43 protein-coding genes and 3 rRNA genes are annotated in these 57,671 nt (G+C 67.8%); 24 read left to right on the plus strand and 22 right to left on the minus strand.

The window, feature by feature from the left end; all coding sequences use genetic code 11:
• Positions 1–278 precede the first annotated feature (278 nt).
• The 3 genes from E3T28_RS06270 to rrf all read left to right on the plus strand — a co-directional run bounded on the left by E3T28_RS06270 (position 279) and on the right by rrf (position 5,700).
• Positions 279–1,798: ribosomal RNA gene (locus tag E3T28_RS06270) — 16S ribosomal RNA — on the plus strand.
• Positions 1,799–2,320: 522 nt separating this feature from the next.
• Positions 2,321–5,449: ribosomal RNA gene (locus E3T28_RS06275) — 23S ribosomal RNA — on the plus strand.
• Between the two features lie 134 nt (positions 5,450–5,583).
• Positions 5,584–5,700 (plus strand): 5S ribosomal RNA (gene rrf, locus E3T28_RS06280).
• The 16S, 23S and 5S rRNA genes sit together here, the layout of an rRNA operon.
• A gap of 1,712 nt (positions 5,701–7,412) precedes the next feature.
• Here the strand turns inward: rrf and E3T28_RS06285 are convergent.
• Positions 7,413–8,267 (minus strand): RDD family protein, encoded by an 855-nt coding sequence (locus E3T28_RS06285; protein ID WP_134428980.1) that lies wholly within the window; start codon positions 8,265–8,267, stop codon positions 7,413–7,415.
• A 17-nt stretch (positions 8,268–8,284) separates the two neighbouring features.
• Between E3T28_RS06285 and E3T28_RS06290 the strand changes: the two genes are divergently transcribed.
• The gene (locus E3T28_RS06290; protein WP_134428982.1) at positions 8,285–9,280 is read left to right on the plus strand and encodes a stage II sporulation protein M; all 996 of its coding nucleotides are present in this window, start codon (positions 8,285–8,287) and stop codon (positions 9,278–9,280) included.
• Between the two features lie 20 nt (positions 9,281–9,300).
• On the opposite strand, the gene E3T28_RS06295 is transcribed toward E3T28_RS06290, so the two are convergent.
• Genes E3T28_RS06295 through E3T28_RS06315 form a run of 5 tightly spaced genes read right to left on the minus strand, consistent with a single transcriptional unit; the run spans position 9,301 to position 14,688 of the window.
• The gene (locus E3T28_RS06295) at positions 9,301–10,608 is read right to left on the minus strand and encodes a DUF58 domain-containing protein (protein WP_134428984.1); all 1,308 of its coding nucleotides are present in this window, start codon (positions 10,606–10,608) and stop codon (positions 9,301–9,303) included.
• Positions 10,609–11,577, minus strand: a complete 969-nt coding sequence (locus E3T28_RS06300; protein ID WP_134428986.1) for an AAA family ATPase — start codon at positions 11,575–11,577, stop codon at positions 10,609–10,611. It lies immediately after the preceding gene.
• Positions 11,574–12,809: a DUF4350 domain-containing protein gene (locus E3T28_RS06305; protein ID WP_134428988.1), complete on the minus strand. Its 1,236-nt coding sequence runs from the start codon at positions 12,807–12,809 to the stop codon at positions 11,574–11,576. The genes E3T28_RS06300 and E3T28_RS06305 overlap by 4 nt, the downstream gene beginning before the upstream one ends.
• Positions 12,806–13,498, minus strand: a complete 693-nt coding sequence (locus E3T28_RS06310) for a DUF4129 domain-containing protein (RefSeq protein WP_134428990.1) — start codon at positions 13,496–13,498, stop codon at positions 12,806–12,808. Before E3T28_RS06310 ends, E3T28_RS06305 begins: the two co-directional genes overlap by 4 nt.
• Positions 13,495–14,688: a hypothetical protein gene (locus E3T28_RS06315; RefSeq protein WP_134428992.1), complete on the minus strand. Its 1,194-nt coding sequence runs from the start codon at positions 14,686–14,688 to the stop codon at positions 13,495–13,497. The genes E3T28_RS06310 and E3T28_RS06315 overlap by 4 nt, the downstream gene beginning before the upstream one ends.
• 131 nt (positions 14,689–14,819) lie before the next feature.
• Between E3T28_RS06315 and mtrA the strand changes: the two genes are divergently transcribed.
• From mtrA to secA, 6 genes are all read left to right on the plus strand, one after another.
• Positions 14,820–15,500: an MtrAB system response regulator MtrA gene (gene mtrA, locus E3T28_RS06320; RefSeq protein WP_134428994.1), complete on the plus strand. Its 681-nt coding sequence runs from the start codon at positions 14,820–14,822 to the stop codon at positions 15,498–15,500.
• A 7-nt stretch (positions 15,501–15,507) separates the two neighbouring features.
• Positions 15,508–17,148 carry an MtrAB system histidine kinase MtrB gene (gene mtrB, locus E3T28_RS06325; RefSeq protein ID WP_241979198.1) on the plus strand — a complete coding sequence of 547 codons (1,641 nt, stop codon included), beginning with the start codon at positions 15,508–15,510 and terminating at the stop codon, positions 17,146–17,148.
• Positions 17,141–18,823, plus strand: coding sequence for an LpqB family beta-propeller domain-containing protein (locus E3T28_RS06330; RefSeq protein WP_166786944.1), 1,683 nt, complete (start codon positions 17,141–17,143; stop codon positions 18,821–18,823). The genes mtrB and E3T28_RS06330 overlap by 8 nt, the downstream gene beginning before the upstream one ends.
• 88 nt (positions 18,824–18,911) lie before the next feature.
• Entirely contained in the window at positions 18,912–19,592 is a 681-nt protein-coding gene (locus tag E3T28_RS06335; protein ID WP_134428998.1) for a ComF family protein, read from the plus strand.
• Between the two features lie 100 nt (positions 19,593–19,692).
• Complete coding sequence (gene hpf, locus E3T28_RS06340; RefSeq protein WP_134429000.1) at positions 19,693–20,385, plus strand: ribosome hibernation-promoting factor, HPF/YfiA family; 693 nt, start codon at positions 19,693–19,695, stop codon at positions 20,383–20,385.
• Positions 20,386–20,498: 113 nt separating this feature from the next.
• Entirely contained in the window at positions 20,499–23,309 is a 2,811-nt protein-coding gene (secA, locus tag E3T28_RS06345) for a preprotein translocase subunit SecA (RefSeq protein ID WP_134429002.1), read from the plus strand.
• 464 nt (positions 23,310–23,773) lie between these two features.
• Here secA and E3T28_RS06350 read toward each other — a convergent pair whose 3' ends face one another.
• The gene (locus E3T28_RS06350; RefSeq protein ID WP_241979199.1) at positions 23,774–24,214 is read right to left on the minus strand and encodes an Rv3235 family protein; all 441 of its coding nucleotides are present in this window, start codon (positions 24,212–24,214) and stop codon (positions 23,774–23,776) included.
• A gap of 211 nt (positions 24,215–24,425) precedes the next feature.
• Here E3T28_RS06350 and E3T28_RS06355 point away from each other — a divergent pair, with 211 nt between their 5' ends.
• On the plus strand, positions 24,426–25,118 hold the full coding sequence (locus E3T28_RS06355) for a hypothetical protein (protein ID WP_241979200.1): 693 nt from the start codon (positions 24,426–24,428) through the stop codon (positions 25,116–25,118).
• Between the two features lie 388 nt (positions 25,119–25,506).
• Here the strand turns inward: E3T28_RS06355 and E3T28_RS06360 are convergent, their stop codons facing one another.
• Positions 25,507–25,851: a helix-turn-helix domain-containing protein gene (locus E3T28_RS06360; protein ID WP_134429004.1), complete on the minus strand. Its 345-nt coding sequence runs from the start codon at positions 25,849–25,851 to the stop codon at positions 25,507–25,509.
• 237 nt (positions 25,852–26,088) lie between these two features.
• Here E3T28_RS06360 and E3T28_RS06365 point away from each other — a divergent pair, with 237 nt between their 5' ends.
• Positions 26,089–26,721 (plus strand): hypothetical protein, encoded by a 633-nt coding sequence (locus E3T28_RS06365; protein ID WP_134429006.1) that lies wholly within the window; start codon positions 26,089–26,091, stop codon positions 26,719–26,721.
• A 2-nt stretch (positions 26,722–26,723) separates the two neighbouring features.
• A complete protein-coding gene (locus tag E3T28_RS06370; protein ID WP_174776820.1) occupies positions 26,724–27,980 on the plus strand; it encodes a CpaE/TadZ family protein in 1,257 nt (418 codons plus the stop codon).
• A 33-nt stretch (positions 27,981–28,013) separates the two neighbouring features.
• Here E3T28_RS06370 and E3T28_RS06375 read toward each other — a convergent pair whose 3' ends face one another.
• Both E3T28_RS06375 and E3T28_RS06380 read right to left on the minus strand, forming a co-directional pair.
• Positions 28,014–29,711, minus strand: coding sequence for a DUF5671 domain-containing protein (locus E3T28_RS06375; protein ID WP_241979201.1), 1,698 nt, complete (start codon positions 29,709–29,711; stop codon positions 28,014–28,016).
• On the minus strand, positions 29,711–30,175 hold the full coding sequence (locus tag E3T28_RS06380; protein ID WP_134429008.1) for an LpqB family beta-propeller domain-containing protein: 465 nt from the start codon (positions 30,173–30,175) through the stop codon (positions 29,711–29,713). The genes E3T28_RS06375 and E3T28_RS06380 overlap by 1 nt, the downstream gene beginning before the upstream one ends.
• Positions 30,176–30,251: 76 nt before the next feature.
• Here E3T28_RS06380 and E3T28_RS06385 point away from each other — a divergent pair, with 76 nt between their 5' ends.
• Positions 30,252–31,745 carry a sensor histidine kinase gene (locus tag E3T28_RS06385; RefSeq protein WP_134395999.1) on the plus strand — a complete coding sequence of 498 codons (1,494 nt, stop codon included), beginning with the start codon at positions 30,252–30,254 and terminating at the stop codon, positions 31,743–31,745.
• An 87-nt stretch (positions 31,746–31,832) separates the two neighbouring features.
• On the opposite strand, the gene E3T28_RS06390 is transcribed toward E3T28_RS06385, so the two are convergent.
• The gene (locus E3T28_RS06390; protein WP_035837005.1) at positions 31,833–32,081 is read right to left on the minus strand and encodes a WhiB family transcriptional regulator; all 249 of its coding nucleotides are present in this window, start codon (positions 32,079–32,081) and stop codon (positions 31,833–31,835) included.
• Positions 32,082–32,264: 183 nt separating this feature from the next.
• Between E3T28_RS06390 and E3T28_RS06395 the strand changes: the two genes are divergently transcribed.
• The gene (locus E3T28_RS06395; RefSeq protein WP_241979202.1) at positions 32,265–32,720 is read left to right on the plus strand and encodes a hypothetical protein; all 456 of its coding nucleotides are present in this window, start codon (positions 32,265–32,267) and stop codon (positions 32,718–32,720) included.
• Between the two features lie 158 nt (positions 32,721–32,878).
• Here E3T28_RS06395 and bcp read toward each other — a convergent pair whose 3' ends face one another.
• The 3 genes from bcp to aroA all read right to left on the minus strand — a co-directional run bounded on the left by bcp (position 32,879) and on the right by aroA (position 36,076).
• Positions 32,879–33,358 carry a thioredoxin-dependent thiol peroxidase gene (gene bcp, locus E3T28_RS06400; RefSeq protein ID WP_134429010.1) on the minus strand — a complete coding sequence of 160 codons (480 nt, stop codon included), beginning with the start codon at positions 33,356–33,358 and terminating at the stop codon, positions 32,879–32,881.
• 313 nt (positions 33,359–33,671) lie between these two features.
• Entirely contained in the window at positions 33,672–34,721 is a 1,050-nt protein-coding gene (gene rsgA / locus E3T28_RS06405; protein ID WP_134429012.1) for a ribosome small subunit-dependent GTPase A, read from the minus strand.
• Positions 34,718–36,076: a 3-phosphoshikimate 1-carboxyvinyltransferase gene (gene aroA / locus E3T28_RS06410; RefSeq protein WP_134429014.1), complete on the minus strand. Its 1,359-nt coding sequence runs from the start codon at positions 36,074–36,076 to the stop codon at positions 34,718–34,720. Before aroA ends, rsgA begins: the two co-directional genes overlap by 4 nt.
• A 110-nt stretch (positions 36,077–36,186) precedes the next feature.
• Here aroA and E3T28_RS06415 point away from each other — a divergent pair, with 110 nt between their 5' ends.
• Both E3T28_RS06415 and E3T28_RS06420 read left to right on the plus strand, forming a co-directional pair.
• Positions 36,187–36,795: a sigma-70 family RNA polymerase sigma factor gene (locus E3T28_RS06415; protein WP_241979205.1), complete on the plus strand. Its 609-nt coding sequence runs from the start codon at positions 36,187–36,189 to the stop codon at positions 36,793–36,795.
• Positions 36,792–37,034, plus strand: coding sequence for a zf-HC2 domain-containing protein (locus E3T28_RS06420; RefSeq protein WP_134429018.1), 243 nt, complete (start codon positions 36,792–36,794; stop codon positions 37,032–37,034). The genes E3T28_RS06415 and E3T28_RS06420 overlap by 4 nt, the downstream gene beginning before the upstream one ends.
• Here the strand turns inward: E3T28_RS06420 and E3T28_RS06425 are convergent.
• Both E3T28_RS06425 and E3T28_RS06430 read right to left on the minus strand, forming a co-directional pair.
• Positions 37,031–37,867 (minus strand): VOC family protein, encoded by an 837-nt coding sequence (locus tag E3T28_RS06425; RefSeq protein ID WP_134429020.1) that lies wholly within the window; start codon positions 37,865–37,867, stop codon positions 37,031–37,033. The two genes, E3T28_RS06420 and E3T28_RS06425, sit on opposite strands and share 4 nt — an antisense overlap.
• Positions 37,868–37,977: 110 nt before the next feature.
• A complete protein-coding gene (locus tag E3T28_RS06430; protein ID WP_174844000.1) occupies positions 37,978–41,784 on the minus strand; it encodes a multifunctional oxoglutarate decarboxylase/oxoglutarate dehydrogenase thiamine pyrophosphate-binding subunit/dihydrolipoyllysine-residue succinyltransferase subunit in 3,807 nt (1,268 codons plus the stop codon).
• A 131-nt stretch (positions 41,785–41,915) separates the two neighbouring features.
• Between E3T28_RS06430 and guaB1 the strand changes: the two genes are divergently transcribed.
• The 3 genes from guaB1 (at position 41,916) to E3T28_RS06445 (ending at position 46,102) form a co-directional block, all read left to right on the plus strand.
• A complete protein-coding gene (guaB1, locus tag E3T28_RS06435) occupies positions 41,916–43,355 on the plus strand; it encodes a GMP reductase (protein ID WP_134429024.1) in 1,440 nt (479 codons plus the stop codon).
• 181 nt (positions 43,356–43,536) lie between these two features.
• The gene (locus E3T28_RS06440) at positions 43,537–45,048 is read left to right on the plus strand and encodes a hemolysin family protein (protein WP_134429026.1); all 1,512 of its coding nucleotides are present in this window, start codon (positions 43,537–43,539) and stop codon (positions 45,046–45,048) included.
• Positions 45,041–46,102 carry a hemolysin family protein gene (locus tag E3T28_RS06445; RefSeq protein ID WP_134429028.1) on the plus strand — a complete coding sequence of 354 codons (1,062 nt, stop codon included), beginning with the start codon at positions 45,041–45,043 and terminating at the stop codon, positions 46,100–46,102. Before E3T28_RS06440 ends, E3T28_RS06445 begins: the two co-directional genes overlap by 8 nt.
• Positions 46,103–46,124: 22 nt before the next feature.
• On the opposite strand, the gene E3T28_RS06450 is transcribed toward E3T28_RS06445, so the two are convergent.
• Positions 46,125–47,216, minus strand: coding sequence for an NADH:flavin oxidoreductase/NADH oxidase (locus tag E3T28_RS06450; RefSeq protein WP_134429030.1), 1,092 nt, complete (start codon positions 47,214–47,216; stop codon positions 46,125–46,127).
• A 74-nt stretch (positions 47,217–47,290) separates the two neighbouring features.
• Here E3T28_RS06450 and E3T28_RS06455 point away from each other — a divergent pair, with 74 nt between their 5' ends.
• The 4 genes from E3T28_RS06455 to E3T28_RS06470 all read left to right on the plus strand — a co-directional run bounded on the left by E3T28_RS06455 (position 47,291) and on the right by E3T28_RS06470 (position 51,187).
• Complete coding sequence (locus E3T28_RS06455) at positions 47,291–48,151, plus strand: ADP-dependent NAD(P)H-hydrate dehydratase (RefSeq protein WP_134429032.1); 861 nt, start codon at positions 47,291–47,293, stop codon at positions 48,149–48,151.
• A 32-nt stretch (positions 48,152–48,183) separates the two neighbouring features.
• Positions 48,184–49,422 carry a glycosyltransferase 87 family protein gene (locus E3T28_RS06460; protein WP_241979203.1) on the plus strand — a complete coding sequence of 413 codons (1,239 nt, stop codon included), beginning with the start codon at positions 48,184–48,186 and terminating at the stop codon, positions 49,420–49,422.
• Positions 49,423–49,425: 3 nt separating this feature from the next.
• Positions 49,426–49,761 (plus strand): thiamine-binding protein, encoded by a 336-nt coding sequence (locus tag E3T28_RS06465; protein WP_134429034.1) that lies wholly within the window; start codon positions 49,426–49,428, stop codon positions 49,759–49,761.
• Between the two features lie 148 nt (positions 49,762–49,909).
• On the plus strand, positions 49,910–51,187 hold the full coding sequence (locus tag E3T28_RS06470) for an MFS transporter (protein WP_134429036.1): 1,278 nt from the start codon (positions 49,910–49,912) through the stop codon (positions 51,185–51,187).
• A gap of 25 nt (positions 51,188–51,212) precedes the next feature.
• Here E3T28_RS06470 and E3T28_RS06475 read toward each other — a convergent pair whose 3' ends face one another.
• The 5 genes from E3T28_RS06475 to metX form a co-directional block, all read right to left on the minus strand.
• A complete protein-coding gene (locus tag E3T28_RS06475; RefSeq protein WP_255575837.1) occupies positions 51,213–51,890 on the minus strand; it encodes a response regulator in 678 nt (225 codons plus the stop codon).
• A gap of 69 nt (positions 51,891–51,959) precedes the next feature.
• Entirely contained in the window at positions 51,960–53,252 is a 1,293-nt protein-coding gene (locus E3T28_RS06480) for a hypothetical protein (protein ID WP_134429038.1), read from the minus strand.
• Positions 53,249–54,418 (minus strand): sensor histidine kinase, encoded by a 1,170-nt coding sequence (locus E3T28_RS06485; RefSeq protein WP_134429040.1) that lies wholly within the window; start codon positions 54,416–54,418, stop codon positions 53,249–53,251. The genes E3T28_RS06480 and E3T28_RS06485 overlap by 4 nt, the downstream gene beginning before the upstream one ends.
• Positions 54,419–54,549: 131 nt before the next feature.
• Complete coding sequence (locus E3T28_RS06490) at positions 54,550–56,028, minus strand: DUF4389 domain-containing protein (RefSeq protein WP_134429042.1); 1,479 nt, start codon at positions 56,026–56,028, stop codon at positions 54,550–54,552.
• A 123-nt stretch (positions 56,029–56,151) separates the two neighbouring features.
• Complete coding sequence (metX, locus tag E3T28_RS06495; RefSeq protein WP_134429044.1) at positions 56,152–57,378, minus strand: homoserine O-acetyltransferase MetX; 1,227 nt, start codon at positions 57,376–57,378, stop codon at positions 56,152–56,154.
• Between the last annotated feature and the right edge of the window lie 293 nt (positions 57,379–57,671).

The raw sequence follows: 57,671 nt of genomic DNA on the forward strand, positions 1-57,671 counted from the left end.
AAGTTGCCTCGAAGCGACAGCCTAATTTGGGCCTGAAGTCGAGTGCGTCCGATCCTTGAGAACTCAACAGCGTGCACAATGTCAAATGCCAAAAACCTCGGCCGTAGGGCTCCTTTCTAGGGGGTACCGCGGAAGAGATTCCTTTGGAAAACATTTAAACAACAAAGCAAGTCAGTAATGATTTGTTCTGTCAGTTTCAAACTTGTGGTTGGTCCGCCTATTCCGGTGGTCAGTCACACTAGATGTGCCGTTGCCTTCGGGTTTCGTGCAATCAAACATTTACGGAGAGTTTGATCCTGGCTCAGGACGAACGCTGGCGGCGTGCTTAACACATGCAAGTCGAACGGTGATGGGGAGCTTGCTTCTCTGATCAGTGGCGAACGGGTGAGTAACACGTGAGCAATCTGCCCTTGACTCTGGGATAAGCGTTGGAAACGACGTCTAATACCGGATACGACCTTGGAAGGCATCTTCTGGGGTGGAAAGAATTTTGGTCAAGGATGAGCTCGCGGCCTATCAGCTAGTTGGTGAGGTAATGGCTCACCAAGGCGACGACGGGTAGCCGGCCTGAGAGGGTGACCGGCCACACTGGGACTGAGACACGGCCCAGACTCCTACGGGAGGCAGCAGTGGGGAATATTGCACAATGGGCGAAAGCCTGATGCAGCAACGCCGCGTGAGGGACGACGGCCTTCGGGTTGTAAACCTCTTTTAGTAGGGAAGAAGCGAAAGTGACGGTACCTGCAGAAAAAGCACCGGCTAACTACGTGCCAGCAGCCGCGGTAATACGTAGGGTGCAAGCGTTGTCCGGAATTATTGGGCGTAAAGAGCTCGTAGGCGGTTTGTCGCGTCTGCTGTGAAAACCCGAGGCTCAACCTCGGGCCTGCAGTGGGTACGGGCAGACTAGAGTGCGGTAGGGGAGATTGGAATTCCTGGTGTAGCGGTGGAATGCGCAGATATCAGGAGGAACACCAATGGCGAAGGCAGATCTCTGGGCCGTAACTGACGCTGAGGAGCGAAAGCATGGGGAGCGAACAGGATTAGATACCCTGGTAGTCCATGCCGTAAACGTTGGGAACTAGATGTGGGGACCATTCCACGGTCTCCGTGTCGCAGCTAACGCATTAAGTTCCCCGCCTGGGGAGTACGGCCGCAAGGCTAAAACTCAAAGGAATTGACGGGGGCCCGCACAAGCGGCGGAGCATGCGGATTAATTCGATGCAACGCGAAGAACCTTACCAAGGCTTGACATATAGAGGAAACGGCTGGAAACAGTCGCCCCGCAAGGTCTCTATACAGGTGGTGCATGGTTGTCGTCAGCTCGTGTCGTGAGATGTTGGGTTAAGTCCCGCAACGAGCGCAACCCTCGTCCTATGTTGCCAGCACGTAATGGTGGGAACTCATGGGATACTGCCGGGGTCAACTCGGAGGAAGGTGGGGATGACGTCAAATCATCATGCCCCTTATGTCTTGGGCTTCACGCATGCTACAATGGCCGGTACAAAGGGCTGCAATACCGCAAGGTGGAGCGAATCCCAAAAAGCCGGTCTCAGTTCGGATTGAGGTCTGCAACTCGACCTCATGAAGTCGGAGTCGCTAGTAATCGCAGATCAGCAACGCTGCGGTGAATACGTTCCCGGGCCTTGTACACACCGCCCGTCAAGTCATGAAAGTCGGTAACACCCGAAGCCAGTGGCCTAACCCGCAAGGGGAGGAGCTGTCGAAGGTGGGATCGGTGATTAGGACTAAGTCGTAACAAGGTAGCCGTACCGGAAGGTGCGGCTGGATCACCTCCTTTCTAAGGAGCACAGCACCTCTCCTCTGTATACAGGGAGATCAAGGTGTCAAGCCATTACGGGAACACATGTTTCCCGGTGGCGCTCATGGGTGGAACATTGACATTGATGCGTTGAGGACACTGGTGAACCCGGTACGCTTTGGAGCTGTTTACAGCACTGGAGTTGGAATGGTTTGTCACTGAACGAAACGTGTATGCACGCTGTTGGGTCCTGAGGGACCGGAACATTCCTGGCTTCGGCCGGCGGGTGAACCTTTCCTCTGGACCTTTTCCTGTCTCCATCATTCGGTGGCAGNACGGCCAGCGGGTGAACCCTTCCTCTGGACCTTTTCCTGTCTCCATCATTCGGTGGCAGGTGAGGGTACCGCCCGTACTTTGAGAACTACACAGTGGACGCGAGCATCTTAAATTTGACTCTCGTAAGAGAGCAAATTACAAAGATCTAAGCAATTAGATCATTGGTCAATTTTGATCGTGAGACTTTTGAGTCTTACGATTCTTAATCGATTCAAACTCATGTGATTTCAAATTTCTAAGAGCAAACGGTGAATGCCTTGGCATGTAGAGCCGAAGAAGGACGTAGTAATCTGCGATAAGCCTCGGGGAGTTGATAAACGAACTGTGATCCGAGGATTTCCGAATGGGGAAACCCCGCCAGGCCCTTTGGGTGACCTGGTGACTCCCGCCTGAATATATAGGGCGGGTAGAGGGAACGTGGGGAAGTGAAACATCTCAGTACCCACAGGAAGAGAAAACAATAGTGATTCCGTTAGTAGTGGCGAGCGAAACCGGATGAGGCTAAACCGATCATGTGTGATAGCCGGCAGGCGTTGCATGGTCGGGGTTGCGGGACTTTTCTGCTGCTTCTGCCGAACAGTGAGGGTTAGAGCGTTGTATAGACGAACAGGATTGAAAGCCTGGTCATAGAGGGTGCGAACCCCGTAGTCGAAATGCAGCAATCGCCCGAAGAGTATCCCAAGTAGCACGGGGCCCGAGAAATCCCGTGTGAATCCGTCAGGACCACCTGATAAGCCTAAATACTCCTACATGACCGATAGTGAACAAGTACCGTGAGGGAAAGGTGAAAAGTACCCCGGGAGGGGAGTGAAATAGTACCTGAAACCGTTTGCTTACAAACCGTTGGAGCCAGCTTTGTTCTGGTGACAGCGTGCCTTTTGAAGAATGAGCCTGCGAGTTAGTGATATGTGGCGAGCTTAACCCGAGAGGGGAATGCGTAGCGAAAGCGAGTCTGAATAGGGCGATTCAGTCGCATGTCCTAGACCCGAAGCGAAGTGATCTATCCATGGCCAGGTTGAAGCGACGGTAAGACGTCGTGGAGGACCGAACCCACTTCAGTTGAAAATGGAGGGGATGAGCTGTGGATAGGGGTGAAAGGCCAATCAAACTTCGTGATAGCTGGTTCTCTCCGAAATGCATTTAGGTGCAGCGTTGCGTGTTTCTTGCCGGAGGTAGAGCTACTGGATGGCCGATGGGGCCTAAAAGCTTACTGACGTCAGCCAAACTCCGAATGCCGGTAAGTGAGAGCGCAGCAGTGAGACGGTGGGGGATAAGCTTCATCGTCGAGAGGGAAACAACCCAGACCACCAACTAAGGTCCCAAAGCGCGTGCTAAGTGGGAAAGGATGTGGAGTTGCACAGACAACCAGGAGGTTGGCTTAGAAGCAGCCACCCTTGAAAGAGTGCGTAATAGCTCACTGGTCAAGTGATTCCGCGCCGACAATGTAACGGGGCTCAAGCACGCCACCGAAGTTGTGGCATTGATATTTTTGGTAAGCCGCACCCTTGTGGTGTTGGTTCAGCCGTGTTGATGGGTAGGAGAGCGTCGTGTGGCCAGCGAAGCGGCGGTGTAAACCAGCCGTGGAGGCTACACGAGTGAGAATGCAGGCATGAGTAGCGAAAGACGGGTGAGAAACCCGTCCTCCGAAAGATCAAGGTTTCCAGGGCCAGGCTAATCCGCCCTGGGTAAGTCGGGACCTAAGGCGAGGCCGACAGGCGTAGTCGATGGACAACGGGTTTATATTCCCGTACTGGCGAAAAACCGCCCAAACTAATCCAGTAATGCTAAGCATCTGAATCCCCTAGATGGATCCCTTCGGGGTGAAGCGTGGGGCCTAGCGTGCGACCCTATGCTGGTGCGGTTAGCGTATTAACAGGTGTGACGCAGGAAGGTAGCTGAGCCGGGCGATGGTTGTCCCGGTCTAAGGATGTAGGCCGAGAGATAGGCAAATCCGTCTCTCATATAAGGCTGAGACCCGATGGGTAGTCCTCACGGACGAAATCAGTGATCCTATGCTGCCAAGAAAAGCATCGACGCGAGGTTTTAGTCACCCGTACCCCAAACCGACTCAGGTGATCAGGTAGAGAATACTAAGGAGATCGAGAGAATCGTGGTTAAGGAACTCGGCAAAATGCCCCCGTAACTTCGGGAGAAGGGGGGCCTGAGGCGTGAAGGGATTTACTCCTGGAGCGTTCGAAGGCCGCAGAGACCAGTGGGAAGCGACTGTTTACTAAAAACACAGGTCCGTGCCAAGTCGCAAGACGATGTATACGGACTGACGCCTGCCCGGTGCTGGAAGGTTAAGAGGAACGGTTAGCCGCAAGGCGAAGCTGAGAATTTAAGCCCCAGTAAACGGCGGTGGTAACTATAACCATCCTAAGGTAGCGAAATTCCTTGTCGGGTAAGTTCCGACCTGCACGAATGGCGTAACGACTTCCCAGCTGTCTCAACCGCGAACTCGGCGAAATTGCATTACGAGTAAAGATGCTCGTTACGCGCAGCAGGACGGAAAGACCCCGTGACCTTTACTACAGCTTGGTATTGGTGTTCGGTGTGGCTTGTGTAGGATAGGTGGGAGACTGTGAAGCTTGGACGCTAGTTCAGGTGGAGTCATCGTTGAAATACCACTCTGGTCATATTGGATATCTAACTTCGAACCGTGATCCGGTTCAGGGACAGTGCCTGGTGGGTAGTTTAACTGGGGCGGTTGCCTCCTAAAAAGTAACGGAGGCGCCCAAAGGTTCCCTCAACCTGGTTGGCAATCAGGTGTCGAGTGTAAGTGCACAAGGGAGCTTGACTGTGAGACTGACAAGTCGAGCAGGGACGAAAGTCGGGACTAGTGATCCGGCAGTGGCTTGTGGAAGCGCTGTCGCTCAACGGATAAAAGGTACCTCGGGGATAACAGGCTGATCTTGCCCAAGAGTCCATATCGACGGCATGGTTTGGCACCTCGATGTCGGCTCGTCGCATCCTGGGGCTGGAGTAGGTCCCAAGGGTTGGGCTGTTCGCCCATTAAAGCGGTACGCGAGCTGGGTTTAGAACGTCGTGAGACAGTTCGGTCCCTATCCGCTGCGCGCGCAGGAAATTTGAGAAGATCTATCCCTAGTACGAGAGGACCGGGATGGACGAACCTCTGGTGTGTCAGTTGTTCCGCCAGGAGCACCGCTGATTAGCTACGTTCGGAACGGATAACCGCTGAAAGCATCTAAGCGGGAAGCCGGCTTCGAGATGAGATTTCCATCCCTTCGGGGGAGAGGCTCGCAGCTAGACTACTGCGTTGATAGGCCGGATGTGGAAGAGGGGACTAAAGACCCTCGGAGCTGACCGGTACTAATAAGCCAATAATTTGATAACACACCAGTTTGAATAAGCTGCAAGCGTCCACTATGTGGTTCTCGATGTACGGTCGAGAACAACGCCCTCACCGGCACCAAACCGGGTGAGGGCTCTATAACTAAAAAATATAGAATCGATTCATCGGAAGATGTTTCGGCGGCTATAGCGAGAGGGAAACGCCCGGTCACATTCCGAACCCGGAAGCTAAGACTCTCTGCGCCGATGGTACTGCAGGGGGGACCCTGTGGGAGAGTAGGACACCGCCGGACTTAACTTAGCAACACACACGAATGGCCACCCCACCCGGTGGCCATTCGTGTTTAACCACCACCCGCACCACCCGCACCACCCGCACCACCCGCACCACCCGCACAACCCCGCACAACCCCGCACCACCCGCACAACCCCGCACCACCGCACCACCACAGGAAGGCCACCCCACACGGTGGCCTTCCGCCGTTAACCAGTCGTGACTGTGCCCGTTCCGGTCGACCGTGCCCGGCACACCAGCCACTCTCGACCGGAACAGCAACACTCACGGCGGCACCGCACCCACACCGCCCCCTGCCCCGGCAACCGTCAGCGCTACAGAACCACCGGTGATGTCGCAAGCACCGACGATGTGGCCAACTCAGGAGAACCCAGCACGCCGCCCCGGGCACCCACACCCGCCCCGCACTAGTCCGCGCCGGCCGGTGGCTACGGGCGACGGATGTCCTGAATCAGCCACACCCGCGGGCCCCCAGACACGCAGGCGCACGTCAGTACCACGACCGACAGAAGAAGACCGCCCCGCCCAGGGTGGCCTTCGCGTTTGGCGGCCCCGCAACATCCGTTCTCCCGGACCTGTAGTCACACGGTCAGGACCTCACGGTGCACCCTTCCGAAGCCGGCGCATGATAGAACATGCGCCCTCCTCCATACCCTGCGCCACGAGCTGCCTGTGCCGCAATGCAGACACCGAAGTATGCGGCCCCACGAGGAGGCCTTCGGTGCCCTATTCGCGGCGAGTGTTGCCGTTCCGGTCGATTGTGCCCGGCACAGCGGTCACTCTCGACCGGAAAGGTGACACTTGCCGAAGCGCGGCAGGAAGCAACGGGACTTGACGTTGGAGCAACGAAATCGGCCGCCCAGACGGGTGGCCATTTGGCGTTAAGTTACTCTTGATAAGCCCGTCGAGATGACAGGCCAAATTACACAGGAGACACAGTGAGCCCTTCAGGATCGAACGATAACGAATCACGCGACGGCGGACGAGACGATCGTCGTTCCAACGGGGGTCACCAGGGTCGGTCCGACCGTCCGCAGCGTGATGGTGAGCGCCCTCCGTACCGGGGCAACTCGGACCGTCCCGCCGCCGGGGGATACCGTGGCAATTCGGACCGTCCGCAGCAGGGTGAGCGTCCTCCGTACCGTGGCACCTCGGACCGTCCGCAGCGTGACGGCGCGCGTCCTCCGTACCGGGGCAACTCCGACCGCCCGCAGCAGGATGGAGAGCGCCCTCCGTACCGTGGCAACTCCGACCGCCCGTCCACTGGCGGTTACCGCGGTAACTCCGAGCGTCCGCAGCGTGATGGTGAGCGTCCTCCGTACCGGGGCAATTCGGACCGCCCCGCCGCCGGGGGATACCGTGGCAATTCGGACCGCCCGCAGCAGGATGGAGAGCGTCCTCCGTACCGTGGCAACTCCGACCGCCCGTCCACTGGCGGTTACCGCGGTAACTCCGAGCGTCCGCAGCGTGANACCCACCTGCCAACGCGCACACACCACAACCGAAGAAAGCCACACCACAACCAAAGAAAGCCACCCCACAACCGAAGAAAGCCACCCCACAACCGAAGAAAGCCACCCCACACGGGAGCCAACGGGAGCCATCCGCCGCTAACCAGTGGTGACTGTGCCCGTTCGGACGCGAGTGTCCGGCACAACGGCCACCCTCGCGGTCGGGGACGTAGCTCGCGGATATGACTGGGCCGGCTCCCTACCGCTGGGGAAAGCCGTGCGGCAGAGTGTGCAGCAGGGGCTGCAGGCGGTCGAGGCGCTCCCTCTCGAGCTCCAGCGCCCTGGACTCCCGGCTGCGGCGCACCGCGGCGACCCCGGCCAGTAGGACTTCCGCCGGGACATCCGGTTTCGGCGACACGTATGGGACGGCCTCGGCCGCCAAGCTGTCCGCGAGGCGCAGCCGCGTGGCCGGAGTCAGCTTGTCCGCTTGGCGCAGAAACTGCGCGATGCGGCGGGAGAGACGATCCGGCAACCGCACGACGTCCACCGTCTGTGCCCAGTCCTCGAGCACGAGTGGAAGGGGCACCGGACTGTTCGTGAGACGGGGAACCCGCTCGTGCTGGCTGTACGTGCCGGCGAGCAGGTCGCCGAGACGCTTGGATTTGTTGTTCAGCAGCGCGGTGGTGGCGGCGATGCCGCCGAAGGTCAGGTAGATCTCGACGAAGCCGAGCAGCGCGCGGATGAAGGCGTGGCGGAGCGCGATCGCGCCGCCGTCATCGCGCACGATGCGTGCACCGATCGCCAGCTTGCCCAGAGACCGTCCACCGGTCATCGTTTCGACGGCCATCGGCACGATAAGGAGGCAAAGCACCAGGCCCGCGATTCCGAGCGCCCGACCGAGCGCGTCGTCGATTGCCACACCGGTGAGCCCGGACACGAGAAGGGCGACCCCCAGAAACAGGAGGATGTAGGCAACCCAGTCGATGATCGTTCCGGCTGCGCGCAGTATTATGCTGGCCGGCCTCACGTCGAGGGCAACCGCCTCGCCGGTGACCAATTCCTGCTCACTCCACGAGTACTGGCCGTGATCGGCCGCCTTGCCCGGCTGCTCCATGTCTACTATTAGAGCAGATGGACCTTGACGCGTATTCAGCGGCGCACCGCGCCGAATGGGACCGCCTGGCTGAGCTCGGCTCGCAGCGGCGGCTCTCCGGCGCGCAAGCGGACGAGCTGATCGAGCGGTACCAGTCCGGCGCGACCCAGCTGTCGGCGATCAAGTCGACGGCCGGTTCGACGCTGGAGGGCGACCGGATCTCGGTGGGGCTGTCCCGGGCCCGCCTCCGGTTCACGGGGGCGAGCGCGAACGTGGTCTCTCAGATCCCGAGTTTCTTCGTGCTGCAGCTCCCGGCCGCCCTCTACCGCTTACGCTGGCTGACCCTGGCCGTGGCCGTGGTGACGATCGTGGTCGCGGCCCTCTACGGTTTTTGGATCTCCGGCGACCCGCAGGCTCTGGCGGCCGTCGGCTCCGACGCCGAGTTGCAGAAGCTCGTCAACGAGGACTTCGTCAATTACTACTCGGAGAATCCGGCGGCATCCTTCACGGGCCTGGTCTGGACCAATAACGCGTGGATTGCCGCCCAATGCATCGCCTTTGGAATCCTCGGCGTCTATGTGCCCTTCATCGTGCTGCAGAACGCGCAGAACGTCGGCATCACGGCGGCGGTCATGTTCGCCTACGGCAAGGGTGACGTGTTCTTCCTGTACATCGCACCGCACGGCATGCTCGAACTGACCGCGATCTTCGTGGCTGCCGCCGGCGGGCTGCGCATCTTCTGGGCCTGGATCGCCCCGGGGGCCCGCACCCGGGCCCAGGCTCTGGCCGAGGATGCCCGCGCACTCTCCACGGTGGCCATCGGCCTGGTCTTCGTGCTCTTCGTCTCCGGTGTGATCGAAGGGTTCGTCACGCCGGCTCCGTGGCCGTGGCCGGTGAAGATCGGCATCGGCGCGGCCGCCCTGCTCGCCTTCCTCACCTACATGCTCGTGCTCGGGCGTCGTGCCGTACGGGCCGGCGAGACCGGCGACTTGGCCGAGTTCGAGGCCGGCAGCACCCGGATCTACGCGGCGTAGCCTGCGCGCACGGAACATAGCTAGAGCCGGCCGGCGGCCTTGAGCGCGATATAGCGGTCGGCCAGCGCGGGCGGCAGGTTGGCGGGGGAGCCGGTGACGACCTCGGCGCCCTGCCGACGGATGGCGGCGGAGACCCGCGCCACGTCCAGCAGTGCCCGCTCGGCGGCCGCCGCCCGGTAGATCTCCTCCCGGTTGCCGCGCGGGCGGGTGGCCTCCAGAGTGGTCGGGTCGGTAACGGATGCGACGATCACGGTGTGCCGGCGGGTCAACTGGGGGAGCACCGACAGCAGGGCGCTCGAGGCCCCGGCCGCATCGATCGACGTGATCAGCACAACCAGGGCCCGGCGGCTCGTCACCGCGCGCACCTGACCGGGAACGGCCGGCCAGTCCGTCTCGATCAGCTCCGGCTCGATCAGGGCCATGGTGTCGACCATGCGGGAGAGGAGTTCCGCTCCCTGCGCCCCCTGAACGCGGCCGCGCACCCGGCGGTCGTAGGCGATGAAGTCGACGTGGTCGCCGGCACGGGAGGCCAGCGCGGCGAGCAGCAGCGACGCCTCGAAGGCCGTATCCAGGCGCGGCTCGTCGTCGATGCGCGCCGCCGAGGTGCGGCCGCTGTCGATCAGGACGACCACCCGGCGGTCCCGCTCGGGGCGCCAGGTTCGTACCATGACGTCGCCCCGCCGGGCCGTGGCGCGCCAGTCGATCGAGCGCACGTCGTCACCCCGCACATATTCGCGCAGTGAGTCGAACTCGGTGCCCTGGCCTCGCACGAGCAGGCTGGTGCGACCGTCGAGTTCCTTGAGCCGGGTGATGCGCGACGGCAGGTGCTTGCGTGCGTTGAAGGGCGGCACCACCCGGATCTGGCCCGGCGCCTGCAGGGTGGCCTGGCGGGCCCACAGCCCGAGCGGTCCGAACGAGCGCAGCGTGACGTGGTCCACCCGGCGTTCCCCGCGCCGGTTGGGCGTCAACGACAGCGACACCAGTCGGCGTTCGCCGGGCGGCAGCACCTGCGGCGTGCGGTTGTTGCCCGCTCCGGCCGACGGTTGCCAGGCATCCCGCACCATCAGATTCAGTCGCCGTGGTCCGGTGTTGGTCAGGTACAGGTCGCTTGTCACGCTCTCGCCCAGGCGCACCCGGGAGGGCAGGCTTCGGGAGAGCGCGACCTTCCGCGGTGAGCCGGCCAGGCTCAAGTCCAGGATGCCGAGCCCCAGCAGGGCGAGCACCCAGAAGCCCAGCACGGCCGCCGCCCTGCCAGGGGTGCTCCCGAGCAGCACGATCGGCACGACGCCGAGCGCGAGGAGCGCAACAAACCGACCGGTGAGCGTCACTTAGATCGGCACCTGCACCTGGGCGAGCACGGCACGCAGGATCGCGTCCACGGACACGCCTTCGAGTTCCGCCTCCGGCCGCAACTGCACACGGTGCCGCCAGACCGGCAGCACCATCGCCTGCACATGGTCGGGGGTGATCGAGTCATAGCCGCTCAACCAGGCCCACGCCTTGGCTGCAGCGAGGAGCGCGGTCGTGCCGCGGGGGCTGACACCGAGCTTCACCGACGGGCTGCTTCTCGTGGCGCGGGCCAGGTCGACGATGTAGGCGAGAACGTCCGGGCTGGCTCCCACGGATGCCACGGCAGCCTGGGCAGCCATCAGCTCCTCCGCGCCGAGAACCGCGGTGACTCCCGCACCGGCAAGATCGCGGGGGTTGAAGCCCTCGGCGTGGCGTCGCAGCACCTCGAATTCCGCATCCCGCTCCGGCACCTCGAGCACGAGCTTGAGCAGGAACCGGTCGAGCTGGGCCTCCGGGAGCGTGTACGTGCCCTCGTATTCGATCGGGTTCATGGTCGCGGCGACGATGAACGGGTCCGGCAGCGGAAGGGACAGGCCGTCGACGCTGACCTGGCGTTCCTCCATCGCCTCCAGGAGGGCCGACTGGGTCTTCGGGGGCGTGCGGTTGATCTCGTCGGCCAGCAGGATGTTGGTGAAGACCGGGCCCTTGCGGAACTCGAAGTCACCCACCCGGGCGTCGTAGACGAGCGAGCCGGTCACGTCGCCCGGCATCAGGTCGGGCGTGAACTGCACCCGTTTCGTCTCCAGGCTGAGCGCGTGGCTCAGCGACCGCACCAGGAGGGTCTTGGCAACGCCCGGCACTCCCTCGAGCAGCACATGGCCGCGGGCGAGCAGCGCGATGATCAGCCCGGTCACCGCACCGTCCTGTCCGACGACGGCCTTGCCGACCTCGGTACGCACCTGGGCGAGGGAGCCTCGCAGGGTATCGACAGCGGTATGAGTGCTCATGAGTCCATTCTTCCGGGTGGCAGGGGCGTGGTCGCGCGGGCCGTGGCCCGCTCAAGTTCCTGGATGCGGTCGGAGAGGGCGACAAGTTCGGAGTCAGAACCCGGGACGGCGTCCACCAGCACGGTCCGCACGTCGGCCGGTGGCCGGTCGACCACGGTGGCGACCATGGCGATCACGTCGTCCAGGCTCGCCAGCCGGGACAGCCCGACCTGACCGGCGAGGCGCTGCACGGCGCCCACCCGCAGCGCGTCGAGGGCGCGCAGGCGGGCGCTGCTGCGCGCGTAGAGCCGGGCCCGGCCTTCCATCGTTTCGCTGGCCCGCACCGTAACCGGCAGGTTCTCGGCGACGAGCGGCCCGAAACGCCGCCCGCGCCAGACGGCGGCGGCCACTGCGACGAGCACCAGCAGGATCATGGTCGGGGTGACCCAGCCGGGCGTCAGCTCACCGAGCGACGGCGACCCGGTTCCGGGCACGTCGGCGATCGTCGGCAGGTACCAGACGAGCTCGTCGCCCGGGCCCAGCAGGTTGAGCGCGAGGGCGGCATTGCCGGCCTCGCCGATCCGTTCGTTGCTGAACAGGGTGCCGTCGGCGAGCAGCGTGAGCGTTCGGTCGGCGGTGACCTGTTCGACCAAGGCGAAGGCGTTCTCTCCCGACGGGAAGCATCCGGTCAGCCCGGCGGCGTCGGCCGGGATCGTGAGCGTGGGACCGCCGGGGGAGAGCCCGTCGGCCTTGACCGCGGCCGTGACCGTGCAGGCGGAGCGGGATTCCTCGGCCGATGACACGCCGCCGAAACCCACCGGGGGAGTCAGCGTCTGCAGGGTCAGGAAGTCCGGGGAGGCCACCACCGTGCGCGGGGCGAGGGCGGACATCGTGCTCAGTTGATCGTCGGTGAGGTAGCCGCTCTCGTCGAAAAAGAACACGGTGGGGTCGGTTGCGGCCCCCACCAGGCTCCGCGCCTCGGCGAGGGTATCGGCGGTGTTCACGGTGACGCCCTGCTGGCGGAGCACCTCGACGAGCGCCCGCGCGCCGGCCGGTGCCGCGCTGCCGGCCTCGAGGGGTTGCCCGCCCACTCCGCCGCCCGCGGCGAGGACGGTGCTGATGACGGCGACGAGCAGGGCGCCGCCGCCGGCGAGCAGCCAGTACCGAGACCGGCGTCCGGCTTCGCGCAGGGTCGGCGTGGAGGAGGCGGCATTGAGGGTCGTCGGGGAGACCGTCTGGGTGGGCAGGCTCATGACCGCTTCGTCTGTACTGGGTCCTGTGCCGGGTCCTCGAGGTGCAGCGGCCGGGCGGCACGCAGGTCGCTCTCGAGCGCGGCCAGGGCCAGGAATTGCTGCTCGGTGCCGTCGATCCCCAGGTAGCGCACGCCGTCGAAGAGCTCGGCGGCCTCGCTCAGTCGTACCCGTTCGGCGGGGAAGGCCTCGCCGGCCCGGGCCGCGAAGGAGTGCGCGGTGGTGCCCGGCGTCACGACCAGGATGGTGCGCTCGAACAATCCGCGCGCCAGGGCCCGGAACATTTCGGCACTCGCCACGTTCCAGTCCCGGTGGGAGGCCGCGGCCAGCGCCGCACGACGCAAGTCGGCCGCGGCCCGACGGTCGTCGACGCCGAAGAGGTCGGATGCGAGCCGGCTGCGCCGGTTCAGCCGCGGCAGGCCGAAAATGAGGAGGGCGGCGGCGACCAAGACCACCACGGCCACGGTCAGGAGCAGGGGAACCCAGGCCGCGAAACCGTCGGCCGACGGCGCGGTCAGGGAAGCGAACCAGTCCAGAATCGACGTCGACAACCGGTCGAACCAGGTGGGTTTGGCGGCCTCGTACGGTGCTTTCGCCAACTCTTCCCGAAGCCACTGCCGGGCTTCGGGCGCATCGGGATCGACCGGTGTCGCCCCCAGGACCACCGCGTGGATGTGCGAGCCCCGGATCATGCCCAGGCTGACTCCGGGGTGCCCGCCGGCTTCGACCGGTAGGGGTCCTCTTCCGCGCCGGGGGCCGATTCGACGAATCGGGCCAGCTCGAGGTCGAGACCCTCCTTGCGCATCCGCAGATCGATGTAGATCAGGGCCGTCGCGGCCGACTGCACCACGGCTGCGACGGCGCCCAGCACCAGGCCGATCAGGATGGTCAGCACGTACAGGATGACCGACGGGAGGTACGCGTCGAAGGCCGCGTTCGGATCGACGACGGAGAGGGCGGCTCCGAACAGGAGCGACAGCGGCGTCGTCACGATCTGGGAGACGAGGTTCACGACCGTCGCGACCAGGAACTGGACACCGAAGGTGCGCCAGAAGTAGCCGCGGGTCAGCGACCAGGACCGCCGCACCGCCGCCCGGATTCCGAGCCGTTCCAGCACGATCACGCTCGGCACGAGCGAGGTCTTCGTGATCAGCCAGATACCGAGCGCGAGAAGGGCGACCGTGCCGAGGATGCCGGTGACCACCGCCAGTCCCACGCCCGCTCCGCCGAGGGAGACGAAGAAGACCACGAGTCCGGCCACAAGCGCGACGGCCGCGAGCACGGCCGCGCTCAGCATCAGGGTCCAGAGCACCAGCGGCCAGAGACGGGGCAGCACGGCGCGCCACAGGGCGGACAGGCGCATCTTCTCGCCCAGCGTGGCACGGGCCACCTCGATCACGATGACGCCCTGCAACAGCGCGGAGGCGACCACGGCCAGAGCCACCGGCACGATGGCCGAGAGCACGATGCTCAGGGTCGCTCCGGCCTCGAGCGCGTCTCGGTCCTCGAGTGGCGAGTTCTCCACCCGTTCGAGTGCAAAGTAGGAGACCAGGCCCACCATGATGACGGCGATCAGGGCGACACCCGCCTGCACGAGCAGCGCGCTGCCGAAGGTGGCCTTCGGATTGCGGCGCAGAACCTGGAACGGTGCCCATAGGAGGGTTCCGAAAGCCAGCGGTCGCAGGGGTATCAGTCCCGGCCTGGGTGGAGGCGTCCACGTCGGCGGAGGACCCCAAACGGGCGAAGCGTCCGCGCCGAGAGCGCCTGCCGAATTCGTCGGCGGCACGAAGCCGGAGGGCGCGCGGGGCGCCCTCGGCTCGTCGCCGACCGGAATGCTGCGCCCGTCATCCGTCGGGGAGTGCCAGTTCTGCGGGTCCGTCACGAGATCTATGCTGGCATACCTCGGTGATGAATGAGCGCGTTGAGGTTTCCCACGGCGCCGTCGACTACTCTTAGTCCAGTGATTGCATGACTCACCGGGGTATTTTGGGTGACTGAGTGGAAAACGGATTGATGAACGCACGCATTCTTGTCGTCGACGACGACACCGCGCTGGCCGAGATGATCGGCATAGTGCTGCACGCCGAGGGCTTCGAGCCGGTCTTCTGCGCCGACGGCTCACTGGCCCTGGAGGCTTTCCGCGCCGTCAAACCCGATCTGGTGCTGCTGGATCTCATGCTGCCCGGCCTCGACGGCATCGAGGTGTGCAGCCTGATCCGCGCCGAATCCGGCACGCCCATCATCATGCTGACCGCGCGAACCGACACGACGGATGTCGTCAAGGGCCTCGAGTCCGGCGCAGACGACTACATGGTGAAGCCGTTCAACCCCAAGGAGCTGGTCGCGCGCATCCGCACGCGCCTGCGCCCGGTCCCGTCGGAGACGCCCGCCAACCTGCAGATCGGTGACCTGGTCGTCGACGCCGCCGGGCACGAGGTGCGGCGCGGCACGCGGCAGATCAACCTCACCCCGCTCGAATTCGACCTGCTGCTGGCTCTTGCGTCCAAGCCCCAGCAGGTCTTCACCCGGGAGATGCTGCTGGAGCAGGTCTGGGGCTACCACTACAAGGCGGACACCCGCCTGGTCAATGTGCATGTGCAGCGCCTGCGCGCCAAGGTCGAAGATGACCCGGACAACCCCCGCATCGTCATGACGGTGCGCGGGGTCGGTTATCGGGCCGGCGCGGCCGGCTAGGTTTCTCGTGGTCGGGAGCACCGGGTACAACCGCGGCATCTGGCGGGATTGGCGTTCCTGGTCGACCAGGATCGCCGGGCTGTGGCGTTCCTCGCTGCAGTTCCGCACGGTGACCATCACGGTAGCGCTGTCCGGGATGGCCATCATGGTGGTCGGGGTATACATCTCCGCCAGCGTGGGCAACGACCTGTTCCAATCGAGGCTGAACCAGGTGCTCGTCGACTCGAACCGGGCCACGACGGGCGCCCAGGGCATCTTCGACGCCTCCGACGCCGCGGACCGGGTGGAGGTGCAGACCCTGGTGGGTTCCGCACGCACCCTGGTCACAGCGGCATCCTCGTCACAGATGATCGCCATCTTCCGGGCGCCCGGGCAGGATGCCTCCACCGTGGCTCCCCAGGACTCCTCGTCGTTCGGCGATTCGACCGGTGTGATCACGCCCGCTCTCCGCCTCCAGGTGCAGGAGAACGCCGGCGAGCAGTTCTGGCAGTCGGTGACGCTGGCGACGGATGACGGCGGGCAGGTTCCCGGCGTCGTCGTCGGCTCCCAGCTCACAGTTCCGGTCGCCGGCCGGTACGAGCTGTATATCGGCTACAGCCTGGCCGACGCCGAGGCGACCCTGGCCTTCGTGCAGCGCACTCTCGGCATCGCCGGCCTGGTGCTGATCCTCCTGATCGGCGGCGTCACCTGGATCGTGGTGCGCTTCGTGGTCACCCCGATCCGCGTGGCCGCGGCCACCAGCGCGCGACTCGCCTCCGGCGACCTCGGTGTGCGCATCCCGGAGAAGGGCGAAGACGTCATCGCGACGCTGGCCCGCTCCTTCAACGGCATGGCCGACAGCCTGCAGAGCCAGATCAAGGAGCTCGCCGACCTGTCCGAGGTGCAGCAGCGCTTCGTGTCGGACGTCTCACACGAGCTGCGCACCCCGCTGACGACGATCCGGCTGGCCGGCGACGTGCTCTACGACCACCGGGCCACGTTCCCGCCGGCGGTCGAACGCACGGCCGAGCTGCTGCACACGCAGGTCGAGCGGTTCGAGCTGCTGCTGAGCGACCTGCTGGAGATCAGCAAATACGACGCCGGGTCGGTGCAACTGGAGACCGAGCCCACGAACCTGGTGCACCTGGCCGAGGACGCCATCGACGGGCTGCGCTCGCTCGGGGATTCCAAGGGCACGGTGCTGACCCTGGTCGCGCCGGGTGGGCACCTCGACGCGGACGTCGACCCTCGGCGCATCCGTCGGATCATGCACAACCTGATCGGCAACGCCATCGAGCATGGGGAGGGCAAGCCGATCATCGTGTCCGTCGACAGCAACGAGAGCGCGGTGGCCCTGTCAGTGCGCGACTACGGCATGGGGATGAGCCAGGCGGAGATGGCCCACGTCTTCGACCGGTTCTGGCGGGCCGACCCGTCCCGCAAGCGCACCATCGGCGGGACCGGCCTCGGCCTGTCGATCTCCCTCGAGGACGCCGTCGTGCACGGCGGCTGGCTGCAGGTCTGGTCGCACCCGGGGGAGGGGTCGTGCTTCCGGTTGACCCTGCCGCGCAACGCGAACGGAACGCTGACGAGCTCGCCGAGCCCGCTGCCCCCTGCCGATGCCGGCGGCGGCACGGCCGCCCGCGGAACGGGAGGGCACTATGCGTAGCCGGACCCGGATGATCGCGGGCTTGGTCGTGCTCGCGGTGGCGATCACCGGCTGCGCGGGCATCCCGCGCGACGGGGGCGTGCGCGCCGGGCAGACCGTACAGCCCGGCGCCACCCCGGCCCCCGTGTTCCTGCCCTCGCGGCCGCAGAAGGACGCCACCCCCGAGGCGATCCTGCGCGGTTTCATCGACGCGGCGACGAGTCCCGACAACGACTACGCGATCGCCCGGGAGTTCCTGGCGCCGAACTACAGTGGTTCCTGGGAGCCCGACTCCGGGGTGACCGTCGACGACGCCACCGGGCGCAGCATCGTCTCACTCGGCGAGGGTGAGATGCAGTTCTCGGTGAACCCGATCGCCGAGGTTGACGAGCGCGGCGAGTACCGCGAGGTCGAGTCGCCCACCGCGGTGGCGCTCCGATATCAATTCGTGCAGGTCGGCGGCCAGTGGCGCATCGGCGCGGCGCCGAACGGCACGGTGGTCGACCGGAACATCTTCCAGGACGTCTTCACCGCCCAGGCGCTCTACTTCTTCGACCCCGACTTTCGTTACCTGGTGCCCGATTTGCGCTGGTATCCGCGCAGCGGGTCCACCCTGACCAAAATCGTCAACGGACTGCTCGACGGACCGAGCCCCTGGCTCACCGGGGCCGTCGTGACGGCGTTCCCCGACGGCACCAAGCTCACCGCGGACGCCGTGCAGGTCATCGCCAGGGATGCCAAGGTAGACCTCAACAGCGAAGCCCTGAACGCCGACCGGGTCACCCTGCAGCGCATGCAGGCTCAGCTGTCCAACAGCCTCCCGGCCGGGCTGTCCGCCACCATCACCGTCAATCGCAACCAGCAGGACATCGCCCCGCTGACCGCGAACGCGCCGACCGCGAACCCCCGCGTCGACGCCCGCGCGCTGATCCTGCGCCAGGGCGAATTCGGATTCCTCGCGGCCAGCGGTTCCTCGATCAGCCCGATCGCCGGCCTGTCCGGCACGATCGTCGCCCTGGGCCCGACCGCCGTCACTCTCTCGCCCGGTCAGACCGCGGCCGCAGTGCTGACGGGAACGGGCGTCTACGGGGTCAGGGTCGGCGACGCCCCGGTGCAGTTCGATCCCCGCCAGCGTCTGATCGCGCCCGCCATCGACAACTACGGCTTCGTCTGGTCGGTGCCCGCCGACCGCCCCGGCGAGCTGTTCGTGTACGGCCCGAACGGCGAGGCGACCGCCGTTCCCACGCCCTGGCCGGAAGCCTCGGCGATCCGGTCGCTGCGCGTGTCGCGGGACGGCACCCGGCTGATCGCCCTGCTGGAGTCCGGCAAGGAGACCCGATTCGTCATCAGCGCCATCACCCGGGCCAAGAGCACCCCGGTCGCGTTGGGGGACGCGGTGCTCCTGGCCGCGCCGGGAGGCACGGCCGTGGACGCGGCCTGGATCGACGAGCTCACCGTGGCCTGCCTGACCCGCCTGCCCAGCGGTGAGGAACGGATCGTGGCCTTGCAGTTGGGCGGCCTGACCACGCGCCTCGAGTCCGCGCCGGACAGTGTCACGATGGTCGGCAGCAACAACCTGCGCGATCTGCGCGCTCTCTCGTCCACAGGTGGGCTCCTGGTGCAGCGCGGTGCCGGCTGGCAGGAACGACTGGGCGACGTCACCCTCCTCGCCACCCAGCAGGGCATCGGCGGGTAGTTCCTCCACCGATCCGGCGGAAGCCGGTTCTGCACCGGTACGGCCCTCGGGGTCCGGGGCGGGCCGTGCCTGACCCCAGGATGGCGGGATGCGCCCTCCAGCCGGTCTCACCCAGGCCGCCCGAGACGCGTGGGCCGTGGTGATGCCCACCGAGTGCAGCGGCTGCGGCATGCCCGACCGGGCCCTGTGCGGGCCCTGCCTGGCCGCCCTGGCCCCTCGGGTGCACAGCTCCGAACGGTCGGGGGTCCTGGTGTGGTCGGCCCTGGACTATTCCGGCGTGGCCAGGAGGGTCCTGGGGGCTTTCAAGGACGGTGGCCGAACGGATGCCGCCGGCGCGCTGGCCGGTCCGCTCCGGGCCGCCGTGGCCGCGGCGCTGGCCCGCGTGCCGGAGGGTGCCGGGGTGCAGGTGGTGACCGTTCCCTCGTCGCGGCGGGCGTGGCGCATCCGGGGCTATCACCCGGTGGAACTGCTGCTCGGCCACGCGGGACTCCGGGCGACCCGGTTGCTCCGGACCGTGGGGGAGACGCAGGACCAGGTCGGCCTGGGCAGTTCGGAGCGGGGGCGGAACCGCACCGGGTCTCTGGTTGCGCGCCGTTCCCTCCTCGGCGTCCGCGTCCTGGTCGTCGACGACATCCTGACCACCGGGGCCACGGTGCTCGAGGTGCGACGCGCCGTGCTTGCCGCAGGCGGCGAAGTCGTCGGCGTGGCCACTCTGGCGGAAACACGGCGTCGTTTCCCCGTCACCGCACGTTCATCGAAAACAGATTGACAAAAGGCTGTGACTTATCCCGTGCGCACGGCTACGGTGGGTCCTGAAGGCGCGTAATAATCGCCCAGATACGGGCGGTTCGCCAGATCTGGAGGTCGTCATGGAAACTAACATCGTTGGACGAAACCTAGGGATCACTGATCGTTTCCGGGAGTATGCCACCGAGAAAGCCGAGAAGGTCGCCGGTCTCGCCGACAAGGCGCTGGCTCTCGAGATCAAGCTCAGTCGTCACCGTGAGAAGAACGGCGCCACGGGCAACGACCGGGTGGAACTGACCCTGATCGGCAAGGGTCCGATCGTTCGGGCCGAAGCCGACGGTTCCGACAAGTACGCGGCGTTCGACGTGGCCCTGGGGCGGTTGCTCGAACGGGTGCGCCGCGCCAAGGATCGCCAGAAGCTGCACCGTGGCGGGGCGCACCGTCCCATCTCCCTGCACGACGCGGCATCCGTCGATTTCAGCGTGGTCGACATCAAGCCTGCCGACGCCGAGGTGCTCGAGCGGGTGCGCACCGGCGCGATCCCCGTCGTGAACGTCGAGACGACGGCGGCCGAAGAACCGGAGGACGTCTACAACCCCGTTGTCATCCGACGCAAGGTTTTCGCGGCGGCCCCGATGACCGTCGACGACGCCCTCTACTTCATGGAACTCGTCGGCCACGACTTCTACCTGTTCCAGGATGCCGTAACGAAGCGTCCGAGCGTCGTCTACCGCCGCAAGGGCTGGGACTACGGCGTGATCGAACTGGACGAGAACGCCGATCCGGCCGGGGAGGTCGTGCCGCCCTCCCGGTAGCGCAGCAACCGACCACCTGGCCTTGTTATAGTTGCCGCATGCCGGACGCGGTGAGCGTGCGGCAATGACGACAGGCGTGTGCACACGCCGTGACGACTAGTGGAGTGCATTTCGTGGCCTCAATTCTGGAAAAAGTACTTCGTGTCGGTGAAGGGCGCCTGCTGCGTCGTCTCGAGCAGTATGCGAAGGCCACCAACGCGTTGGAGGATGACTTCAGCCACCTCACCGATGAGGAGCTGAAGAACGAGACCGTGGTGCTGCGTGAGCGCTACTCGGGCGGCGAGTCGCTGGACGACCTGCTGCCCGAGGCGTTCGCCGCCGTGCGCGAAGCCTCGACCCGTACCCTGGGACTGCGGCACTTCGACGTGCAGTTGATGGGCGGGGCGGCCCTGCACCTCGGCAACATCTCCGAGATGAAGACCGGCGAGGGCAAGACTCTCGTGGCCACGACCGCGGCCTACCTGAACGCCATCACCAGCCGGGGCGTGCACATCATCACCGTCAACGACTACCTCGCCAGCTACCAGAGCGAGCTGATGGGGCGCGTCTTCCGTGCCCTCGGCATGACCACCGGCTGCATCCTGTCCGGCCAGACGCCGGCCCAGCGCCACGAGCAGTACCTGGCAGACATCACCTATGGCACGAACAACGAGTTCGGTTTCGACTACCTGCGCGACAACATGGCCTGGCAGGCCTCCGACATGGTGCAGCGCGGCCACTACTTCGCCATCGTCGACGAGGTCGACTCGATCCTCATCGACGAGGCACGCACGCCTTTGATCATCTCCGGTCCGGCATCCGGCGAGGCCAACCGCTGGTTCACCGAGTTCGCGAGCCTGTCGACCAAGCTGATCCCCGACGTCGACTTCGAGGTCGACGAGAAGAAGCGCACCGTGGGCGTGCTGGAACCCGGCATCGAAAAGGTCGAGGACTACCTCGGCATCGACAACCTCTACGAGTCCGCGAACACCCCGTTGATCTCCTTCCTGAACAATGCGATCAAGGCCAACGCTCTGTTCAAGAAAGACAAGGACTACGTCGTGATGAACGGCGAGGTGCTGATCGTCGATGAGCACACCGGGCGCATCCTGATGGGCCGGCGCTACAACGAGGGCATCCACCAGGCGATCGAAGCCAAGGAGGGTGTCGCGGTCAAGGCGGAGAACCAGACCCTGGCGACGGTCACCCTGCAGAACTACTTCCGGCTCTACTCGAAGCTGTCCGGTATGACCGGTACCGCGGAGACCGAGGCAGCCGAGTTCATGAGCACGTACAAGCTCGGCGTGGTCTCCATCCCCACGAACAGGCCGATGAAGCGCATTGACCAGTCCGACCTGATCTACAAGAACGAAGAGGCCAAGTTCGGCCAGGTCGTCGAGGACATCGTCGCCCGGCACGAGAAGGGCCAGCCCGTTCTGGTCGGCACGACCAGCGTCGAGAAGAGCGAATACCTGTCGCGGCTGCTCGCCAAGAAGGGTGTGCGGCACGAGGTGCTCAATGCCAAGAACCATGCCCGGGAGGCTGCGATCGTCGCGCAGGCCGGACGACTGGGCTCGGTGACGGTCGCCACGAACATGGCTGGTCGAGGCACCGACGTCATGCTCGGCGGCAACGCCGAGTTCCTCGCCGTCGCCCAGATGAACGCGAAGGGCCTGAGCCCGGTCGAAACCCCCGAGGACTACGAGACCGCCTGGGACGACGTCTTCGACGCCGTCAAGGCCGAGGTCGCCGTGGAGGCCGCGAAGGTCGTCGACGCCGGAGGCCTCTACGTTCTCGGCACCGAACGGCACGAGTCGCGCCGAATCGACAACCAGTTGCGCGGGCGTAGCGGACGCCAGGGAGACCCGGGCGAAAGCCGGTTCTACCTGTCGCTGACCGACGACCTGATGCGCCTCTTCAACGCCGGCGCCGCCGAGAGCCTGATGGGCCGTCAGGGCATTCCCGATGACATGGCGATCGAATCCAAGGTCGTCAGCCGGGCCATCCGTAGCGCGCAGGCGCAGGTCGAGGGCCGCAACGCCGAGATCCGCAAGAACGTGCTCAAGTACGACGACGTGCTGAACCGCCAGCGCGAAGCTATCTACGGCGACCGCCGCCACATCCTCGAGGGCGACGACCTGCACGAGCGCACGCAGCGCTTCCTGGAAGACGTCGTCGACGAGGTCCTCGAGGTGCACACGGGCGAGGGCAACGGTGACGACTGGGACTTCGACGCCCTGTGGACCGAGCTCAAGACGCTGTACCCGGTGGGGCTGACCATCGACGAGGTCATCGCCGAGGCCGGCAACCGCGGCAAGATCAACCGTGACTTCATGCGCCGCGAGATCCTGTCGGATGCCAAGGTCGCCTACCAGCACCGGGAGGAGTCGCTGGGTTCACCGGCGATGCGTGAACTCGAGCGCCGGGTCGTCCTGTCGGTCATCGACCGCCGCTGGCGCGAGCACCTTTACGAGATGGACTATCTGAAGGACGGCATCGGCCTGCGCGCGATGGCCCAGCGCGACCCGCTGGTGGAGTACCAGCGGGAGGGCTTCGTGATGTTCCAGCAGATGATGGGCCAGATCCGCGAGGAAACCGTCGGCTTCCTGTTCAACCTCGAAGTCGAGGTCAGCCAGGCTCCCGGTGCCGTCGCCGGTCCCGTCGTCGCCGCCAAGGGCCTCGCCCCGGCCGCAGCCCCCGAGGAGAAGCTCAGCTACACGGCCCCGAGCGATTCGGGCGGAGTAGAGGTGCGCAATCAGCGCGGCCAGATCCAGCAGGCCGCCACCGACCGTGCCCGCCGGGCGAGCGCCGCGGCTCCCGTCGATGAGGCGGAGCCGGAAGCGGCAGCCGGACCGCCCCAGCGCGGAGCATTCGGCCAGCGCGGCGACGCGTCGAAGCCCGCCCCGGCGAACCGCTCCGAGCGACGCGCCCAGGGCAAGAAGTAAGCATCGGGCACGCCACCGGTCGGTGAACCCTCATCGGCCGGTGGTCTCCCGCAGCGGCCAGCGCTGACTGTGCCGCGGGGCGCTGTCCATCACTGCGGCCAGCGGTGCAGAAATGGACCGTGTCCGCGGGCGAACCAATTCGACGGAGATTCTCGGGTGAAACTGCCATTTCGGGGTTTCCAGGGTCGATTTCGGCAGAATCTCCGTCGAATTCGTTCGGGCCGTGGGGCGGAGCGAGCGGCGGTCCTGGACCGCACCGGTGCTGCTGCACGATCGCTGGGGGCCGACGCGGGAGGTCCGTGCAATCGGACCGGACATCCGTGCGGTGCGCCCAGTGGTCCGCGGCGGCCGGTGAAAGTGGGCGTCGGATGTCCCGAGTCAGCCACATTCGCCACCTCCGAGCCGCCAATCCGCGGGCCCTCATCTTCGGGTGGTGGGGAGGCCTCCGCGAGCGGAGTTCGCGGTCACAGCACGTTGATGGCGCTGGCCCGCCAGCGTTGGTCCATGCCCTCCAGTCGCAGGGCCACGGCACGGACCCGCACCTTGCTGTGAACCATCACCACGGCCTCGATCACACCGTCTCGCGGCTCGGAAATCGTGACTCGGCCGATCGTGAACGCGGGTCGCTGGGCCTTCTGCCCCTTGACGGCGCGTGCCCGCGCGGAGAGCACGACGCGTTTCAGCAGGTGCCGGTAGACGTCGTCGCTGACCCACCGGGCGAGCTGGTCGAGCTCGCGGGCACCGGCGAGCACCTCGATCACGCAGCGGGTGAGGTTGATCAGCAGCGGTTCCGGGTCGGGCAGCTGGTCCCGGGTGCTCGGCTGGTGGCCGAAGAAGTCGTCCTCGACGAATTTGTTGTCCCGCGACCGGGGGTGGCGTGCCGGGGTGGCGGCTGGATCGCTCATGACTCCTCCGAGGTGCGTGAATCCGCTGCCGGCGGCACACCTGCCGCGGCATTCGGGTGGTTCAGGGGTTCGGGTGGATCCGGCGTTCGGCAGAGCAGTCGTTCGGCGGAGCGGGCGTGCGGTGAGCGTCGGGCACCCCCGCGTGGGGGGTACGGGCTGTCATCGACACTCAACCAGCCGAGAACGGCCGTGTCGAGTGCTTATAAGTCCTGTGGATAACCTGGACCGGGTGTCGGCCCTGCGGGATAACGTCGAGAATGTGCGCTGGGACAACCTGTTCGACGACCTCGAGGGGCAGCTCGAACACGAGCTGCACGCCGAGGAGATCGATCTGCGCGCCGAAGAAGAGCGGCTGCGGCTGGGGAGGCTGTCCCTGCGCAACCGATTGACCAGCCTCGCACGGGCCCCCGGCGTCGCGGCGGAGGCCCGGAGAGGATCCCAGGCTCGCAGCGGGCCGGGTTCCGGCACGGGGGTCCTGCGGATCGTGCTCGCGACGGGGGAGACGATCGCGGTGCGGCCGACCACGTTCGGGCGGGACTGGTTGGCAGGTGATCTGCTGGACTCCCTCTCCGCCGGTTCCCAGTGCGTGCTCCCGCTGGCCGCCGTGGCGGGGGTCGTCCTGAGCCGGGGGGAGATTCCCGGCTCGCTGGGCACCGAGCCCGAATCCGCAGCCCGGGTCGTGGACCGTATCGGTCTGGCGTTCGTGCTGCGGGACCTCTGTCGGCGGCGCTCTACTGTGCAGGTGCACACTCGTGCCGGTGTTCTCCCCGGCACCATCGACCGGGTGGGCAGGGACCACATCGACCTCGCGCTGCACGCGCCGGGCACCCTGCGCCGTGAAGCGGAGGTGCACCAGTACCGCATCGTGCCGGTGGCCGAGATCCAGCTCGTTCGGCTGCCCTGACCCTCTGCTGTGCCCCTGTGCCCTAAGCCGCCGGTCAGCCAGGTGTGCGGGTCCTGGTGGCCGCGGGCATGGTGGTCCGAGGACTGGCGGCTGCATGGCGGTTGCGTGGCGGTTGCTGCCGAGGCGGGGCGGACGAATGGCGGACCGCGACGAGGGGGACGTGCGCTTCCGCCGTGGCATTCGAGGCTCGGCAGCAGTTCTGTTCCGAACGAATTCGACGGAGATTTTGCTCAGAACAGGGCGCTTTCGCTCGAAAACGGATGGTTGCCCCAAAATCTCCGTCGAATTGGTTCAACGACGGGCACGGCGCCGGCCTGGGATCGACGGCGTCCACGCGGGGCGGTCTGCCCTGACAGGGGAGCGACACAACCACGCGCTGTGGACTCAGTCAGCTGGCCGGTGAGTCGTCGGGACGGATGATCGTGCCGCCGGACAGCTCCGGGATGTTCCCGAAGTCAGACTCCTGCCAGAGTGACATGCGCCGGGCCTCCTCGTACTTGGCCTCGATGAAGGACTCGAGCACGATGCGTTCGACCCGCCATACACCCGCGCCGCCGGAACCGATCATGGCGGCCCCGCCGGCCGGGGTGCCCCGGGTGCCGAGCCGGATCGCCGGCAGCTCGCCGGTGCGCACCAGCTCCAGCACCTCGGCCGCCGTCAGCGACAGGATCTCCGCGGTGTCGGCCAGGGTGAGGAACCGGCCCACAGCGGAGGCAGCCTCGGAATCGTTCATGGATCGATTATCCGTCGGCCGGCGGCCCCGGATCAGGGGGGAGTGAGGCTGTGGATAACTTTCCCGCGTGGGGGGCGAAGACCACCACGATAGAGCAAGTGACGGTTTTCTCGGGTCACCCGGGGTTTCGAGTCCGCGTCATCGAGCCAGGCCATCGAGTCAGGCCATCGAGTCAGGCCGTTGCGTCAGCAGTGTCGGGTCAGCACCATCGAGTCAGTACGGGGGAGGCAGGCGACCGTGAGCAAGACCGCCGGGAACGCACGACGTAAATTCTGGTTCGACCCGCGATTCGCGATCGGGCTGGTGCTCGTGGTCGTCGCCGTCGGGGGCGTCTACCTGATCGTCTCCGCCGCCGACCGGACAACGGCTGTGTTCACCGCGCGGTCGGCGCTCGCTGTGGGGGACCGAGTGGAGGCATCCGATCTGGTGCCCACGCAGGTGCGTCTCGGTGGTACGGGAGATCTCTACGTGACCCCCGACCGGCTGCCGGACGGCGGGCTGATCGTCACCCGCACGATCGCCGCCGGCGAACTCGTACCGGCCTCCGCGGTCGGGCGCGCCACCGGCACCGAGGTCACGAGCGTCGTCGTGGAGTTGACGAGTGCCCTGGCCGCGAATATCGGCCCCGGCTCCGTGGTCGACGTCTGGTCCGCCCGCAAGACCGATCAGAGCACGTTCGGGCCGCCGACGGTGCTCGTCGACCGGGCCGCGGTCGTGCGCCTGGTCGAGCCCACGGGGCTCGTGGCGGGCGGCGGCATCCGGTCATTGGAGATCCTGGTGCCCAAGGGCTCCGTCGCGGCGGTGCTGGAGTCCATCGCGAACCGCGACGCGGTCGCGGTCGTGCCCGTCAACGAACCGCTGGAGAAGTAGCCGTGGCCACCCTCGCGCTGGCCCTCGACCGGAACACGGAAGACCGTCTGCTGATCGACATCATCGAGCAGGGCCATGTGATCGTGGCGCGCTCGACGACCGCAGGCGAGCTGATCCTCGCCCTGCGGCAGAGCGCGCCCGAGGTGGTGATCGTGGGGGCCGGCCGCAGCACGCTCACGGCCGAGCTGATCACCGCCTGCGACGCCCACGGCGCCCGGGTGATCGCGCTCGCCGCAACCGACCAGGACCGGCGGAATGCGGCCGGGCTCGGGCTCTTCGATGTGGTGGACGCCGCCGCCGACTGGTCCGAGACTGAGGCGCTGATCAGCACCGGGGTCACCATTCCGCTGCGGGTCGGCGATCCCGCGGCCGTGCCCGGAGCCAAGCGGCAGGGCAGGGTCATCGCCGTCTGGGGTCCGGCGGGCGCCCCGGGCCGCACCACCCTGGCGATCAACATCGCGGCCGAGATCGCCGCCGCCGGGCACACCGTCGCCCTGGCGGACATCGACACCTACAGCGGGTCGGTGGCGCCGAGCCTGGGCATGCTCGACGAGGCGCCGGGTTTCGCCGCCGCGTGCCGGTTGGCCGGCTCGGACAGCCTGACCCGGTCCGAGTTCGAGCGCATCGCGCAGCGCTACAACTCGCCGCAGGGAGCATTCTGGGTGCTCACCGGCATCGGGCGGCCGTCCCGTTGGCCCGAGCTCTCCACCGAGCGGGTGACGCGCACCGTCGACGCCCTCCGCAACTGGGCCGACTACGTCGTGCTCGACACCGGGTTCAGCCTCGAGAGCGATGAGGAGATCTCCAGCGACCTGTTCGCCCCGCGCCGCAACGCGGCCACCCTGACGGGCCTCGGACTGGCCGACCACGTCGTGGCCTGCGGCCTCGCTGACCCGGTCGGGATGGCCCGGTTCCTGCGCGCCTGGGTGGACCTGGCCGATGTTGTCACCACCGACCAGGTCAGCGTGGTCATGAACCGGGTACGCGCGAGTGCGGTCGGGCTGGATCCCAGCGGGCAGGTCGTGTCGGCGCTGCGCCGGTTCGGCGGCATCGAGTCGCCGATCCTGGTGCCGCAGGACCAGGCGTCCACGGATGCGGCGATCGTCGCCGGGCGCACGCTGCGGGATGCCGCGCCGAAGTCCCCGGCGCGCACCAGCATCCGTCGCTTCGTGCGCACGGAACTGCTGCCGGTGCCCGCACCGGCTACGGGGCGCCGTCGCCGGGAATCGAGATGGCGCCGGCCCGCCGTGGCCACCTGAGCCGCCGTCGACTCGGGTGGCCGTGCGAGCCGCTCATCCCTGGAGCGGGATCACCTCGACCCGGTCGCCGGGGCCGGTGACGACCAGCACGCGTTTTCCGGTCACGCCGGTGAGGGCCCGGGCCAGCTGCTCCGCCGTTGCCGAGCTGCCGGCGCCGTCAGCGCGCTTCAGCACGGAGACGGCCGCGCCGCCCGTGGCCGCGCCGATCGCCTGGCTGAGGGGTTCCGGGTCGGCATCCGTGACCAGGATCACCCGGCCGACGGTGCGGGCCTGTTGCGGGGCCTCCGCGCTCACGGCGCGGTCCCGTCGCCACACGGCGAAGTGGTACCCGGCGGCGAGGCCGGTGGCGACCAGCAGCCCCAGTGGGGCCCGCACCCGGTCGACCAGGCTGTCCCCGGTGAAGTCGCCAAGGGCGAATTCGAAGAGCCGATAGCCGATCACCAGGAGAGTGACGATCGCGACGACCGCGCTCACGCCGAAAACCAGGATCAGGTAGACCCGGCGTCCCGTGGAGCGGACCTCCGCGGCGGTGGGCGGCTTCGTCGGCTGCCAGGCCATCCACCAGACCGGGCCGCCGACGACGAGGGCGCTGATACCGCCCAGCAGGAGGGTTCGGGTGTCCGACCCGGCGAGCGGCGTGGTCGTGGCGGCGAGGATCGCGTTCACGACCACGCCCAGCCCGGAGGCCGCGGCCACGAGACCCACACCGGAGGTCACGAGCTTCGTCGCCACCCTCGCCTGGTCCGACCGGGCCAGGGCCAGGCCGCGGTGGTAGCTCCAGATCAGCGCGCCGATCGCGGCGGCGGAAATGCCGAAGCCCAGCAGGCCGAGGATGTCGGGGACCGGGTCGGTGCGGTCGACGGCGAGTCTGAGCAGCAGGAAGAGCACGGTTCCGGCCCCGCTCAACGTCAGGATGGCAGCCCCGGTCACCCCGACGGCGACCAGTGCCAGATCGGCGAGGCCGCCGCGCAGGTCGCGGGCCCGGCTGCGGATCCAGTGCCACCACCAGACGACCAGCCCGCCGGCGAACCAGATCAGTGCCTGGACGGTCAACTCCCACCAGGGTGCGCCCTGGGTGAGGGTCGGTGCGACGGCGTCGACGGCGGCATCGAGCAAGGAACTGAGCGCCGTGACGCCGCCGCCCACCGCGATCACGAGGCCGAAGACGGAACCGAGGACCGGGGCCACGGTGACGAGCCGGGTGGGGCTCTTCTCCCGGTGCCGGGACATCCACAGGTGCCAGCCCCACACGCCGGCCCAGACCACGCCGGTGGCGAAGAGACGCGGTTGCCAGTCCCCGCGCACGAGCACGGCCGCCGTGGTCAGCAGGGTGCTGCTGAACGTGACGAGGGAGACCATGTACAGGCCGGCCAGGTAGAGACCCCAGGCGACGGATGACCGTTCCGCGCCGTCCATCCGTCGCCACAGCACCCACCAGAGCACGGCGGCGAACGGACCGGCGATGAGGGTGAACGCGAGCGAGCGGGCGAGCCCGGTGACGTCGCTGGAGGCGAGCGCGTTGCCGGCGTCGAGGAGGCGCCCGAGTAGTCCGCTCACCCCGATGGCGGCGATCACGACCAGTGCGAAGAGCAGAACGTACACGATCACCCGGCGCACTGTGGGCTGGGCCGCGCTCTCCCCGTGCGGCGACGATCTACGCACCGCGATCACGGTGCCGGCGATGCCGCCGCCGATCACGAGGACGGCGACCAGAAGCACCACGCTGACCATCAGGAGCCGGCCTTCGGGTTCGGGCAGATGCTGAGTTCGTAGGGGGCGTCATCGATCAGCCACGTGTCGTCGACGAGAACCAGATCGAAGACGCCCTGGGTCTCATACTCGTCGGCTCCGAAGGGACCGCTGCCGTAGGAGGTGACGATGGCCACCTTCACGTCGGCGGACTCGGCTCGCTCGGTGGTCGAGACCAGAGTGATCCGCATATTGTCGGTGGGCCCCCGGTCGAAGTCCTCGCAACCCTCGAACGCGCCCTCGGCGAGGTACCCGCCCGCGGCCTGCTCGTCGCCGTCGATGACGGCCGCGGAGTACGCCTGCACGACGCCCTCCGGGGTGTCCGCGTCGAGCCGTGCCGGTTCGCCGCCGGTGAAGACGACGATGAGGGCGATGACGACCAGTGCTCCGATCACGGACAGGAGGACAATCAGCGTGCGATCGGGCTTTCCACTTGCTGTGTTCATCTGCTCAGCATGGCCCAATCCGCGGTGGGCTACCATCACGGCGTTGGCACGTGTCCGGGGGACCTAGGCTATTGCTGTGTCGACGCTCAGTAATCTCGTACTCGCCCAGGGCCGCAGCAGTGCGGAGGATGTGGACTGGCTCCACATGCTCGTCGCGGACGGCCAGCTCCTGGCCGACCTTGCCTTCGCCGACATCGTGGTCTGGGTGCCCAGCAGTACTGGCAGCTTCGTGGCTGTGGCCCACGCCCGGCCGTCGAGCGCCGCCACCCTGTTCTACCGGGACTTCGTCGGGCAGAGTATCAAGGTCGAGTGGCGCCAGCAGGTCACCGAGGCCTTCGAGACGGCGAAGATCGTCGATACCACGGCTCCCGACTGGTATGAGGAGACCCCGACCCGGGTGCGCGCGATCCCGGTGCGGCGGCGGCTCAGCTCCACGGGCTCGCAGATCTCGGACAAGCCCGTGGCGGTGCTCACCCGGCACACCAACCTGAGCGAGGCGCGCACGCCGAGCCGGCAGGAGCTGACCTTCAACGACTGTGCCAACGACCTCTTCGCCATGATCGCATCCGGCGATTTCCCCGATCTGGGCGCCCCCACCGGCCCCCGGCGCGGCGCCCCGCGCGCCTCGGACGGGCTCATCCGTCTCGACGTCGACGGTGTGACCACGTTCGCCAGCCCGAATGCCCTCTCCGCCTTCAACCGGATGGGATTCGCCGACGAGCTCGAGGGCGAGTCGCTCGCCGAGGTGACCACCAGCCTGCTCACCGGAACGGCGGTCGTCGATGAGACCCTGCCGCTCGTGGTCACCGGCCGGGCACCATGGCGCACCGACGTGGAGGCCCGTGGCGTGACGGTCTCGCTGCGCGCCATCCCGATCCGCAATCGGGGCGAACGGATCGGGGCCATCGTGCTCTGCCGGGACGTCACCGAGCTGCGGCACCAGGAACGTGAGCTGATCACGAAGGACGCCACCATCCGGGAAATCCACCACCGGGTCAAGAACAACCTGCAGACCGTGGCCTCACTCCTGCGGATCCAGGCGCGCCGAACGCACTCCGACACGGCCAGGGAAGCACTCAACCAGGCGATGCGCCGGGTGGCCGCGATCGCCGTCGTGCACGACACCCTGTCCGAGGGACTCAGCCAGAAGGTCGACTTCGACGTGGTGTTCGACCGGGTGCTGCTGCTGATCATGGAGGTGGCGTCGGCGCACAACACGACGGCGCATCCGAAGTCGTCGGGCAGTTTCGGTATCCTGCCCAGCGCCTACGCGACACCGCTCGCCCTCGCCCTGACCGAGCTCGTGACGAACGCCGTCGAGCACGGGCTGGCCGGACGCGAGGGGGAGGTGTCGATCGAGGCCGAGCGCAACGAGGAGACCCTCACCGTGCGGGTGCGGGACAACGGCACGGGCCTGCCGGAGGGCAAGGTCGGGTCGGGCCTCGGAACCCAGATCGTGCGGACCCTGATCCAGGGCGAACTCAGTGGCAGCATCGACTGGCACACCATGATGGGCAGCGGCACCGAAGTGACCATCGAGATCCCGCTCCGGTACATGCGCGAAGCGTAGCGCCGGGCACCACCGCGAAAGGCCCGGCTGGTCAGCCGGGCCTTTCGCGGTGGTACCGTCGTGCTGTGCTGCTGCTGTGCTGCTGCGTTAGGACGCGCGTCGAGCGCGGGCGGCGCGGCGTTTGAGCGCACGACGCTCGTCTTCGCTCAGGCCGCCCCAGACGCCGGAGTCCTGACCGGTTTCGAGGGCGTACTGCAGGCACACCTCGGTGACGTTGCAGCGGGCGCAGACCGACTTGGCTTTCTCGATCTGGTCCACAGCGGGGCCAGTGTTACCGACCGGAAAGAAAAGTTCCGGGTCGGCGGTGAGGCAGGCAGCTTTGTCGCGCCAGTCCATAGGGGTGCTCCTTTATTGCAGGGATGCCTGGCCGATTGGCCGAAGATGAGAGGCTGCCGGTTGCAGGAAGGGTAGTGGATCTACTCGTTCAGATCGACTCACGTCCCTGTGAGCGTCAACCGGGCCTCAAAAATGATCGCATAATGGTGGAGTCAAATCAATAGTCTTGAATGGGATATCTCTGTGAATGCACGGTCAGACCACAGCGGCGACGACGAGATCCAGGCCGGCCGGGTGCGTCGGCCGCGTGCCCTGCTGCTCCTCGCCGCGATCCTCTACGCGGAGGCTGCCCTCCTCTGGGCCGCGGTCGCCTGGCTCATTCTCGAGCTGCTGATCGCGACGCCGACCTCACTGGCCACGGCCCTCGCCATCCTGGTGCTGGTGGTCATCGCGGCGTCCTGGGTGACGGCCATCGCGGTCAACTCGCTGCGGCGCCGGTCCTGGATCCGCGGAGCGGCCGTCACCTGGCAACTGGTGCAGATCGCCGTCGCCGTGGGCTCCTTCCAGGGGCTCTACGCCCGGACTGACCTCGGTTGGGCGCTTCTCCTGCCCTCGGTCGTGGTCCTCGTGCTGCTGTTCCAGCGGCGTGTGATCGCAGAGACGACGACGGCGCGCTCGGCGGACGGCTCGCCGCTGTAGCGCGGCTCCGGCGGCGGCAGCTGCGGGGTGCCCAGAAGCACGTTCCGGCGCTCCGGAGGCCGGTACGGGCCTCCTGCGGCCGGTGGCAGGCGGTAGGGGCTCCCGCGGTCGGGTCCGGGGTGCCGTTCCCGGGGGCCGCGTGGCGGCATCCGTATCGGTCAGGCTGGAAGCCCGAGCCTCTTGCGGAGGCTCGCGACGTGGCCGGTGGCTTTCACGTTGTACAGGGCCAGCTCGACCGTGCCGGACTCGTCGATCACAAAGGTGGACCGCAGCACGCCCGTGACGGTCTTGCCGTACAGGTTCTTCTCTCCCCAAACGCCGTAGCCCGTGTGCACGGCGAGGTCGGCGTCGCTGAGCAGCGGGAACGTGAGCTGCTCGGTCTCCTGGAACGTCTTCAGCTTGACCGGGAGATCCTTCGACACGCCGAGCACCTGGTAACCAGCAGACGCCAGCGAGCCGAGGTTGTCGCGGAAGTCGCAGGCCTGCTTCGTGCAGCCGGGCGTCATGGCCGCCGGGTAGAAGTACACGACAACCTTCGAGCCGGCGAAATCGGCGAGCGACACGGTGTTCCCGTCCTGGTCGGGCAGGGTGAACTGGGGGGACTGGTCGCCGGCCGCGAGCCGCGTGGATTCGGTCATGCCCCCACGCTAGTGGTCCGTGCTGCGCTCGCCCGCCGCCGTCCGTGCGTCCGTCCCCTAACGAATTCGACGGAGATTTTGGCTCACACACCTGTTTGTGAGCCCGAACGCACCTTTCGGAGCAAAATCTCCGTCGAATTTGTTCAGGCCAGCGGCCAGGCCAGCGGCCAGGGGCCAGGCCGGGGCCGGGGGCGAGGGCCGGGGGCCAGGCCGGGGCCGGGGGCGAGGGCCGGGGCCGGGGGCCAGGCCGGGGCCGGGGGCGAGGGGGCGGCTGCTGGGGTAGTGGGAGGCTGGGGGTGGTGGGTGACCGGGGCTAGTGGGCGGGGGCGGCGGCGAAGGTGGCGAGCAGGCGCTGCAGCGAGTCCAGGCGCACCTTGCCGGTCTCGCCGAGCGTGCCGGCGGCGACGGCCTCATTGATTGCGCAGTCGGGCGAGTTGGGCAGGTGGGTGCAGCCGCGCGGGCACTTCAGGGCGATCAGGGCCAGGTCGGTGAAGGCCTTGAGGATGTTGTCCGTGTTGATGTGGCCGAGACCGAAGGAGCGCACGCCGGGGGTGTCGATTACCCAGCCGCGGCCGGCATCCGTTTGCAGTCGCAGCGAGATGGTCGACGAGGAGGTGTGCCGTCCGCGCCCGGTCACCGTGTTGACGACTCCGACGGCGCGGTGGGCGTCGGGCACGAGGGCGTTGACGAGCGTGGACTTGCCGACACCGGAGTGCCCGACGAAGACCGTGTCGTGGCCGACCAGGGCGGCGGAGATCTCCGCCAGAGGCATGGCATCGTCGCGGCTCTCGAAGACGGGGAAATCGAGGCCGGCGAAGTTCTTGAGGAACGCGCTGGGATCGGCCAGGTCGGTCTTGGTGATGCAGAGGATCGGTCTCACCCCTGCGTCGTAGGCGGCGACGAGGTACCGGTCGACGAGACGGATGCGCGGCTCCGGGTTGGCCGCGGCGACGACGATCAGCATCTGGTCGGCGTTGGCGACGATCACGCGCTCCACGGCGTCGGTGTCATCCGCGCTGCGGCGGAGCAGCGTCGTGCGCGGCACGATCCGCACGATCCGGGACAGGCTGCCCGGCGCTCCCGTGGTGTCGCCGACGATGTCCACGCGGTCGCCGGTGACAACGGCCTGTTTGCGCAGTTCGCTCGCCCGGGCGGCGGTCACCCGGCGCTCGGCGGGCAGGTTCTCGTCGAGCATGACGGTGTAGCGTCCTCGGTCGACCGAGAGGATGCGCCCGGTCAGCGCGTTCTCGTGGTCGGGGCGGGTCTTGGTGCGCGGTTTGCTGCCCTTGCGGTTGGGGCGCACCCGCACGCTCGACTCGTCGAACTCGGGCTCATCGTCATCGGCGCTCGCCCACCACGTCACGACTGCGCTCCGGAGAGCAGCGTCTGCCAGAGGTCGGTGAACTGGGGGAGGGTTTTCGCGGTGGTGCCGATGTTCTCGATCAGCACGTCGGGAACGAGAAGGCCGATCAGTGCGCCCGCGGTTGCCATGCGGTGGTCGTCGTAGGTGTTCCACGGCCCGCCGTGCAGCGGGCGCGGGTCGATCCTCAACCCGTCAGGCAGTTCGGTGACGGCTCCGCCGAGACCGTTGATCTCCGCGGCGAGGGCGGCCAGCCGGTCGGTCTCGTGGTGGCGGATGTGCCCGATCCCGGTGATCGTGCTCGGGGACTCGGCCAGAGCGGCCAGGGCCACGAGGGTGGGCGCCAGCTCCCCGCCGGTCGACAGGTCGAGTTCCACGCCCCGGATGCGTCCGGTTCCGGTGACCGTGAGCCGGTCGCCGTCACGGGTGACGACCGCGCCGAAGCACGGCAGCAGCTCGGCCAGGTCGGCGCCGACCTGGGTGGTGGCCGCGGGCCAGCCGGTGATGGTGACGCTGCCGCCGGCGACGAGCGCCGCGGCGAGGAACGGCGCCGCGTTCGAGAGGTCAGGTTCGATGTCGACCTCGGCGCCCTGGATCGGGCCGGAAGCCACAATCCACTCGCCGACGGCGGGGCTCTGAACCGTGACGCCGCGCCGGGCCAGCGTGGCGATGGTCATCTCGATGTGCGGCAGGCTCGGCAGGCGTTCGCCGGAGTGGCGCAGGTGCAGGCCCTGCTCGAAACGGGGCGCGGCGAGCAGCAGGCCGGAGACGAACTGGCTCGATGTGGACGCGTCGATGGTGATCTCGCCGCCGGCCAGAGTGCTGGTGCCGTGCACGGTGAACGGCAGTGCGCCGCGGCCGTCGTCGTTGATGTCGGCGCCGAGGGCGCGCAGGGACGAGATGGTGGTGCCCATCGGGCGGCGGCGGGCGCCGGCATCCCCGTCGAAGGTGGTCGGACCGAGGCCGAGCGCCGCGACCGGCGGCAGGAAGCGCATCACGGTGCCGGCGAGCCCGCAGTCGACGGTCGTCGACCCGAGCAGTTCTCCGGGGGTGATTCGCAGGTCGGGGCCGAACTCCCCGTCGCCGGGAACCTCTTCGATGACGGTGCCCATTTGTCGCAGCGCGGCCACCATCAGGTCGCTGTCACGGGAGTGCAGCGGGGCGCGCAGCAACGACGGATGCTCGGCGAGGGCGCTGAGGACCAGCTCGCGGTTGGTCAGCGACTTGGACCCCGGCAGGGACAGGGACGCGTCGAGGTGGCCGGCGGCCGTCGGAGCGGGCCAGCGGGCATCCGTCACCTCGGGCGACGTATCGCCGTAGGGATCGAACTCAGGCTTGGAATATCTCGAGATCAACATCGGTTATCAGGATAGTCGGTGATGAAAGAGAGAGGGAGGTCCGGATGACGCTGTCCATGGTGCTGGAGCGACCTGACGTCGTTCCACGCGACGGCTTAGGATTGTCCGTGATGACAACCGATGCGATCGCAATGCGAGACCTGTTCGAAGAACAGGCACTGCCCTTTATCGACCAGCTGTACGCCGCGGCCATGCGCATGACGCGCAACCCCTCCGACGCCCAGGACTTGGTTCAGGAAACGTTCGTGAAAGCGTTCGCCGCGTTCAAACAGTTCGAGCAGGGCACCAACCTCAAGGCCTGGCTGTACCGTATCCTGACCAACACCTTCATCAACACGTACCGTAAGAAGCAGCGCGAGCCGTTCCAGGGCACCATCGACGATCTCGAGGACTGGCAGCTCGGCGGCGCGGAATCCCGCACGGCGATGACGAACCGGTCAGCCGAGGCTGAGGCCATCGACCACCTGCCGGATAGCGCCGTCAAGAACGCGTTGCAGTCCATCCCGGAAGACTTCCGGCTGGCCGTCTACTTTGCCGATGTGGAGGGTTTCTCCTACCAGGAGATCGCCGAAATCATGAAAACACCCATTGGCACCGTGATGAGCCGCCTGCATCGTGGCCGGCGTCTCCTGCGCGACCTGTTGGCCGGCTACGCCCTGGAGCGCGGCCTGGGAACAGAGGCGGCGGGCCAGACTCGAACCGGGAGCACCCCAGAATGACCGATTATGGCTGCGAGAAGGCCAAGGCCGAACTCGAGGAATACCTGCACAACGAATTGTGCAGTGAAGACGCGTCTGACATTCAGGAGCACCTCGCCAATTGCAGCGACTGCAGTGACGAGCACCTGGTCGGGCGCACCCTGACCGAGGCCGTGCAGCGCGCGTGCCGTGAAATGGCCCCGGAGGACCTGCGCGACCAGGTCTTGCTGAAGTTGCGCACCATCCAGTCCGGCCACTAGCCGATCGGCAGGTCGGCGTCCTCCTCCGTCTCCTCCTCGATGGCCTTCTCCTCGGCGTGCGGCTCGTCGACCGAGCCGAGCACGAAGAGGGCCCCGGTCGGGTCGGTGACCAGCGCGAAGGTGCCGAACTCCGCCGTCCAGGGTTCACGGATGACCGTGCCGCCGAGTTCGGTCACGGTGGCGGCGGCCGCGTGCACGTCGGGCACGCCGAGGTAGAGCTGCCAGTGCGAGGGCACGCTGTCGGGCAGGTGTTCCGCGGCGTCGAAGACGCCCGCCACCATGTCGTGTCCGGCTCCGATCGTGCTGTAGCGGAAGTCATCCGTATCGCTGAGGACCGCCGGCTCCCAGCCGAACACCTGGGTGTAGAAATCGAGGGCGGCGGAATAGCCGCGAGTGTTCAACTCGTGCCAGACCGGTGAGCCGGCCTCGCCGAAGACGTCGAAGCCGGTGAACTCGTCGGCCTGCCACACCCCGAAGGGCGCACCGGTCGGGTCCATCAGGATGGCCATGCGGCCCATGGTCCCCACCGTCATCGGTTCGGCCAGCACGGTTGCGCCGGCCGCGCGGGAGGAGGCGACGGCGGCGTCGGCATCCGTCACCGACAGGTAGGTGGTCCACGCGTCGGGCAGTGGGGAACCCGGCTCCTGGGAGCCCATGCCGGCGACGTCCGCGTCACCCTTGCGGAAGAGGATGTAGTTGCCGTACTCCGAACCGGAATCGCTGACCGTCCAGCCGAACAGCCTGGTGTAGAACTCCCGGGCGCGCGGCAGGTCGGAGGTCATCAGGTCGGCCCAGCAGGGCTGGCCGGTGCGGTTCGCGTATGGTGCGGGCATGGCGGATCTCCTTGTCGGTGGGCGATGCGGCCAGCCTAGAGGAGTGAGCTCCAATAGCCGAGGGGGAGGCGGTGAACCGCCGTGCCGGGCGGTTCTGATTTCGATGCGGATTACAGCGTGAGCGCCTGGCGCATCAGTTCGGCCTGCTCAACTGCGTGACGCTTGGCCGATCCCGCCGCCGGCGACGCGGACGCCGCCCGGGAGTACAGGGTCACCGGGCGCGGGCCCAGCTTGTTCGTCTCGAGGTAGAAGAACGGCCAGGCACCCTGGTTCTCCGGCTCGTCCTGCACCCAGGCGAGTTCGGCGTCGGGGTACTGGTCGGCGACCTGCTTGAGTTCGACGGCGGGCAGCGGGTAGAACTGCTCCATGCGAACGAGCGCGATCTCCGGGTTCGGGTTCTTGTCGAGTTCGGCGAGCAGGTCATAGTAGAGCTTGCCGGCCAGGAACAGCACCCGCTTGACCCGCGCCTTGTCGGTGATCCGGGCGTCATCGATGACCGGCTCGAACTTGCCGGCGGTGAAGTCGGCCACCTCGCTGGTCGCGCCGCGCAGGCGCAGCATCGACTTCGGTGTAAAGACGATCAGCGGACGCCGCGGACGCATGTAGGCCTGGCGGCGCAGCAGATGGAAGTACGACGCGGGCGTCGACGGGCGGGCGACGGTCATGTTGTCCTCGGCGCAGAGCTGCAGATAGCGCTCGATCCGGGCGGACGAGTGGTCCGGCCCCTGGCCCTCGTAGCCGTGCGGCAGCAGCAGCACGACGGATGACCGCTGGCCCCACTTCTGCTCGGCGGAGGAGACGAACTCGTCGATGACAGTCTGGGCGCCGTTGGCGAAATCGCCGAACTGGGCCTCCCAGAGCACCAGGGCGTCGGCACGTTCCACCGAGTAGCCGTACTCGAAGCCCATGGCCGCGTATTCGCTGAGCAGCGAATCGTAGATCCAGAACCGGGCCTGGTCTTCGCTGAGGTTGGCGAGCGGCAGCCATTCCTGGCCGTTGACCCGGTCGTGCAGCACGGCGTGACGCTGCACGAACGTGCCACGGCGGGCATCCTGGCCGGCGAAGCGAACCGGGGTGCGCTCGATCAGCAGGGAGCCGAGGGCGAGGAGTTCGCCGAAGCTCCAGTCGATCTTGCCGTTGCGGCTCATGTCGTTGCGCTTCTGCATCAGCTGCTGCAGCTTGTTGTGCACGGTGAAGCCGGCTGGCTTGTTCAGGAAGGCGTCGCCGATCAGGTGCACGACCGCCTCGGGTACCCCGGTAGTCGCCGGTTCCCCGATCGCGTCGTCGTTCTTGTCGGTGCCGTGCTTGTCCGCGCCGATACCCTGGGGCGCGGCACCGGCCGCGCCGACGATCGGGATCGATGAGGACTGCGCCGCGTGCGTCTCCATGAACGCGCGCTCGAGGCGGTCCTGGAAGTCGGCGTGGGAGGCCTCGTACTCCTCCTGCGTGATGTCGCCGCGACCGACGAGGGCCTCGGTGTACAGCTTCCGAACGGAGCGCTTGGCCTCGATCAGGTTGTACATCAGCGGCTGAGTCATCGAGGGGTCGTCGCCCTCGTTGTGTCCGCGTCGGCGGTAGCAGACGAGGTCGATGACGACGTCGCGCTTGAACTCCTGGCGGTAGGCGAAGGCGAGCTCCGCGACCCGCACCACGGCTTCGGGGTCGTCCCCGTTGACGTGGAAGATGGGCGCCTGGATGGTTTTGGCGACATCCGTCGAGTAGACCGAGGTGCGGCCGTCTCCGGGCAGCGTGGTGAATCCGACCTGGTTGTTGACGACCAGGTGGATGGTGCCGCCCGTGCGGAATCCGCGCAGCTGGGACATCTGGAGCGTCTCCAGGACGATGCCCTGGCCGGCCATGGCGGCGTCGCCGTGCACGAGGACCGGAAGGGTGGAGAAGGTGCCGATCGGCTTGCGGTCCTGCTTGGCGCGCACGATGCCCTCGAGGACGCCGTCGACGGCCTCCAGGTGGGACGGGTTCGCAGCCAGGTACACCGGCATCTCCGTGCCGTCGGTGGCGCGGAACGTGCCCTCGGTGCCGAGGTGGTACTTGACGTCGCCGGAACCCTGCACGGTGCGGGGATCCTGCGTGCCCTCGAACTCGCGGAAGATCTGACCGTAGGTCTTTCCGGCGATGTTCGTCAGCACGTTCAGGCGACCGCGGTGGGCCATGCCGATGCACACCTCGTCGAGGCCGGCATCCGCGGCACCCTGCAGGATGGAGTCGAGCAGGGCGATGGTGGATTCACCGCCCTCGAGGCTGAACCGCTTCTGGCCGACGTACTTGGTCTGCAGGAAGGTTTCGAAGGCTTCGGCCTCGTTGAGCTTTCCGAGGATGCGCATCTGCTCGTCATGCGTCGGCTTGACGTAGCTCTTCTCCATCTTCTCCTGCATCCACTTGCGCTGGGCAGGGTCCTGGATGTGCATGTACTCGATGCCGGTCGTGCGGCAGTAGGAGTCGCGGAGCACGCCGAGGATGTCGCGCAGGAGCATCAGGCGTTTGCTGCCGAAGCCGCCGGTGACGAACTCGCGGTCCAGGTCCCAGAAGGTCAGGCCGTGGTTCGAGATGTCCAGGTCGGGATGTGATCGCTGGGTGTATTCCAGCGGGTCGATGTCGGCCATCAGGTGGCCGCGCACGCGGAACGCGTTGATCAGTTCCTGCACGCGGGCGGTCTTGTCGACGGCGCTGGCCAGGTCGACGCTGATGTCCGGCGCCCAGTGGATCGGGTCGTACGGAATGCGCAGGGCCGAGAAGATGTCTTCGTAGAAGTTGTGCTGCCCGATCAGGAGCTCGTGCACGATCTTGAGGAACTCGCCCGAGCCGGCACCCTGGATGACCCGGTGGTCGTAGGTGCTGGTCAGCGTGATGGTCTTGGAGATGGCGAGGCCGGTCAGGGTCTTGACGCTGGAACCCTGGAACTCGGCCGGGTAGTCGAGCGCGCCGGCGCCGATGATGCAGCCCTGGCCCTTCATCAGGCGCGGAACGGAGTGCACCGTGCCGATGCCGCCGGGGTTGGTGAGGGAGACCGTGGCGCCGGAGAAGTCATCCGCTGTCAGCTTGCCCTTGCGGGCCCGGGTGACGAGGTCTTCGTAGGAGGAGAGGTACTCGCCGAAGGTCATCGTATCGGCGCGCTTGATGGCCGGGACCATCAACGAGCGGGTGCCGTCGGGCTTGGGCAGGTCGATCGCGATGCCGAGGCCGACGTGTGCGGGGGCGATGACCGAGGGTTTGCCGTCGATCTCGTTGTAGTAGACGTTCTGGCTGGGGAACATCTTCAGCGCCTGGATCAGCGCCCAGCCGATCAGGTGCGTGAACGACACCTTGCCGCCGCGCGAGCGCTTCATGTGGTTGTTCATCACGATGCGGTTGTCGATGAGGAGCTTCGCCGGGATGGTGCGCACGCTGGTGGCCGTGGGCACGGTCAGGCTGGTCGCCATGTTCGCCGCGAGGCTCTTCGACATGCCGCGGAGCGGGGTGACGACGTCGACGTCGGTGGGCTCGGCGGCCTGCTGTGGGGCCGTGATCGGCATATCGGCCGGCACCGGCATCGGCTTGGGGGCGCTGGAGGTCGTGCGCGCGGTGCGCTGCCCGCCGGCGACGGGGGCGGTGACCGGGGCCGGCTCCGCCGCGGCCGGGGGAGCGCTCGCTGCAGGCGTGGTCACTGCAGGCGTGGTCACTGCAGGCGTGGTCGCTGCGGGGGTATCGACTGCCGGTGCGCTGTCGGAGGGGGACTCTGAACCGGATTCACGGCCGTTCGCGGTCTGGTGGTAGCTCTCGAGGACCGGCCACCAGGACTCGTCCACCAGCTTCTTGTCGACGAGGTACCGTTCGTACAGTTCGTCGACAAGCCACTCGTTCGCTCCGAATTCACCCGACGTCGTTTCGTCGGATCCACTACCGGTCAACTGGCTTGACACAGCCGGTTCCCACTCTCTACGTTGATTTTGAATGTCCCGGGCGGCGTTGATGCCCGATGCGGTCTGCCTAACCAGCCTAATCCCATCGGGCATGGCTGCGGGCATCCGCGCGGGGCGCTAGCGTTATTTCCATGCAGTTCTATGGAGCGGTGCCCAGCCACGACCTCACGTATTCCGACGTTTTCCTCGTCCCGAGCCAATCCGAGGTGAGCAGCCGGCTCGATGTCTCGCTCGCCCCGGGTGACGGCAGCGGTGCCACCATCCCCATCGTCTCGGCGAATATGAACTCGGTCACCGGCCCGCGCCTGGCGGCCGCGCTCGCCCGGCGCGGCGGGCTCGGCGTGCTCCCGCAGGACATGCACCTGCAGGACCTCGACGCCGCGATCCGCTGGGTCAAGGGGCAGTCCACCCGCTTCGACACCCCCTTCAACTTCGCCCCCGGGGACACCGTGGCGCTCGCGCTGCGGCAGGTGCCGCCGGTGGCCGGCCAGGGACTGGTCATCACCGACCCGAACGGTGACTACCTGGGTGCCATCGACGCGTCCCGGCTGGCGACCGCGCTGCCGGACGCGCTTCTCGGAGACCTGCTGCACGGCGCGATGACCTCCCTCGACGCGGACGACATCGAGGGCCCGCGCCGCGCGTTCGACGTGATGACCGAAGCCGAGCTCGACTTCGCAACCGTGCAGCACCACGGCCGGGTGATCGGCACCCTCAGTCGCAAGAGCGCGCTGCGCTCCACGCTCTACCAGCCCGCGCTCGACGCGCAGGGCCGCCTGCGCGTGGCCGCGGCGGTCGGCATCAACGGCGACATCGCGGCCAAGGCCCAGGCGCTCGTCGCCGCGGGGGTCGACGTTCTCGTGATCGACACCGCCCACGGACACCAGGGCGGGATGACCCGCGCGATCAAGATCGTCGCCGACCTCGACCTCGGCATTCCGATCGTTGCCGGCAACGTCGTGACGGCGGATGCCGTCGGTGACCTCGTCCGCGCCGGCGCCACCATCGTGAAGGTCGGCGTCGGTCCCGGCGCCATGTGCACCACGCGCATGATGACGGCGGTCGGCCGTCCCCAGTTCTCAGCCGTGCTCGAGACCGCGGCCGCCGCCCGGGAACTCGGGGCGCACGTCTGGGCCGACGGCGGGGTGCGCTACCCGCGGGACGTGGCCCTCGCGCTCGCCGCCGGCGCGGCATCCGTCATGATCGGCTCCTGGTTCGCCGGCACGATCGAGGCACCCGGCCTGCTGGACCGGGATGCCGCCGGAGGCATCTACAAGGAGAGTTGGGGGATGGCCTCCACCAAGGCCGTGCGCCAGCGGTTCGACCGTCTCGACGCCTACGAGCTGGCCCGCAAGACGCTCTTCGCGGAGGGGATCTCCAGCTCGAAGATCTACCTGGACCCTCTGCGGCCGTCCGTAGAGGACCTGCTGGACATGATCACCTCCGGCGTGCGCAGCTCGTTCACCTACGCCGGTGCGACCTCCGTCGCGGAGTTCCACACCCGCTCGCTGGTCGGCATCCAGTCGGCGGCCGGCTACGAGGAGGGCAAGGCGCTGCCCGTCTCCTGGTAGCCGGACCGTCGGACGCGACGGCACCGGCTCGTCGCGTCGGTACCGGGCGGTAGACTGGGCGGAATAATGGACGACCCTCCTCCTGCGCATTCGCCCGGAATTCCTTCCCCTCATCCGAACGGCGACTCGGCCGTGAACCTCCGTGTTGCCGTTGCCCTGGCCCGGCCCGTCGAGGTCCGCCATGAATGAGTGGGTCATGCTCGCCGCGGGGCTCCTCCTCACCGTGGGCACCGGCCTGTTCGTCGCCAGCGAGTTCGCTTTGGTCAACCTGGACCGGTCCGAGCTGGAGGCCCGCCGCGACCGAGGCGAGACCCGTCTGGGTCTGACCATCGCGGCGCTCAGGATCACGTCGACGCACCTGTCCAGCGCGCAGCTGGGCATCACCCTCACCACCCTGCTCACCGGCTACACCATGGAGCCGGCCCTGACCACGCTGCTGTCACCGCCGCTGACGGCCCTGGGGCTCTCGCCGGCAATCGTGCCGGTCGTCGCGGTCACGACCGCGCTCCTCGTCGCCACACTCGCCTCGATGATCATCGGCGAGCTGGTGCCGAAGAATTTCGCCCTGGCCCTGCCCGTGCAGACGGCCAAGCTCGTCATCCCGTTCCAGACTCTGTTCACGACCGTGTTCAAGCCGGCCGTCGTCGTGCTCAACGGCAGCGCCAACGCGGTGCTGCGGTCGATCGGGATCGAGCCGAAGGAAGAACTCTCCGGGGCTCGCACCGCCGAGGAGCTGTCCTCCCTCGTGCGGCGCTCGGCCAGTGCCGGCCTGCTGGAGAAGGACACCGCCACGCTGTTGCACCGGACGCTGCTCTTCTCCGGGCACGCCGCCTCGGATGTGATGACTCCCCGCCCCCGGGTGGCCAGCATCCAGCGCACCGCCTCCGCGCAGGCCGTGATCGACCTCACCCGCCAGACCGGGTATTCCCGCTTCCCCGTCGTCGACGAAGGCGTCGACGACATCGTCGGGATCGTGCACGTGAAGCAGGCGGTGGCCGTGCCCCGGCACCGCCGGGCGGATGTCCCGGTGTCGGCCCTGCAATCCGAAGCCATCCGGGTGCCCGAGACCATGAAGTTGGATGGCCTGCTGGTCGAGTTGCGCGGCCGTGGTTACCAGATGGCCGTCGTCGTGGACGAATACGGGGGCACGGCCGGCGTGGCCACCCTCGAGGACCTGGTCGAGGAACTCGTCGGTGAGGTCGCCGACGAGCACGACCGCACCCGCGCCGGCGTGGTGCTGTCCACGGACTCCCTGACGTTCCCCGGCATGCTCCGCCCGGACGAGCTGCTCGAACGCACGGGCATCTCTATTCCGGAGGACGGCCCCTACGAGACCGTGGGCGGCTTCGTGATGAGCGAGCTGGGCCGCCTGCCACAGCTCGGCGACGCCGTGCAGCTGACCGGCGGCGTGCTGTCCGTCGAACGCCTCGACGGCCGACGGATCGACCGGCTGCGCTTCACCCCCTTCATCGAGCCTGCCGAACCCGCCGAACCTGCCGAACCCGCCGTGCTCGACGCGCCTGCCGCGGGTGACCGCAGCACCGGGAACGGCAAGAAGCCCGACAAGAAGCCTGGCAAGAAGAGCGACACGAAGAGCGACAAGAAGAGCAACAAGAAGAGCGACAGGAAGAGTGACGCCCAGGGTGACCGGAAGACGAACGACAAGCGGCATGAGGTGAGCGACCATGAATGACTGGGCCGGGCTGGTCTGGCTTGTCGTGCTGCTCGCGGCCAACGCCTTCTTCGTCGCCGCGGAATTCGCCGTCATCTCCGCGCGCCGATCCCAGATCGAGCCTCTCGCCGAGGCCGGCAAGAAGCGTGCGATCACGGCGCTGTGGGCGATGGAACACGCCACCCTCATGCTGGCGACCACCCAGCTGGGCATCACGGTCTGTTCCCTGCTGATCCTGAACGTCTCGGAGCCGGCGATCCACCACCTGCTTGAGATTCCGCTGGGTCTGACCTCGCTGCCGGAGGAGGCCATCGGCGTGATCGCGTTCGTGATCACCCTGCTGCTGGTCTCCTACCTCCACGTCGTGTTCGGTGAGATGGTGCCCAAGAACCTGTCGTTCTCCATCCCAGACCGGGCCGTGCTCATGCTCGCCCCGCCGCTGGTCTTCTTCGGCCGCCTGGTCAAGCCCGTGATCGTGACGCTCAACGCCACCGCCAATTTGGTGCTGCGGATTTTCGGAGTGCAGCCCAAGGAGGAGGCCACCAGCACCTACACGCTGGACGAGGTGGCGACCATCGTCTCCCAATCGACCCGGGAGGGCGTGCTGCGGGACGGTACCGGGGCGCTCAGCGCCACGTTCGAGTTCACCACCCGCAAGGTGCGGGATATCGCCGTGAGCCTCGCGGACCTGGTCAGCCTGCCCGAGGCGGCCACCCCCGCCGACGTCGAGAAGGCCGTCACCCGGCACGGTTTCTCCCGCTACGTGCTGGTCAACGAGTCCGGCGAACCGACCGGGTATGTACACCTGAAGGACGTCATCGATCTCGACGGCGACACGGCTGCCTCGGTCGGGCAGGGCAGCTATTCGGCGCCGATCCCCGGCAAGCGCATCCGTCAGTTGGTGTCGATCTTCGAGGACACCGACCTCGAGGATGCCCTGGCGACGATGCGGCGCTCGGGCGCGCACCTGGCGCGCTCGTTCACCGCGACCGGAGAGACCGTCGGGGTGCTGTTCCTCGAGGACATCATCGAAGAGCTGGTCGGTGAAGTGCAGGACGCGACCCGGCGCCTGTAAGCGTTCTCCGGCGGAGCCGGGTTCAGAGGGTGGGCCACTGGGCGCGCAGGTACTGCGGCGGCCAGTAGTCCACGACGGCGCCGAGCTCGTGGGCGGCCCGCAGCGGGAAGTGCGGGTCGCGCAGGAGTTCGCGGCCCAACAGGACCGCGTCGGCCCGGCCGGACGCCACGATCTGCTCGGCCTGCAGGGCGGTGGTGATCAGCCCGACGGCGCCGACCGGCACTTGCGCCGCCGTTTTCACATGCTCGGCGAGCGGCACCTGGTAACCGGGACCCAACGGGATGCGCACCCCGGTCACGTTGCCGCCGGAGGAGATGTCGAAGAAGTCGGCGCCGGCGGCCGCGGCCCAGCCGGCGACCTCGGCGGTCTCGGCTTCGGTCCAGCCGCCTGGGGCGTAATCGGTGGCGGAGAACCGCACGAGCAGGGCGCGCTCCTCGCCGATGGCGGCGCGCACGGCGGCCACGACCTGGAGCAGGAGGCGGGCCCGATTCGGCAGTGAGCCGCCGAACTTGTCCGTCCGCACGTTGCTCAGCGGGGACAGGAACTGGTGCAGCAGGTATCCGTGGGCCGCGTGCACCTCCACGACGTCGAACCCGGCCTCCGCCGCCCGGAGTGCGGCGGCCGCGAACCCGTCGACGATCCCCTGGATGCCCGCGGCGTCGAGGGCCACGGGCGCTGCGTAGCCGGGGAACGGCAGGGCCGAGGCCGACACGGTCGGCCAGCCGCCGTCATCCGTCGCCATGGTGCCGTGCCGGTCTTCGCCCCAGGCCGGCCAGACGGAAGCCTTACGCCCCGCGTGGGACAGCTGGATGCCGGCCGTCGCGCCCTGCGCATGAAGGAAGGCCACGATCGGTGCCCAGGCGGCGGTCTGTTGCGCGTTCCAGAGGCCGGTGTCCGCGTCGGAGATGCGTCCCGCCGGGCTGATCGCGGTCGCCTCGACCAGGATCAGGCCGGCGCCGCCGGCGGCCAGAGCGCCCAGGTGCACGAGGTGCCAGTCGCGCGGGACGCCGTCTTTCTCCCGCACCGCGTATTGGCACATCGGCGCCGCCCAGAGCCGGTTGCGCACGTTGACACCGCGCAGGGTGAACGGTTCGAACAGGGCGGCAACGGCCACGGATTTCCCCCAAAGATCGAGTGGGCGGGCGAAGCGGCCGGCCCGAAGGACTCGAAACAACCTATCGTGAGTGCATGAGCGAACCACGGGGATGGCTGGAATGGGACGGCGCACGCGCCCGCGACTGGATCGCGGTTCCGCGGGTGGACGACGACAAGTACCGCCGTGGGGTGCTGGGCGTGAGAACGGGCTCGGACGAGTACCCCGGGGCTGCGGTGCTCGGAGTCGAGGCCGCCCTCCGCACCGGTGTCGGGATGGTGCGCTACCTCGGCCCGCGGCGGCCGTCCGACCTCGTGCTGCAGCGCCGGCCGGAGGCCGTCACCGCCGCCGGGCAGGTGCAGGCCTGGCTGCTCGGCTCCGGCCAGGACGCCGCGATGCGCGACCGTGTGACCGAGGCGGCGCTGCTCGGAGCCCTGGCCGAGGGGCTGCCCACCGTTTGCGACGCCGGGGCCCTCGACCTGGTCGGCCGGGCGACCGGGCCCGTCGTGATCACCCCGCACTACCGCGAGCTCGCGCGCCTGCTCACCCGGCTGCTCGCCCCGCAGGGTGAGTCGGTGGCCGGCTCGGAGGTGGCCGCCGCGCCGGGGGAGTGGGCCGTGCGCGCCGCGACCGGCCTCGGCGTCACGGTGCTGCTCAAGGGCAGCGTCACCTGGATCGCGGCGCCTGACGGCACCCGGCTGACGGTGTCGAAGGCACCCTCCTGGCTGGCGACGGCCGGGTCGGGGGACGTGCTCGGCGGCATCCTCGGCGCCCTGCTGGCCACGCATTCCCGGGCGATCCAGACGGATGCCGCCGCGCCGGCCCGTCTCGCTGCAACGGCCGCACTAGTGCACGCCCGGGCCGCGGCCCGGGCCTCTGACGGCGGCCCGATCACCGCGCTCGACATCGCCGGCGCCGTGCCGGCCACCGTCGCGGAACTGCTCGCCTCGCGCTGACGGCCGCGGCCGGGGGTGTGGGAAGGTGGACCGTGCCCCAATCCTTCGCAGAACGCCTGGCCGTCGGCCCCGGCCTGCCGGCGTTGCGGACGCTGCTCTGGGCGGGCTTCACCCTTGTGCACGGAGTGCTCTGGTGGCTCGCGTTCGCGGCCCCCGGCTGGCCGCTGGGCGACGTGGAGGTCGTCTACCTCGGCTGGGCGATGGACGCGGCATCCGGCGCCGACGTCGTGGGCATCACCACCGGCTTCGTCTATCCGCTACTGGCGCTCCTGCCGATCTTCGCGCCGCTCGTGTTCGGTCCGGACCTCTACGCCACCTCCTGGCTCGGTCTCGTGACCGTGCTCAATGCCGGGGCGTTCGCGCTGCTGCTCGGTCGGGGCCGCAACCGGCGAGCCCTCGGAGCGGCGGCCTGGTGGCTGGGCTTCCTGCTGCTGCTCGGGCCCATCGCGCTCGCCCGGATCGATGCGGTCACCGTGCCGCTGGCGATCGTCGCGGTGCTTCTCGTCGGAACCCGGCCGGTCTGGGGCGCCGTGCTGCTGACCCTGGCCACCTGGGTCAAGATCTGGCCGGTCGCCTTGGTCATCGCGCTGTTCGTGGTGTCGAAAGACCGCTGGCGGGTGGTCGCCGCAGCGGTCGCCACGAGCCTGGGCATCGTTCTGATGGCGCTCGTCAGCGGCAGCGGCCCGAACGTGCTGAGCTTCGTCGGCGAGCAGACGAACCGCGGCATCCAGATCGAGTCCCCGGTCGCCGGCCTCTGGATGTGGCAGGCCGCGCTGGGTATACCGGGCAGCTATCTCTACTACGACCGGCAGATCCTCACCTTCCAGATCATCGGCACCGGCACGAACGTCGCCATCGCGGCGATGACCCCCCTGCTCGCCCTCTGCGTGCTCGCCGTGGTGCTGCTCGCCTGGCAGAGGCTGCGCGCGGGCGCCGACCCGGCCGGTCTGTTCCCGCCTCTGGCGCTGGCCCTGGTGCTGACCCTGATCGTCGTCAACAAGGTCGGCTCTCCGCAGTTCACGACCTGGCTGGCCGCGCCCATCCTCCTCGGGCTGCTGATGCGAGGGCGCGCCTGGCGGTTTCCCGCCGTGCTCGGACTCGTCATCGCGGCCCTGACCCAGTTCGTCTACCCGCACCTCTACGACCTCCTGCTCTCGGCAGACCCGGCGCTGGTGCTGGTGCTGACCGTGCGCAACGTGCTCGAGGTCGTGCTGCTCGGCTGGGCCGTGCGGCAGATCCTGTTCCCATCCACCCCCGATCAGAAGGAGTAACCCATGCTGGTTGCATTCTCCGTCGCCCCGTCCGGCGCCCACGATGATGACGGGTCCGTGCACGACGCGGTCGCCGCGGCCGTGCGCATCGTGCGCGCATCCGGCCTGCCCAACCACACCGACTCGATGTTCACCACGATCGAGGGCGACTGGGACGAGGTCTTCGGGGTGGTCAAAGCCGCCACCGAAGCCGTCGGCGCCTGGGGGCCGCGCGTGTCCCTGGTGCTCAAGGCCGACATCCGGGGCGGCCGCACCGGCGAGCTGACCGGTAAGGTCGAGCGCCTCGAGGCCGCCCTGGCCGAGGCCGACGGATCAGCCGCCGCCGCCCCTGCCCCGTAGTCAGGTGCGTCCGGGAACGCCGTGCCAAGCGTCGAGCAAATTCGACGGAGATTTTGGGTCAAACACCCGTTTTTGAGCCCAAAGACGGTGTTCTGAGCAAAATCTCCGTCGAATTCGTTCGGGACCGCTGCCCCGTAGTCTGGGGGGCATGCCTGCTTCTTCTGACGGGTCGGCGACACTGTCGCCGGCCCGCATCCGTTATGCCCTGCTCGCCCTGGCTCTCGGTGGATTCGGCATCGGGTCGACCGAATTCGTGGCCATGGGACTGCTGCCCGACCTGGCCCAGGACCTCCTCCCCGCGCTCTACGCCTCCTCCCCGGATGCCGCCAACGCGCAGGCAGGCTGGCTGATCACGGCGTATGCCCTCGGCGTCGTCGTCGGGGCCCCGACGATCGCCGCGGCAGCCGCCCGCTGGCCGCGCAAACAGCTGCTGCTCGCCTTGCTGGCCGCGTTCACGCTGAGCACCATCGCATCGGCGCTGCTGCCTACGTTCGGGCTGGTTCTTGCGGCCCGGTTCGTGGCCGCACTGCCGCACGGCGCCTATTTCGGGATCGCCTCCCTGGTGGCGGCCGACCTGATGGGCCCCGGCAAGCGGGCCCGCGGCGTGGCCCTCGTGCTCGGCGGCCTGACCATTGCGAACGTCATCGGCGTGCCCTCGATCACCTGGCTCGGCCAGACATCCGGCTGGCGGGTGGCCTACCTCGTCGTCGCCGCCATCTTCACGGCGACGTTCGTCGCCGTGGCCGCCCTGGTGCCTCTGCAGGACGGCAACCCTCAGGCCACCATGCGCAGTGAGCTGCGCGCCTTCGGTCGGGTGCAGGTCTGGTTCGCGCTGGGCATCGGCGCCGTCGGGTTCGGCGGGCTCTTCGCCGTGTACACCTACGTGGCCCCGCTGGTGATGGAGGTCACGGGCCTCGGAGCCGGCGCGGTCCCGCTCGTGCTGGTGGTGATCGGCGTGGGCATGACGATCGGCAACTTCATCGGCGGCGCGCTGGCCGACCGGAGCGTGCGCCGCAGCATGTACGGCTTCTTCGTCGTGATGCTGCTGGCCCTGACCGGGCTGGCTCTGTCGGCCGAGTCCGTCCCCGGACTGCTGATCGGCGTGTTCTTCGTCGGCGCCGCCTCGTCGGCGTTGTCGCCGACGATCCAGACCCGGCTGATGGACGTCTCCCACGACAGCCAGTCGATCGCCGCGGCGCTGAACCACTCGGCGCTCAACGTCGGCAACGCCCTCGGGGCGTTCCTCGGCGGTCTCGCCATCGCGGGCGGCCTCGGCTACGTCGCCCCGGTCTGGATCGGCCTGGGCCTGAGCGGCCTCGGCCTGCTGCTCACCGTGGCGACGTTCCTCGTGGACCGTGTCCGGCGGGGCAACAGGGTGGAGCTGCCGTACGGCACCGCGGCCATCCGGGTGGTCGCCGCGGAGTAGCCGCGAGGTTTCGCGGCGCGGGGGGTCAGTCGCCCTGGAGCAGGATGCCGTCGTGGATGGCGCGCTTACGCAGGGCGACCTTGGTACCCACGTCGAAGCCCGCGAGACGGTACTTCTCGCGGATGCGCTTGAGATAGCTCTTCGCGGTCTCCTCGGAGATGCCGAGCTGGTGCGCGACGGCCTTGACCGGCTCGCCCGCGCCGTAGAGGGCCATCACCCGGCGCTCCTGCGCGCTGAGGCGAGGTGAACCGCCGTTCGCGCCGTTGTTGAGGGCTTCGTCCAGTTCGGCCGAGATGAAGGATTCGCCGTCATAGGCGGAGCGGATCGCCTCGACGATCATCGTCGCCTCCTCGCTCTTCACCAGGTAGCCGAGTGCGCCGGCGGCCAGCGCCTCGCGCACGAGCCCGGCCTCGGAGTAGGTGCTCATCAGCACGGTCTTCACGCCAGCCGTCTTGAGCGTCGAGATCTTCAGGGAGACCGGAATGTTGTCTTTGAGGTCGAGGTCGAGGAGCACGACGTCGACGGGAAATTCGGGGTGGGTGAGCAGCTCGGGCCAGGTGGTGACGGCGGCGACCATGTTGATGTCGTCCGCGGCCCCCCGGATCCACTCGGTGAGGGCCCCCAGCAGCATGCGGTGGTCGTCGACAAGGGCCAGCCGGATGGGGTTGTCCTTGCTCGGTGCGGCAGTGCTCAACGTGGTTATGTTCGTCACTTCTGTCTCCTTGTGCTTCTGGCCCCGACTGAGAAGCTCAACAGCGTTGTTCGACGGACCCTAGGCATCCGCAGGATTGTCGATGCTGCACTCGATTTCCACGTGCAGACTTCCGTCTCGGCTGGAATCGACGTGCGGGCCGACTACTCGGATAGCTTGCCACGTCTCGGGGTCCACTCGACGCCGTGGCACACCCGTCGTCGCCAATTCGATCGGAAATCGTAACTTCTGGCGTGCGGTGACGCCGTGCGTGGGCCGGATCGGTCCGAGAGAGAGTGAAACGGATGCCTCAGCGCGAGTTGTGTCGCTGATCAGCAGCCAGATCGTGCGGAGCAGGGCGTCGCGCTGGTCAGGGTCGAGCATGCCGGCCAGCCCCGCCGGATCGTGCAGGCTGACAGACGGTCCGAGGAACTCGGACTCGGTGATCGCGTGGTGCAGCCAGGTCTCCCGGCGGCCTCGGATCAGGTGCAGCCGCAGCTGTGTGGCGAGGGCTGCAGCCGTCGTCGACTTCTCGGGACTCAGCGGCAGTGCCGTGCGTCCCTTCGCGACGTCGTCGAGCAGGGTCTCCGCGTCGAGGTCGATGCGGGCGAGTTCTTCGGAGGCGAACATCCCCACCGCGAATTGCGGCTGGGAGATGGTGCTCTGCACCAGCACCAGGTCGAGCTCGCGCTGGGTCATCCGGCGGAAGCCCCGCACCGTGGCCACGCCGAGCAGCGGAGGCAGGATGGCGAGGCTGATCGTTAGGAGATCGGGAGCGAAGGTGAGTGGGTCGGCCCGTTCCTCGGTGAGCGCTCCGAGGAAGAGCAGCACGCCGAGCGCCATCGCGGCGAAGACGACGTCGCGGCCTCGGCGCACGGTGGCCAGCGAGATCAGCAGGGTGCCGACGGCAGCGGCGGCCGTCGGGTAGACGCCGGAGCCGGTCTCGCCCCAGGACCCGATCAGGTCGAGCGCCGCCACGGCGGCCCCGGCGGCGAGGGCGGTGGCGAACAGCCAATCCGGCATCCGCGCCGAAAGGCGCTGCACCGTGATCAGCGACAGGACCGTGGTCGTCAGAAGGAGAACCCAGGCGATGAGGCTGGGCGTCGGGTCGGGATACTCGCCCCACTGCACCGCGAACTGCCCGAACAGGAACAGGGCGATGAAACCGCCGCTGAACGACAGGCCGATGCCAAGGTGGCGGCCGCCCAGGCCGCTCTGATTCGCCCGCGTGGTCTGCTCGGTGCGTTCGGGGCGTCGAAAGCTGCGCCGGCGCTCCCGGCGTTCCTGGCGGTCCTGAGTGCCCGGTTGGTCGGGCGCGCCCGCGGCCCGGCGCACGTCACGGCTGCGGGTGTCGACGATGCCGGGGTCGGTCATTTGGGCACCTCGAGCACGACCGTGGTGCCCGAGCCGGGGGAGGAGAAGAGCCGAGCGTTGCCGCCCACATCGCGCAGGCGGGCCACGACCGACTCGGCGAACCCGAGGCGTTCGGCGCTGACCCTGCTGAGATCGAATCCGACCCCCGCGTCGGTGACCATGGCGCGCACGGTCGTGTCGTCATCCGTGATCGTCACGTCGGCGCGGGCGACGCCGGCGTGGCGTCGCACATTCTCGAGGCACTCGCCGAGCGCGAGGAGGAAGGAGTCGAGCACATCGCTGGGCAGGAGAACCTGGCCGCTGCCGTGCCAGTCCACGTCGAGGCCCATCCGCCCGAAGCGCTGCTTGACCGATTCCAGGGTGCTGCCGAGCATCGACTCGGTGGCCGGCTCGAGCGTGTATACCCCGGAGCGGCGCGGGGTGGGAAGACCGCCGAGCCGTAGCTGCCGCAGCAGCCGGGCGTCATCGCCGGCCTGCTGGCGGAGCGCGGCCGGGCTGACGCCGACACCGGAGTGCGCGAGCAGGGTGAGGGTGGCCAGCACGGTGTCGTGCAGCAGCCGGGCATCCTGCCGGCGTTGGGCTTCGAGCTCGCTGGCATGGCGCTCGGAGAGGTGGGCCCGTCCGATGAAGGAGATGCGCGCCATGACACGCGGCACGCTCTGGGCCAGCCACCAGGCCACCAGGGTGATCGCGAGCCAGATGCTGAGGGTGAGAAGGAGCGGCACAGTGGTGTCGGACGAGGCGCGGGTGGCGGCGATCACGCCGGCGACCGTCGCGCCGAAGGCCGCAAACAGAACCAGGCGGCGGGAGGCGCTGACCACGAGCACGAGGGCGACGCAGCTCAGGGCCCCGGCGGCGATTCCGCCGATGACCGCCTGCTCGACCAGGTTCAGGCCGGTGGCACGCCGGCCTGACCAACCGACCAGCAGGATCACGGCGATGCCGGAGAACAGGATCAAGGCGACCCAGCGCATCCGCCCGGACCGGCCGAGCAGGTACTGGCCGGCCACCAGCAACAGCAGCAGCGGCAGGCTCCGGGCGAGGGTGCTGACGGTCAGGCCGCCCGGGACGAGCATCGCGAGGAGTGCGGCGGCCGAGCCGGCCAGGCCGCACAGGCGAGCCGCTCGGCGAAGCAGACGGTTACGTTCCTTGTAGATGCGTTGCATAGCGGCGGCTTCATCCCTCTTGGCCCTCTATACAGCACCCTACCTGCCCGGCGTCGGTTCCCCGGAGCGGCCCGCGGCATCCGTCGGCGCCTGCCCTGCCGGAAGCGTCCTTGGTGGGCACGGGCCGCCGGTCAGGGCATGCTCGACGGCGGTCCGCCGGCGGGCGCAACGGATGCGTCAGACGCGGCGGGTGCTGCCGGTGTGATCTGGGCGCGCGCCGGGGTGTCGCCGCCGCCCTGGTCGAGGCGGAACGGTGGGTACTCGTCGCGGAACAGGGCGGTGTAGACGGTCACCCGGAAGATCCAGCGGTTGATGCCGAGGATCAGGTCGAACAGGCTGCGCCGGTACCGGCCGGTGAAGAGGAGGATGACGGCGGCGACCAGCACCAGCACTCCGATCAGGGAGGGGGCGGTGTTCGAGATCCAGTCGTCCCCGTCATAGCGCCAGGTCGTCGCGCTACCGGTGAAGGCCGCCACGATCACCAGGTGCGGAATCGCCAGCAGCCACCACTTGACCAGGACGAGCCCGTGCGAGAGCCGCTGGGGGTAGTCGACCTGCAGGTCTGCGGGGTAGTCGGCCGACGAGGTCAGGCTGAACGGCGGGTACCGGTCGGTGCCGAGCGCCGAGTAGGCGTAGAAGGAGACCCGCCAGCTCCAGCGCAGCACGCCGACGTTGAACTGGAAGATGGCCGTCGGGTACCGGCCGGTGAACAGGATCGCGAAACCGGCGACGATCGTGGTGACGAAGAACCCGAACCACAGGAACAGCAGCACGACCACGTGTGGGAAGATCAGGATCCACTTCACCAGCCACAGCCAGCGGGACAGCCCCTCGTCGAGGGTGCCGGTCAGCCGGGCGGGGAAGATCCGCTCACCGGGAGCGGTCGGCACCGCGGCGGCGCCGGGGGCGCTCGCTCCGACGGGGGTGCCGGGTGCCGCGCCGGGGGCGGGCGGAGTGCCGCGGCCCAGCCCGATGGCCCCGAACACGGTCAGCACCAGGCCGGTCAGCAGGATCAACAGGCCGACCAGCAGCAACCCGACGGCCAGCGGGCCGAGGAACGCGAAGCGCACGCCGGCCTGCAACGCGACGGAGACGCCGGGACTCGCATCCGCGTTCATCACGACGACCGCCCACCTGCCGCTCGTCAGATCCCAGTCGATCTGCTGGGTGCCGGAACCCTCGGCGGATGACGCCCAGAAGTCCTGGTCGCCGGGGGCTTCGGGGGTGCCGCTACCCGGGATGTCCCGATAGACCGCACGGAAGGGGCTGATGTCCAGGTTGCGCAGCTCGGTGTGATTCACCCCCGCCAGGTAGCGGTCGACGTCGGCCTGGGGCGCGATGCCGATGAAGACGTCCGCGGCGGAGGTGGAGGCCGCGCGGAGCCGGACGCCGCCGATCTCCGCCGGCACGTCCTGGATCTCGATCGAGCCCATGCGGGGCGAGGTGAGCGCGTACGTCTGCACCGAGAACGAACGGGCGGGGCTGGTGAGGTAGCCGTCATCGTCCTGCGCGTTGACCACGGCGGCCGTCGCCCCGGCGATGGCCAGCGAGAAACCGAGCAGGGAGAGGATCGCCCCGAAGATCAGCATGATGACGAAACCGGGTTTCATGGCGTGCGTCCTCTCCTCGGATACGTCTCGATTCAGGGTACGTCCCATTCAGAGATTCGACTCGGTTCAGCGCGTTTTCGCTCCCTGACCTGCCTGTCAAGCTTGTCCCGATCGGAAACCGTGTCAAGCCCGGCGCGGGGGAGCGGGCGAGGTCAAGACGCGCCGCAGCTGGGTGCCGATGGCATCGTTCTCGATCAGAAAACCGTCGTGGCCGAAGCCGGAGTGGAGCGTGAATGCATCCGTGCCGTCGATGTTGCCCGGCAGGTGGGCGGCGATGACCCGTTGGCCCTCGAGGGGGAAGAGTCGGTCGCTGTCGATGCCGACGACGACGCTGAGCGCATCGATGCGGGCCAGGGCGGATGCGACGCCGCCACGGCCGCGGCCGATGTCGTGCGAGTTCATGGCCTCGACCAGCACGATGTAGCTGTTCGCGTCGAACCGCCGGGTGAACTTGTTGCCGTGGAAATCGAGGTAGGACTCGACGGCGAACCGTCCACCCGCGCCGAGGGGGCTGATCTCGCTCTGCCAGCCGCGCTCGAAGCGTAGGTTGAGTTCCTCGGGGCTGCGGTAGTTCAGCAGCGCCATCCGCCGGGCGAGGGCGAGGCCGCGGGTCGGGCCGTCGCCGTCCGCTGCGTCGTAGTAGTCGCCGGACCGGAAGAACGGGTCACTGCGGATGGCCTCGATCTGCACGGAGTTCAGCGCGATCTGGTCGGCGGTCGTCACCGGCGGCGCCGCGAGGATTGCCAGGCGGGCTACGCGGGACGGATGCTCGATGGCCCACTCGAGCGCGTGCATCCCGCCCATCGAGCCTCCGACGACCGCGGCCCAGCGGTCGATGCCGAGCCGGTCGGCGAAGGCGACCTGCGCGGCGACCTGGTCGCGAATGGTGAGGTAGGGGAACCGGGTGCCCCATTCGGAGCCGTCGGGCGCGAGGGAGGCCGGACCGGTGCTGCCCTGGCAGCCGCCGACCATGTTCGGGGCCACCACGAACCAGCGGTCGGTGTCGATGGCCAGGCCGGGGCCGACGATGCCGCTCCACCAACCCGCGGTCGCGTGGCCGTCGCCGGCCGGGCCGACCAGGTGGCTGTCGCCGGTGAGGGCGTGCAGCACGAGCAGGGCGTTGTCGCCGTTCGGGGAACGCTCACCCCAGGTCTCGTAGGCGATCCGCACGGCCCCGAGGGTGCCGCCGGCCTCGAAGTGCAGAGGGCCGACGTCGAGGAAACGGCGGTTTCCCACGGGATCGCCGTCGCGCCAGGCACCCGTCGCCGGGGGTTTGCCGAGAAGCGACCGAGCCTGGGCTTCGGTCACGAAGCTCGACGGGACGGTGTCTGCCGAATATTGCCAGTCCATAGGCCCCCTATTCTGCCGGGTGGACAGCCCTTCCGGCGCTTTGTTACCGGACACGGCGGAGCCCGGTCAGCCCGCCGCCCGAACGAATTCGACGGAGATTTTGCCGATTTGGGCCGTAAACGGGCCGAAATCGAGGCTGGCGGCCAAAATCTCCGTCGAATTGGTTACCGGCCGGTTGAGTGCTTACCGGCCGGGAGGAGCGGGTGCCGGGAGGAGCGGGTGCCGGGAGGAGTAGGTGCCGGGAGGAGTACGTGCCGGGAGGAGCGGGTGCCGGGAGGAGCGGGTGCCGGGAG

Source organism: Cryobacterium sinapicolor, from assembly GCF_004403465.1.
In the GTDB taxonomy this organism is placed as follows: domain Bacteria; phylum Actinomycetota; class Actinomycetes; order Actinomycetales; family Microbacteriaceae; genus Cryobacterium; species Cryobacterium sinapicolor.

Bases quoted from the DNA above. Each gene is read 5' to 3' on its own strand.
- hpf (WP_134429000.1), top strand. From the start codon at position 19,693: ATGGAAACTAACATCGTTGGACGAAACCTAGGGATCACTGATCGTTTC.
- E3T28_RS06305 (WP_134428988.1), bottom strand. From the start codon at position 12,809: ATGAGCCTGCCCACCCAGACGGTCTCCCCGACGACCCTCAATGCCGCC.
- E3T28_RS06330 (WP_166786944.1), top strand. From the start codon at position 17,141: ATGCGTAGCCGGACCCGGATGATCGCGGGCTTGGTCGTGCTCGCGGTG.
- E3T28_RS06480 (WP_134429038.1), bottom strand. From the start codon at position 53,252: ATGACCGACCCCGGCATCGTCGACACCCGCAGCCGTGACGTGCGCCGG.
- E3T28_RS06485 (WP_134429040.1), bottom strand. From the start codon at position 54,418: ATGCAACGCATCTACAAGGAACGTAACCGTCTGCTTCGCCGAGCGGCT.
- E3T28_RS06290 (WP_134428982.1), top strand. From the start codon at position 8,285: ATGGACCTTGACGCGTATTCAGCGGCGCACCGCGCCGAATGGGACCGC.
- aroA (WP_134429014.1), bottom strand. From the start codon at position 36,076: ATGTTGATCTCGAGATATTCCAAGCCTGAGTTCGATCCCTACGGCGAT.
- mtrA (WP_134428994.1), top strand. From the start codon at position 14,820: ATGAACGCACGCATTCTTGTCGTCGACGACGACACCGCGCTGGCCGAG.
- bcp (WP_134429010.1), bottom strand. From the start codon at position 33,358: ATGACCGAATCCACGCGGCTCGCGGCCGGCGACCAGTCCCCCCAGTTC.
- guaB1 (WP_134429024.1), top strand. From the start codon at position 41,916: ATGCAGTTCTATGGAGCGGTGCCCAGCCACGACCTCACGTATTCCGAC.
- E3T28_RS06375 (WP_241979201.1), bottom strand. From the start codon at position 29,711: ATGGTCAGCGTGGTGCTTCTGGTCGCCGTCCTCGTGATCGGCGGCGGC.
- E3T28_RS06285 (WP_134428980.1), bottom strand. From the start codon at position 8,267: ATGGAGCAGCCGGGCAAGGCGGCCGATCACGGCCAGTACTCGTGGAGT.
- E3T28_RS06415 (WP_241979205.1), top strand. From the start codon at position 36,187: ATGACAACCGATGCGATCGCAATGCGAGACCTGTTCGAAGAACAGGCA.
- E3T28_RS06335 (WP_134428998.1), top strand. From the start codon at position 18,912: ATGCGCCCTCCAGCCGGTCTCACCCAGGCCGCCCGAGACGCGTGGGCC.
- E3T28_RS06465 (WP_134429034.1), top strand. From the start codon at position 49,426: ATGCTGGTTGCATTCTCCGTCGCCCCGTCCGGCGCCCACGATGATGAC.
- E3T28_RS06445 (WP_134429028.1), top strand. From the start codon at position 45,041: ATGAATGACTGGGCCGGGCTGGTCTGGCTTGTCGTGCTGCTCGCGGCC.
- E3T28_RS06425 (WP_134429020.1), bottom strand. From the start codon at position 37,867: ATGCCCGCACCATACGCGAACCGCACCGGCCAGCCCTGCTGGGCCGAC.
- metX (WP_134429044.1), bottom strand. From the start codon at position 57,378: ATGGACTGGCAATATTCGGCAGACACCGTCCCGTCGAGCTTCGTGACC.
- E3T28_RS06350 (WP_241979199.1), bottom strand. From the start codon at position 24,214: ATGAGCGATCCAGCCGCCACCCCGGCACGCCACCCCCGGTCGCGGGAC.
- E3T28_RS06490 (WP_134429042.1), bottom strand. From the start codon at position 56,028: ATGAAACCCGGTTTCGTCATCATGCTGATCTTCGGGGCGATCCTCTCC.
- E3T28_RS06380 (WP_134429008.1), bottom strand. From the start codon at position 30,175: ATGAACACAGCAAGTGGAAAGCCCGATCGCACGCTGATTGTCCTCCTG.
- E3T28_RS06470 (WP_134429036.1), top strand. From the start codon at position 49,910: ATGCCTGCTTCTTCTGACGGGTCGGCGACACTGTCGCCGGCCCGCATC.
- E3T28_RS06455 (WP_134429032.1), top strand. From the start codon at position 47,291: ATGAGCGAACCACGGGGATGGCTGGAATGGGACGGCGCACGCGCCCGC.
- E3T28_RS06300 (WP_134428986.1), bottom strand. From the start codon at position 11,577: ATGAGCACTCATACCGCTGTCGATACCCTGCGAGGCTCCCTCGCCCAG.
- E3T28_RS06440 (WP_134429026.1), top strand. From the start codon at position 43,537: ATGAATGAGTGGGTCATGCTCGCCGCGGGGCTCCTCCTCACCGTGGGC.
- E3T28_RS06420 (WP_134429018.1), top strand. From the start codon at position 36,792: ATGACCGATTATGGCTGCGAGAAGGCCAAGGCCGAACTCGAGGAATAC.
- E3T28_RS06360 (WP_134429004.1), bottom strand. From the start codon at position 25,851: ATGAACGATTCCGAGGCTGCCTCCGCTGTGGGCCGGTTCCTCACCCTG.
- E3T28_RS06390 (WP_035837005.1), bottom strand. From the start codon at position 32,081: ATGGACTGGCGCGACAAAGCTGCCTGCCTCACCGCCGACCCGGAACTT.
- E3T28_RS06310 (WP_134428990.1), bottom strand. From the start codon at position 13,498: ATGATCCGGGGCTCGCACATCCACGCGGTGGTCCTGGGGGCGACACCG.